The 57671-nt window shown below is 71.3% G+C and carries 48 protein-coding genes and 1 pseudogene (1 of these 49 running past the window's edge); 29 read left to right on the top strand and 20 right to left on the bottom strand.

Translation table 11 applies throughout. The features are described 5' to 3' along the window. Positions 1-1235 carry the 3' portion of a precorrin-2 C(20)-methyltransferase gene (locus AQJ58_RS19840; protein ID WP_067251962.1) on the top strand. Its footprint begins 253 nt before the window's first position, so 1235 of the gene's 1488 nt are visible here — the last part of the coding sequence; the start codon falls outside the window, past its left edge; the stop codon is at positions 1233-1235. Between the two features lie 8 nt (positions 1236-1243). Here the strand turns inward: AQJ58_RS19840 and AQJ58_RS19835 are convergent, their stop codons facing one another. Next, positions 1244-2350, bottom strand: coding sequence for a Nickel transporter NicT (locus tag AQJ58_RS19835; protein ID WP_234360109.1), 1107 nt, complete (start codon positions 2348-2350; stop codon positions 1244-1246). Positions 2351-2460: 110 nt separating this feature from the next. Beyond that, on the bottom strand, positions 2461-3237 hold the full coding sequence (locus AQJ58_RS19830; RefSeq protein ID WP_067251958.1) for a cobalt-precorrin-6A reductase: 777 nt from the start codon (positions 3235-3237) through the stop codon (positions 2461-2463). An 18-nt stretch (positions 3238-3255) separates the two neighbouring features. Between AQJ58_RS19830 and AQJ58_RS19825 the strand changes: the two genes are divergently transcribed. Further along, a complete protein-coding gene (locus AQJ58_RS19825) occupies positions 3256-4377 on the top strand; it encodes a cobalt-precorrin-5B (C(1))-methyltransferase (RefSeq protein WP_067252554.1) in 1122 nt (373 codons plus the stop codon). A gap of 35 nt (positions 4378-4412) precedes the next feature. Here AQJ58_RS19825 and cobM read toward each other — a convergent pair whose 3' ends face one another. Both cobM and AQJ58_RS19815 read right to left on the bottom strand, forming a co-directional pair. Then, positions 4413-5162 carry a precorrin-4 C(11)-methyltransferase gene (gene cobM, locus AQJ58_RS19820; RefSeq protein WP_067251957.1) on the bottom strand — a complete coding sequence of 250 codons (750 nt, stop codon included), beginning with the start codon at positions 5160-5162 and terminating at the stop codon, positions 4413-4415. Then, positions 5159-6415, bottom strand: a complete 1257-nt coding sequence (locus AQJ58_RS19815) for a bifunctional cobalt-precorrin-7 (C(5))-methyltransferase/cobalt-precorrin-6B (C(15))-methyltransferase (protein ID WP_067251955.1) — start codon at positions 6413-6415, stop codon at positions 5159-5161. The genes cobM and AQJ58_RS19815 overlap by 4 nt, the downstream gene beginning before the upstream one ends. 140 nt (positions 6416-6555) lie before the next feature. Between AQJ58_RS19815 and tsaD the strand changes: the two genes are divergently transcribed. The 3 genes from tsaD to AQJ58_RS19800 are packed head-to-tail and all read left to right on the top strand — an operon-like array spanning position 6556 to position 9018. Further along, complete coding sequence (gene tsaD, locus AQJ58_RS19810) at positions 6556-7608, top strand: tRNA (adenosine(37)-N6)-threonylcarbamoyltransferase complex transferase subunit TsaD (protein WP_067251954.1); 1053 nt, start codon at positions 6556-6558, stop codon at positions 7606-7608. Beyond that, positions 7608-8177, top strand: coding sequence for a GNAT family N-acetyltransferase (locus AQJ58_RS19805; RefSeq protein WP_067251952.1), 570 nt, complete (start codon positions 7608-7610; stop codon positions 8175-8177). Before tsaD ends, AQJ58_RS19805 begins: the two co-directional genes overlap by 1 nt. A gap of 16 nt (positions 8178-8193) precedes the next feature. Then, a complete protein-coding gene (locus AQJ58_RS19800; protein WP_067251950.1) occupies positions 8194-9018 on the top strand; it encodes a MucR family transcriptional regulator in 825 nt (274 codons plus the stop codon). Positions 9019-9031: 13 nt separating this feature from the next. Here the strand turns inward: AQJ58_RS19800 and AQJ58_RS19795 are convergent, their stop codons facing one another. The 3 genes from AQJ58_RS19795 to AQJ58_RS19785 all read right to left on the bottom strand — a co-directional run bounded on the left by AQJ58_RS19795 (position 9032) and on the right by AQJ58_RS19785 (position 11155). Continuing rightward, positions 9032-9685 carry a class F sortase gene (locus AQJ58_RS19795; protein ID WP_067251949.1) on the bottom strand — a complete coding sequence of 218 codons (654 nt, stop codon included), beginning with the start codon at positions 9683-9685 and terminating at the stop codon, positions 9032-9034. Then, a complete protein-coding gene (locus tag AQJ58_RS19790) occupies positions 9682-10509 on the bottom strand; it encodes a hypothetical protein (RefSeq protein ID WP_067251947.1) in 828 nt (275 codons plus the stop codon). The genes AQJ58_RS19795 and AQJ58_RS19790 overlap by 4 nt, the downstream gene beginning before the upstream one ends. A gap of 250 nt (positions 10510-10759) precedes the next feature. Next, positions 10760-11155 (bottom strand): ArsR/SmtB family transcription factor, encoded by a 396-nt coding sequence (locus AQJ58_RS19785; RefSeq protein WP_067251945.1) that lies wholly within the window; start codon positions 11153-11155, stop codon positions 10760-10762. A gap of 94 nt (positions 11156-11249) precedes the next feature. Here AQJ58_RS19785 and AQJ58_RS19780 point away from each other — a divergent pair, with 94 nt between their 5' ends. The 6 genes from AQJ58_RS19780 (at position 11250) to AQJ58_RS19760 (ending at position 17673) form a co-directional block, all read left to right on the top strand. Beyond that, entirely contained in the window at positions 11250-13319 is a 2070-nt protein-coding gene (locus AQJ58_RS19780; RefSeq protein ID WP_079079052.1) for a heavy metal translocating P-type ATPase, read from the top strand. 723 nt (positions 13320-14042) lie between these two features. Further along, positions 14043-15116 (top strand): aromatic ring-hydroxylating oxygenase subunit alpha, encoded by a 1074-nt coding sequence (locus AQJ58_RS19775; protein ID WP_067251943.1) that lies wholly within the window; start codon positions 14043-14045, stop codon positions 15114-15116. Further along, positions 15113-15286 (top strand): hypothetical protein, encoded by a 174-nt coding sequence (locus tag AQJ58_RS43850; protein ID WP_199844625.1) that lies wholly within the window; start codon positions 15113-15115, stop codon positions 15284-15286. Before AQJ58_RS19775 ends, AQJ58_RS43850 begins: the two co-directional genes overlap by 4 nt. Next, positions 15283-16221 (top strand): PDR/VanB family oxidoreductase, encoded by a 939-nt coding sequence (locus AQJ58_RS19770; protein WP_067251941.1) that lies wholly within the window; start codon positions 15283-15285, stop codon positions 16219-16221. The genes AQJ58_RS43850 and AQJ58_RS19770 overlap by 4 nt, the downstream gene beginning before the upstream one ends. A gap of 241 nt (positions 16222-16462) precedes the next feature. Then, positions 16463-17113 carry a helix-turn-helix domain-containing protein gene (locus AQJ58_RS19765; protein ID WP_067251940.1) on the top strand — a complete coding sequence of 217 codons (651 nt, stop codon included), beginning with the start codon at positions 16463-16465 and terminating at the stop codon, positions 17111-17113. 32 nt (positions 17114-17145) lie between these two features. Then, complete coding sequence (locus tag AQJ58_RS19760) at positions 17146-17673, top strand: toxin-antitoxin system, toxin component (RefSeq protein WP_067251938.1); 528 nt, start codon at positions 17146-17148, stop codon at positions 17671-17673. A gap of 16 nt (positions 17674-17689) precedes the next feature. Here the strand turns inward: AQJ58_RS19760 and AQJ58_RS19755 are convergent, their stop codons facing one another. Continuing rightward, complete coding sequence (locus AQJ58_RS19755; protein ID WP_067251936.1) at positions 17690-18718, bottom strand: alpha/beta fold hydrolase; 1029 nt, start codon at positions 18716-18718, stop codon at positions 17690-17692. A 219-nt stretch (positions 18719-18937) separates the two neighbouring features. Here AQJ58_RS19755 and AQJ58_RS19750 point away from each other — a divergent pair, with 219 nt between their 5' ends. After that, the gene (locus tag AQJ58_RS19750; protein WP_067251934.1) at positions 18938-19213 is read left to right on the top strand and encodes a hypothetical protein; all 276 of its coding nucleotides are present in this window, start codon (positions 18938-18940) and stop codon (positions 19211-19213) included. A gap of 21 nt (positions 19214-19234) precedes the next feature. Here AQJ58_RS19750 and AQJ58_RS19745 read toward each other — a convergent pair whose 3' ends face one another. Beyond that, the gene (locus AQJ58_RS19745; protein WP_067251933.1) at positions 19235-19924 is read right to left on the bottom strand and encodes a 4'-phosphopantetheinyl transferase family protein; all 690 of its coding nucleotides are present in this window, start codon (positions 19922-19924) and stop codon (positions 19235-19237) included. Further along, on the bottom strand, positions 19921-20823 hold the full coding sequence (locus AQJ58_RS19740) for a metallophosphoesterase family protein (RefSeq protein WP_067251931.1): 903 nt from the start codon (positions 20821-20823) through the stop codon (positions 19921-19923). Before AQJ58_RS19740 ends, AQJ58_RS19745 begins: the two co-directional genes overlap by 4 nt. A gap of 326 nt (positions 20824-21149) precedes the next feature. Between AQJ58_RS19740 and AQJ58_RS19735 the strand changes: the two genes are divergently transcribed. Next, positions 21150-22313, top strand: coding sequence for an ATP-grasp domain-containing protein (locus AQJ58_RS19735; protein WP_067251930.1), 1164 nt, complete (start codon positions 21150-21152; stop codon positions 22311-22313). 193 nt (positions 22314-22506) lie between these two features. Beyond that, a complete protein-coding gene (locus AQJ58_RS19730) occupies positions 22507-24192 on the top strand; it encodes a carbohydrate binding domain-containing protein (RefSeq protein ID WP_067251928.1) in 1686 nt (561 codons plus the stop codon). Positions 24193-24504: 312 nt separating this feature from the next. Here AQJ58_RS19730 and AQJ58_RS19725 read toward each other — a convergent pair whose 3' ends face one another. From AQJ58_RS19725 to AQJ58_RS19710, 4 genes are all read right to left on the bottom strand, one after another. Further along, the gene (locus tag AQJ58_RS19725) at positions 24505-25755 is read right to left on the bottom strand and encodes an alpha-L-fucosidase (protein WP_199844624.1); all 1251 of its coding nucleotides are present in this window, start codon (positions 25753-25755) and stop codon (positions 24505-24507) included. A gap of 110 nt (positions 25756-25865) precedes the next feature. Further along, on the bottom strand, positions 25866-28925 hold the full coding sequence (locus tag AQJ58_RS19720; RefSeq protein ID WP_067251925.1) for an alpha-mannosidase: 3060 nt from the start codon (positions 28923-28925) through the stop codon (positions 25866-25868). A 77-nt stretch (positions 28926-29002) separates the two neighbouring features. Next, the gene (locus AQJ58_RS19715; protein WP_067251923.1) at positions 29003-30343 is read right to left on the bottom strand and encodes a 6-phospho-beta-glucosidase; all 1341 of its coding nucleotides are present in this window, start codon (positions 30341-30343) and stop codon (positions 29003-29005) included. Further along, the gene (locus AQJ58_RS19710) at positions 30340-31104 is read right to left on the bottom strand and encodes a DeoR/GlpR family DNA-binding transcription regulator (RefSeq protein WP_067251921.1); all 765 of its coding nucleotides are present in this window, start codon (positions 31102-31104) and stop codon (positions 30340-30342) included. Before AQJ58_RS19710 ends, AQJ58_RS19715 begins: the two co-directional genes overlap by 4 nt. A gap of 151 nt (positions 31105-31255) precedes the next feature. Between AQJ58_RS19710 and AQJ58_RS19705 the strand changes: the two genes are divergently transcribed. The 7 genes from AQJ58_RS19705 to AQJ58_RS19675 all read left to right on the top strand — a co-directional run bounded on the left by AQJ58_RS19705 (position 31256) and on the right by AQJ58_RS19675 (position 42139). Further along, positions 31256-32275, top strand: a complete 1020-nt coding sequence (locus tag AQJ58_RS19705; protein WP_067251919.1) for a carbohydrate kinase family protein — start codon at positions 31256-31258, stop codon at positions 32273-32275. Between the two features lie 81 nt (positions 32276-32356). Next, entirely contained in the window at positions 32357-33643 is a 1287-nt protein-coding gene (locus AQJ58_RS19700) for an ABC transporter substrate-binding protein (protein ID WP_067251918.1), read from the top strand. Beyond that, the gene (locus tag AQJ58_RS19695) at positions 33643-34599 is read left to right on the top strand and encodes a carbohydrate ABC transporter permease (RefSeq protein WP_067251916.1); all 957 of its coding nucleotides are present in this window, start codon (positions 33643-33645) and stop codon (positions 34597-34599) included. Before AQJ58_RS19700 ends, AQJ58_RS19695 begins: the two co-directional genes overlap by 1 nt. 13 nt (positions 34600-34612) lie before the next feature. Next, positions 34613-35449, top strand: a complete 837-nt coding sequence (locus AQJ58_RS19690) for a carbohydrate ABC transporter permease (RefSeq protein ID WP_067251914.1) — start codon at positions 34613-34615, stop codon at positions 35447-35449. Then, positions 35446-38388: a glycoside hydrolase family 2 TIM barrel-domain containing protein gene (locus tag AQJ58_RS19685; protein WP_067251912.1), complete on the top strand. Its 2943-nt coding sequence runs from the start codon at positions 35446-35448 to the stop codon at positions 38386-38388. Before AQJ58_RS19690 ends, AQJ58_RS19685 begins: the two co-directional genes overlap by 4 nt. Positions 38389-38464: 76 nt before the next feature. After that, on the top strand, positions 38465-40327 hold the full coding sequence (locus tag AQJ58_RS19680; protein WP_067251910.1) for a LamG-like jellyroll fold domain-containing protein: 1863 nt from the start codon (positions 38465-38467) through the stop codon (positions 40325-40327). 144 nt (positions 40328-40471) lie between these two features. Further along, positions 40472-42139 carry a PHP domain-containing protein gene (locus tag AQJ58_RS19675; RefSeq protein ID WP_067251908.1) on the top strand — a complete coding sequence of 556 codons (1668 nt, stop codon included), beginning with the start codon at positions 40472-40474 and terminating at the stop codon, positions 42137-42139. A 97-nt stretch (positions 42140-42236) separates the two neighbouring features. On the opposite strand, the gene AQJ58_RS19670 is transcribed toward AQJ58_RS19675, so the two are convergent. Genes AQJ58_RS19670 through AQJ58_RS19655 form a run of 4 tightly spaced genes read right to left on the bottom strand, consistent with a single transcriptional unit; the run spans position 42237 to position 46030 of the window. After that, positions 42237-42692, bottom strand: a complete 456-nt coding sequence (locus AQJ58_RS19670; protein ID WP_067251906.1) for a MaoC family dehydratase — start codon at positions 42690-42692, stop codon at positions 42237-42239. A 14-nt stretch (positions 42693-42706) separates the two neighbouring features. Continuing rightward, positions 42707-44212 carry an acyl-CoA synthetase gene (locus tag AQJ58_RS19665; protein ID WP_067251905.1) on the bottom strand — a complete coding sequence of 502 codons (1506 nt, stop codon included), beginning with the start codon at positions 44210-44212 and terminating at the stop codon, positions 42707-42709. A 12-nt stretch (positions 44213-44224) separates the two neighbouring features. After that, positions 44225-45109: an amidohydrolase family protein gene (locus AQJ58_RS19660; RefSeq protein ID WP_067251903.1), complete on the bottom strand. Its 885-nt coding sequence runs from the start codon at positions 45107-45109 to the stop codon at positions 44225-44227. 3 nt (positions 45110-45112) lie between these two features. After that, positions 45113-46030: an SDR family NAD(P)-dependent oxidoreductase gene (locus AQJ58_RS19655; RefSeq protein WP_067251901.1), complete on the bottom strand. Its 918-nt coding sequence runs from the start codon at positions 46028-46030 to the stop codon at positions 45113-45115. Positions 46031-46162: 132 nt separating this feature from the next. Between AQJ58_RS19655 and AQJ58_RS19650 the strand changes: the two genes are divergently transcribed. The 3 genes from AQJ58_RS19650 to AQJ58_RS19640 all read left to right on the top strand — a co-directional run bounded on the left by AQJ58_RS19650 (position 46163) and on the right by AQJ58_RS19640 (position 49125). After that, a complete protein-coding gene (locus AQJ58_RS19650; protein WP_420712166.1) occupies positions 46163-46723 on the top strand; it encodes a MarR family winged helix-turn-helix transcriptional regulator in 561 nt (186 codons plus the stop codon). A 28-nt stretch (positions 46724-46751) separates the two neighbouring features. After that, the gene (locus AQJ58_RS19645; RefSeq protein WP_067251900.1) at positions 46752-47510 is read left to right on the top strand and encodes an IclR family transcriptional regulator; all 759 of its coding nucleotides are present in this window, start codon (positions 46752-46754) and stop codon (positions 47508-47510) included. A 223-nt stretch (positions 47511-47733) separates the two neighbouring features. After that, a complete protein-coding gene (locus AQJ58_RS19640) occupies positions 47734-49125 on the top strand; it encodes a glycoside hydrolase family 16 protein (protein WP_067251898.1) in 1392 nt (463 codons plus the stop codon). 104 nt (positions 49126-49229) lie between these two features. Here the strand turns inward: AQJ58_RS19640 and AQJ58_RS19635 are convergent, their stop codons facing one another. Continuing rightward, a complete protein-coding gene (locus tag AQJ58_RS19635; protein WP_067251897.1) occupies positions 49230-49910 on the bottom strand; it encodes an SDR family NAD(P)-dependent oxidoreductase in 681 nt (226 codons plus the stop codon). A gap of 241 nt (positions 49911-50151) precedes the next feature. Beyond that, a complete protein-coding gene (locus AQJ58_RS19630) occupies positions 50152-51048 on the bottom strand; it encodes a helix-turn-helix domain-containing protein (protein WP_067251895.1) in 897 nt (298 codons plus the stop codon). Positions 51049-51194: 146 nt separating this feature from the next. Between AQJ58_RS19630 and tkt the strand changes: the two genes are divergently transcribed. The 5 genes and pseudogenes from tkt to AQJ58_RS19605 all read left to right on the top strand — a co-directional run. Beyond that, on the top strand, positions 51195-53270 hold the full coding sequence (tkt, locus tag AQJ58_RS19625) for a transketolase (RefSeq protein WP_067251893.1): 2076 nt from the start codon (positions 51195-51197) through the stop codon (positions 53268-53270). Positions 53271-53289: 19 nt separating this feature from the next. Next, positions 53290-54438, top strand: coding sequence for a transaldolase (tal, locus tag AQJ58_RS19620; RefSeq protein ID WP_067251891.1), 1149 nt, complete (start codon positions 53290-53292; stop codon positions 54436-54438). Then, on the top strand, positions 54435-55970 hold the full coding sequence (gene zwf / locus AQJ58_RS19615) for a glucose-6-phosphate dehydrogenase (RefSeq protein WP_067251890.1): 1536 nt from the start codon (positions 54435-54437) through the stop codon (positions 55968-55970). Before tal ends, zwf begins: the two co-directional genes overlap by 4 nt. Continuing rightward, positions 55967-56902 (top strand): glucose-6-phosphate dehydrogenase assembly protein OpcA, encoded by a 936-nt coding sequence (gene opcA, locus AQJ58_RS19610; protein ID WP_067251888.1) that lies wholly within the window; start codon positions 55967-55969, stop codon positions 56900-56902. Before zwf ends, opcA begins: the two co-directional genes overlap by 4 nt. After that, a pseudogene (locus AQJ58_RS19605) lies at positions 56895-57671 on the top strand (glucose-6-phosphate isomerase); the annotation flags it as partial. The gene opcA and the pseudogene AQJ58_RS19605, both read left to right, overlap by 8 nt.

Here is a 57671-nt window from a genome sequence, read left to right as displayed (position 1 = left end):
CCGAGGCGTCGGCCCGGCTCGCGGCGCATCTCGACGCGGGGCGCACTGTCGCGGTCCTCGCCGAGGGCGATCCGCTCTTCTACGGCTCCTACATGCACATGCACAAGCGGCTCGCCGACCGCTACGACACCGAGGTGATCCCCGGTGTCACGTCCGTGTCCGCCGCAGCCGCCCGCCTGGGCGCCCCGCTCGTGGAGGGCGAGGAGGTGCTGACCATCCTGCCGGGCACGCTCCCCGAGGAGGAGCTGACCGCCCGGCTCGCCGCGACCGACGTGGCGGTGGTGATGAAGCTCGGGCGAACCTTCGGCAAGGTGCGACGGGCGCTGGACGCCTCGGGTCGGCTGGACGAGTCACGGTACGTCGAGCGGGCCACGATGAGCGGGGAGCGGATCGCGGAACTGGCGGACGTGGACGCGGAGTCGGTGCCGTACTTCTCGGTGGCCGTGCTGCCCAGCCGGGTCGACGCCGAGCGGCCGGCGCGGTCCCACGGGGAAGTCGTGGTGGTCGGTACCGGCCCCGCCGGGCCGCTGTGGCTGACGCCCGAGACGCGCGGCGCGCTGGCAGCCGCCGACGACCTGGTCGGCTACACCACGTATCTGGACCGGGTGCCGCGGCGCCCCGGCCAGCTGCGGCACGGCTCGGACAATCGTGTGGAGTCGGAACGCGCCGAGTTCGCCCTGGACCTGGCCCGGCGCGGGCGGCGGGTCGCCGTCGTCTCCGGTGGCGACCCGGGGGTCTTCGCGATGGCGACCGCCGTCCTGGAGGCCGCCTCGCAGAAGGAGTACGCGGACATCTCCGTGCGGGTGCTGCCGGGCGTGACCGCCGCGAACGCGGCCGCCGCCCGCGCGGGCGCCCCGCTCGGTCACGACTACGCCACGATCTCCCTCTCCGACCGGCTCAAGCCGTGGGAGGTGATCGCCGAACGGCTGCGGGCTGCGGCCTCGGCGGACCTCGTACTGGCCCTCTACAACCCCGGCTCGCGCAGCCGCACCTGGCAGGTGGGCAAGGCCCGTGACCTGCTTCTTGAGCACCGGGCGTCGGACACCCCGGTCGTGGTGGCGCGGGATGTCGGCGGCTCCGGTGAGCGGGTGAGGATCGTGCGGCTGGCGGACCTTGATCCGGCCGAGGTCGACATGCGGACGATCCTGTTGGTCGGCTCCTCGCAGACCCGGGTCGTGCGGAGGGGCGACGGCGAGGAGATCGTCTGGACGCCCCGCCGGTACCCGGAGGCATGAGCGAGTCTCTACTCGGCGCCCTGGTCCGCGGTCTGGGCCAGGCCCGCCGTCCACTTCTCTTCGATGCGGCCGACCTTCCACACGAGCAGGGCCACGGCCCAGGTCGCGAAGAACAGGCCGACGATGACGTATCCGATGATGTTGAGGTCGAGGCCGGAGACCCAGTCCCAGAACGGGCCGTGCAGGTCCGCCTTCTCCGCGACCAGGCCCAGCAGCTCGACCGTGCCGATGATCAGCGCGACGGCGACGGACAGACCGGTGATGGTGAGGTTGTAGTAGACCTTGCGGACCGGCTTGGAGAACGCCCAGCCGTAGGCGAAGTTCATGAACGAGCCGTCGATCGTGTCGAGCAACGACATGCCGGCCGCGAAGAGGATCGGCAGGCAGAGGATCGCGTACCAGGGCAGTCCGGAGGCCGCGCCCGAGCCGGCCAGCACGAGGAGCGCGATCTCGGTCGCCGTGTCGAAGCCGAGGCCGAAGAGCACACCCAGGGGGTACATCTGCCAGGGCTTGGTGATCGACTTCATCAGACGGCCGAGGATGCGGTTCATGAAGCCGCGGTTGTTGAGCTGCTCCTCCAGGGCGGCCTCGTCGAAGTGGCCGGTGCGCATCTCGCGGAAGACTCTCCAGATACCCACCATGATCACGATGTTGATGATCGCGATGATGTAGAGGAAGGTCCCGGACACGGTCGTACCGATCCAGCCGGTGACGCTGTGCAGCGAGGAGTCGTCGTTCTCCACCGGTCCGGCCAGCGCCTTCACACCGAGGGAGAGCAGGAAGGCGAGCGCGAAGACGATGGTGGAGTGGCCGAGGGAGAACCAGAAACCGACGGACAGCGGGCGCTGGCCGTCGTTCATGAGTTTGCGGGTGGTGTTGTCGATCGCGGCGATGTGGTCGGCGTCGAAGGCGTGCCGCATGCCGAGTGTGTACGCAGTGATGCCGATGCCGATGCCGAAGGTCTTCGTGCCGAGGCTGTAGTGCTCGGGAGCAACGATCACCACGAGCGTGAACCAGCCGATGACGTGCAGCGCCAGGATGAACGCGGCCATCCCGCCGAGGCTCGCCCACTCCTTACGGGTCATCGAGGCACGGATGCGACGAACGGTGGTCATGAGGACGTGAGCCTTACTGCTGGGCGAGTGACTGTTTTCAGCCGCGCCTTCCAGCTTTCTGCACATAGATTGCAACTACAAGAAGAGTGCGGTAAAGCCCAGGTCAGGGTTCAGTCAGTGGCGCGGAAAACGCGCTGGTCGAGGTGTCGGCCGAGGTGCTCGCCGAGCCAGCGGGCCGCCTCCTGCGGATCAACGGCCTCGGGCACCCCTTCCGGGACCGGAGGCCGCCGTACGACGACCACCGGCACCCCGGCCTCCCGCGCGGCCGTGAGCTTCGGGGCGGTGGCCGCTCCCCCGCTGTCCTTCGTCACGACGACGTCGACGCGGTGGCGGCGCAGCAGTCCCCGCTCGCCGTCGAGGGTGAAGGGGCCGCGGTCGAGCAGCACCTCCATGCGGGGTGGGTGCGGGGGCTCGGGGGCGTCGACGGACCGCACCAAGAACCACAGATCGTCCAGGTCCGCGAACGCTTCCAGGCCCAGCCGACCCGTGGTGAGGAAAATCCGTCGCCCGAGCCCAGGCAGCAGCCCGGCCGCCTCTCTCAGGGAGCCGGCCTCGTGCCAGCGGTCGCCCTCGACGGGGACCCAGCCGAGGCGGCGCAGGGCGAGCAGGGGAACATGGGCTGTGGCGGCAGCCCTCGCCGCGTGGAAACTGATCGTCCCGGCGAAGGGGTGGGTGGCGTCGATGAGCGCGTCGACCGCGTGCTCGCGCAGCCACGCCGTCAGCCCCTCGGCCCCACCGAACCCGCCGACGCGGACCTCGCCCGGCGGCAGCCGCGGACTGGTCACCCGCCCGGCGAGGGAGCTGGTCAGCCGCAGGCCGGGGGTGCCGTGCAGCAGTTCGGCGAGGCGGCGGGCCTCCGTGGTGCCGCCGAGGATCAGTACGTGCATGGGAGTCAGGGTCCGTTCATGAGCGACAGTGAGGCGAAGGGCGGCCGCGCGGCCCAACTCAAGCACACGGGTCTGCGGCCCGGCTGGACCACCGGCGCCTGCGCGACGGCGGCCACGACGGCCGCGTACACCGCCCTGCTGACCGGCGCCTTTCCCGACCCGGTGACGATCACGCTGCCCAAGGGCCAGACACCGTCCTTCGCGCTCGCGACCGAGGAACTCACGGACACATACGCCATGGCGGGGATCGTGAAGGACGCGGGCGACGACCCGGACGTCACCCACGGGGCACTGATCCGGGCCACGGTACGGCGGCTGCCGATCGGAACCGGGGTCGTCTTCAAGGCCGGCCCGGGCGTGGGCACGATCACCCGTCCCGGCCTGCCCCTCCCCGTCGGCGAGCCGGCCGTCAATCCCGTCCCCCGCCAGATGATGCGCGACCACGTCGCCGAGGTGGCCGGTTCGTACGGCGGCACGGGTGACGTGGAGATCACCGTCTCCGTCGACCACGGCGAGGAGATCGCCCGCTCGACCTGGAACCCGCGCCTCGGCATCCTCGGTGGCCTGTCCATCCTCGGCACGACCGGGATCGTCGTCCCGTACTCCTGCTCGGCCTGGATCGACTCCATCCGGCGGGGCGTGGACGTGGCGCGGGCTGCGGGCCGTACGCATGTCGCCGGGTGCACCGGGTCGACGTCGGAGAAGACGGTCGTCGCCGAGTACGCGCTGCCCGAGGACGCCCTGCTCGACATGGGCGACTTCGCGGGCGCCGTACTGAAGTACCTCCGCCGCCACCCCGTCGACCGCCTGACGATCTGCGGCGGCTTCGCGAAACTCTCCAAGCTGGCCGCCGGCCACCTCGACCTGCACTCCGCCCGCTCCCAGGTCGACAAGGGCTTCCTCGCCGAGCTGGCCCAGCGCGGCGGCGCGGGCGAGGCGCTCGCCGCCGAGGTGACTGAGGCCAACACCGGCCTCGCAGCGCTCCAGCTGTGCATGGCGGCCGGGGTACCGCTGGGTGACCTGGTGGCGACGGCGGCCCGCGACGAGGCGCTGGCCGTGCTGCGCGGCGCGCCCGTCGCCGTGGACGTGATCTGCATCGACCGGGCGGGGACGGTGGTGGGGCGCAGCCCGGTGGCCTGACCGCCTGCGCCGCTCAACCGACGGTGAACCACAGGTCAGCGGACATGCCGCTCCCGCTCCGGCGAGTACAGGTGACTGTCCCCGAACTGCTCCGCCCCCAACGTCCGCCCGACCATGATCACGGCCGTGCGCAGCACACCCGCCTCCTTCACCTTCCCGGCGATCTCGTCAAGCGTGCCCCGGATGATCAGCTCGTCCGGGCGGGAGGCGTACGCGACGACCGCGGCGGGACAGTCGGCGCCGTAGTGGGGGAGGAGTTCGCCGACCACGCGGTCCACATACTTGGCGGCCAGGTGCAGCACGATCAGTGCGCCGCTGCGGCCGAGGGTGGCCAGGTCCTCGCCCTCCGGCATGGCGGTGGCGCGGTTGGCGACGCGGGTGAGGATGACGGTCTGGCCCACGGTGGGCACGGTCAGCTCCCGCTTGAGGGAAGCTGCCGCGGCGGCGAAGGCGGGCACCCCGGGGACGACCTCGTACGGCACCCCGGCCGCGTCCAGCCGCCGCATCTGCTCGGCGACCGCGCTGAACACGGACGGGTCCCCGGAGTGCAGCCGCGCCACGTCGTGCCCCTCCTCGTGTGCGCGGATCAACTCGGCGGTGATCTCGTCCAGGTTGAGCTGGGCCGTGTCCACCAGACGTGCGTCCGGCGGGCATTCGGTGAGCAGCTCGCGCGGGACCAGGCTGCCCGCGTACAGGCAGACCCGGCAGGCGGCGAGCGTGCGGGCGCCGCGCACCGTGATCAGGTCGGCGGCACCGGGTCCGGCACCGATGAAGTACACGGTCATCTGTCGTCTCCTGGGAGGGTGTTGAGGGTCTTCTCCACGGCCCACTGGGTCACCGGCATCGCCTGCCGCCACCCCGTGAAGCCGCCCACGGGCACGGCGTGCGCCACCGCCAGCCGCACCAACTCGCCACCGTGGCGCCGGTAGGCGTCGGCGAGGAGCGCCTCGGATTCCAGTGTCACGGTGTTGGCGACCAGCCGCCCGCCGACGGGCAGCGCCTCCCAGCAGGCGTCGAGGAGTCCGGGCGCGGTGAGCCCGCCGCCGACGAACACGGCGTCGGGCGGCGGGAGTTCGGTGAGGACGGCGGGCGCGGCGCCGATGACGACCCGCAGGCCGGGCACGCCGAGCCGGTCGGCGTTGCGGGTGATGCGCTCGGCGCGCACCGGGTCCCGCTCGACGGTGACCGCCCGGCAGGAGGGGTGGGTGCGCATCCACTCGATCGCGATCGAGCCCGAGCCGCCGCCGATGTCCCACAGCAGTTCGCCGGGAGCGGGCGCGAGGGCGCCAAGCGTAGCGGCGCGGACATGTCGCTTGGTGAGCTGCCCGTCGTGCTCGTACGCCTCGTCCGGGAGGCCGGGCACTGCGCCGAGCCGCAGGGTGTCCGGGGCGCGGCGGCACTCGACGGCGACGATGTTGAGTGAATCGCCGGGCGGGAGCCGCCAACTGTAGGCGTCGGTTTCGGCAGTTGTACGTTCCTTCGCGCCACCGAGTTGTTCCAGGACGCGCATCCGGCTCGGCCCGAAGCCCCGGTCCCGAAGCAGCGCGGCGACCTCGCCGGGGGTGGTGGCATCCGCGCTCAGCACGAGGAGCCGTCGGCCGTCGTGCAGGGCTGCGGCGAGACGGGCGGCGGGCCGACCGACGAGCGTGACGACCTCGGCCTCCTCCAGCGGCAAGCCGAGACGGGCGGCGGCGTAGGAGACGGAGGAGGGATGCGGCAGGACGCGCAGGGCCGTGGTCTCCTCGGCGAGGACGCGTCCGATGCCGTAGAACATCGGGTCCCCACTCGCCAGTACGGCGATCCGACGACCGGCATGCGCGGCAAGCAGGCCGGGGATGGCGGGACGCAGGGGCGAGGGCCAGGTGATCCGCTCGCCGGGACACTCCGACGGCAGCAGATCCAGCTGGCGCGGGCCTCCGATCAGGACGTCCGCGTCACGCAGGACGGCCCGGGAGGCATCGGGGACGCCGTCCCACCCGTCGGCTCCGATCCCGACGACGGTGACGGCAGGGGGCGGTCCTGGTCGGACGGGGGTCACTGCTCGGTACCTCGGGATTCGGGGGCAACAGGGGCGCACTCTACTGGGCGATGACCTGCAATCACGTGTCCGGGTACACATCCCAGCCTTCTTATTGCACACTACTCGCAATAGCTTGTGCAGCGCAGGAAGGGGTGGGGATGGGATCTCCGATCGTGCTCGGCATCGAGTCGTCCTGCGACGAGACCGGTGCGGGGCTCGTCCGGGACGGCCGGCTGCTCGGCCACGCGGTGGCGTCGAGCATGGACGAGCACGCCCGTTACGGCGGGGTCGTGCCGGAGATCGCCGCCCGGGCGCATGTGCACGCCTTGCGCCCGGTGGTCGAGCGGGCGCTGGACGAGTCGGGGCTGCGGCTGTCCGACATCGGCGCCGTCGCCGTCACCACCGGACCGGGCCTCTCGGGCGCGCTCCAGGTGGGCCTGGCCGGCGCGAAGGGCATCGCGTACGCGCTCGGCGTCCCGCTGTACGGCGTCCACCACCTCGCCGGCCATGTCGCCGCCGACACCCTCGAACACGGCCCGCTCCCCGACCCCTGCATGGTGCTGATCGTCTCCGGCGGCCACACCTCCCTCCTCCTCGTCCGCGACCTCGCCCGCGATCCGATCCTGCACCTCGGCGACACCCTCGACGACGCCGCCGGGGAGTGCTTCGACAAGGTCGCGCGGGTCTTCGGGCTGCCGTACCCGGGTGGTCCGGCTATCGACCGGGCGGCGCGCGTGGGGGATCCGCGCGCTGTCCCGTTCCCGCGCCCGCTGCCGGGGTCGTACGACTTCTCCTTCTCGGGACTGAAGACGGCCGCGGCCCGCTGGGCGGAAGGCCATGCGGGCCGCGAGCTGCCGGTCGCCGACGGGGCCGCCTCCCTCCAGGAGGCCGTCGCCGACGTACTGACCCGTAAGGCGGTGGCCGCCTGCGTCGAGCACGGCGTCGGCACGCTCGTCGTAGTCGGCGGGGTCGCCGCCAACTCCCGCGTGCGGTCGCTGGCGGAGGAGCGCTGTCGGGCCGCCGGGCTCGAACTGCGCGTACCGCCGCTGAAGTTGTGCACGGACAACGGCGCGATGATCGCCGCAGTCGGCGACCTCCTAGTCCGCGCGGGAGCCGAACCCGCCCCGCTGGACGTGTCGATCGACCCGTCGGCGCCGTTGGAGTACGCCGCCCTGCACCCCGTGACGACGGCCCGGGCGGTGGCCGCCTGATGACCATCCGGATCGTCAAGGACGCCGCACTCCTCACCCACACCGCCGCCCTGCACTCCGTCTACGTCGACGCCTTCTGCGCCCCGCCCTGGAACGAGGACGAGGAGAAGGCCGTCGAGTTCGTCGGACGGCTCCCGGTGAACGTACGGCGTCCCGGCTTCACCGCCGCCCTCGCCTTCGCCGGCCCGGACGACCTCATCGGCTTTGCCACCGCCTGGACCACCCTGGCTCCTTTCCCCACCGACCGCTGCTACCCCCAGGCCGCCGTCGGCCTCGGCCTCGACCGCACGGTGGAGTGGCTGTGCGGGGCCCGCGAGATCGACGAGCTGGCCGTGCGCCCGGACGCCCGGGGCACCGGCTTGGCCGCCGAACTCCTCGCAGCCGTCACCGAGGACGCCCCCGACGGCCGCTCCTGGCTGCTCACCTCCGTCCAGTCGGGCCGGGCGATGTCCTTCTACCGCCGCCAGGGCTGGACCCAGGCGACCCACCCCTCCCCCGACGGCAAGGGCATCGTCGTCTTCCTCGGCCCTCGCCATCCGGCACGTTCCCTGGCACCTCAACCCCTGTAGCCACCGGAGCCCCGCCTTGCGCACCGCCGAGCTCCGCCGCCGCCCGCCGGAGCGCGAGCACGGCGAGCACAGGGACCGGCATCCCGACTACGGTCGCCTCATCCGGGACGAGGCCACGGACACAGTGATCTGCCATGTGTGCGGGCGGGCCTTCCGCTCGCTCGGGGCGCATGTACGGGTGCACGGGATGACCGCGGCGGAGTACCGGCGGGAGTTCGGTCTGTTGCGGGCCCGGGCGCTGAGCGCGCGGTCCTTCGCCCGGGAGCAGTCCCGTACCCGCCGCGCCGGGTACCGGGCCTCGGAGGAGGCGCAGGCCCGCTTCGCGGCAGGGCGGACGATGGCGCGCTCCGGTGAACTGACCCGCAGGCGCCGGAACTCCGCTCGCGCGCAGGCGGATCCCGAGGAGCTGCGGCAAGTCCGCCGGGAGAGCCTGGGCGCCGGGCGCCGCACCCAGTCCCGGGCCGCGGACGACCGTACGACCGCCGCGCTGCGCGCCGGGGGCTTCTCTGACCTGGGGCAGGCACTACAGACCGTGTACGTCGACCGGCAGCACAGCATCGAGGACACGGCACGCGTCCTCGCCGTCGGCAAGGGCAGACTGCGACGGCTTCTGACCGAGTACGGCATCGGGATCCGCCCGACCGGACAGAACTCTGCCGCCGGGCGCCGCTCGCGCGTCCTGCTCAACGACCGTGCCGCCGCCGAGCGCGTCGGCGCCCAGGACATCACGGTGTGGCTGCGCGAGCGGGCCGCCGAGGGCGCCACCCTGCGGGAGTTGGCGGCGGTCACCGGCCGCAGCATCCCGTGGGTGGCGGCCCGGATCGGCCCCCGCCCGTGCTGAACGTGTCGGCCGCCTAGGCGACGCTCGTCATGCTGGCGAACACCACCACGTTGTTGGGGTAGTAGTGCTGGTCCGCGTCGAACTCGCCGCCGCAGGTGACCAGGCGCAGCCCGGCGTAGTCGAGGTTCTTGTACACCTCAAGGGTGGGGAAGGTCGCCTTCGGGTACTCCTCGACGCGGTCCACCGTGAAGGTGGCGATCTTGCCGTCCTCGCGCTCCACCTCGACGGTGGCCCCGGTCTTGATCGTCTTCAGCTTCTTGAAGACGGCGTCGGCGCCGTTCCAGGTCACGTGTCCGGCGATCACGGCCGGACCCTCCGAGCCGGGGGTGGGGCCGGGTTCGTACCAGCCCGCGAGGTCGGGGTCCTTCGGCGTCGTCATGGCCCCCTTCTCGTTCTGGCCGAGCGTCTCCAGCGTGCTCGACACACCGAGGGAGGGGATGACGACCCGCTGCGGCACCGACCGCTCCAGGGCCGCGACGGTCTGGCTGCTCCCCGAGCCCGTCGCCGGTGTCTGAGCGTCGGTCGTGGCAAGGGGTGCGCTCTGGCCCGGGGACGACTGCGAAGCAGCGATGTCCTGGCCCGCGCAAGCAGTGAGTAGGAGTGCCGCGGTCGCGATGGCGACCAGAGCGCGACCTCCTGCGCGCGTACGAGAGACGGGAAGGCTCACGCGGCACCCCCGGTCTTCGCCACCGCCTGGGCACCGGACGCGGTCCGCCGGCGTACGACGATCAGCGCGCCGACCGCCGCGGCGGAGACCGCGCCCGCGGTCCCGATCACCGCCACCGGCGAAACACCCGCACCCTCGGCCCCGCTACCGGTCTCGATCCCGCCGACCGGGACGGACCCGACCGCCGCACCCGTGACCTCCCCGCAGTTGGTCGGAGCGGTCGCCTCCTGGGGCAGCTTCGGGTCGAGTTCACTCTTGCCGGCGCCCTCGAAGTCGTACTTGCCGTTGTCGTTGCGGTCGATGCCGTGCTGCACGACGTGCAGGTCCTTGATGTGGTCGATCACGTCCTGCGAGACCGGGATGGTCCGCTTGTAGGAGATCTTCCCCTCCTTGTCGGCCACCGGCATCCGGTCCACCGCCAGGCCACTGGTCGCCGCGTCGGTGTCCCCCGAGACGGTGAGCGCGATGTTGATGTCGCCGTAGTGGACCGTGGCCTCGGTGTTGTTGAGGATGCCGTCGCCGTTGGTGTCGGCGCTGTCGTCCGGGCAGACGAAGTCGTGCCCCTCCGTGGAGCCGTGCAGGTGCTGCGCGGAGGGCTGTCCGGGCACCATGCCCTCGGATTTGATCCACACGGTGAGTTCCGTGCCGCGCGCGCTGAGCAGCACGGTTCCCTTCGAGCCGGAGTCGTTCAACTGCTCCAGGTCGATCTGATAGGCCGGGGTGTCCTCCTCCGCGAACACTGGGGACGAGCCGGCCACGGTGAGGAGGGCGGCGGCGGGCAGGGCGGCGAACGCCGCGAGACGGCCGGTGCGCTTGGACATCACGTTGGTTTCCTTTTCCGCGGCCTCGGGACGGGGACGGCCGCCTCTTATTGCGACTCATATGCAGTTACTTAAAGAACGCAGCAGGGCCCTCGGGTGTTCAAAGCCGCCGGAGGGATCCACGCGCCACCGCATACGAAGCCGTCGGGTGCAGACGCACGACCCCCCACCCAGGACCGAATGGAGACGACGATCACCGCACCGGGGACCAGTTCACCCGGATCAGCCGGCGAGAGTCGCAGGCTTGGGCCGCCTACAGGCGGGATGCGGCCGGTTCCGCGTCGCGGACCGGGGCGTCGCGCAGGCCGAGTCGCAGGTGCTCGACGTGGAAGAGGGCCTGTTCCAGGAGTTCGGCGACGTGGTTGTCGTACAGCGAGTAGACGATGGAGCGGCCGCGCCGCTCGCCCGAGACCAGACCGAGGTTGCGCAGCAGGCGCAGTTGGTGGGAGCAGGCGGAGGCTTCCATGCCGACGGCCTCGGCCAGCTCGCCGACGGCACAGGGGCCCTCCTGGAGGCGGGCCAGGATGTACAGGCGCGAGGGGGTGGCCAGGGCCTGAAGGGTCGCGGCGACGTCGGAGGCTCCCGCCGCGTCGAGGCGCTCGCGCGGGGTGGCACCACCCCTGCCCTCACCGTCCATCCCATGACCCATGACTCCATCCTACCGACGACATATGAATACCTGTTCAGATGTTCCTGTACGGTGGAGACCGTCGCCCCGTCCGCCCGCGAAGGGTTGCTTTGTCATGTCTTCTGTCCTGGACCAGCGGCCCGCGTCTGCCGCCGCCGCTGCCGGGCCGCGAGCCGTGCCGCCGCGGCGCCGCACCCGCGTCCTGCTGCTCCCGGAGGCCCGTTGGGCGCTCGCGGCGCTGGTGTCGTTCCTGCTCGCCCTCCCGCTGTACCTGCTGGGCGCCCCGGGGTGGCTGTGGGGGACGCTGTTCGCCGCCACCTACGTCACCGGCGGCTGGGAGCCGGGCCGGGAAGGGCTGAAGGCTCTCAAGGACAAGACGCTGGACGTGGATCTACTGATGGTCGTCGCGGCGCTCGGCGCCGCCGCCATCGGCCAGATCCTCGACGGCGCGCTGCTGATCGTCATCTTCGCCGCCTCCGGCGCCCTGGAGGCACTCGCCACCGCGCGGACCGCGGACTCGGTGCGCGGCCTGCTCGATCTGGCCCCCGGCACCGCGACCCGGCTTCTCGCCGACGGTACCGAGGAGAACGTGGCCGCCGAGCAACTCACCGTCGGGGACGCCATCCTGGTCCGTCCCGGCGAACGGGTCGGCGCCGACGGTCAGGTGCTCGACGGGGCGAGCGAGGTCGACCAGGCCACCATCACCGGCGAGCCGCTGCCTGTGGCCAAGCAGGCAGGTGACGACGTGTTCGCCGGCACCCTCAACGGCACCGGCGCCCTGCGCGTGCGCGTCGAGCGCGACCCGGCCGATTCGGTGATCGCCCGGATCGTGCGGATGGTCGAGGAAGCCTCCGAGACCAAAGCCCCCACCCAGCTGTTCATCGAGAAGATCGAGCAGCGGTACTCGATCGGCATGGTCGTCGCGACCCTCGCCGTCTTCGCCGTCCCGCTCGCCCTCGGCGACGACCTCCAGGCAGCCCTGCTGCGCGCGATGACCTTCATGATCGTCGCCTCGCCCTGCGCGGTGGTGCTCTCCACCATGCCGCCGCTGCTGTCCGCGATCGCCAACGCCGGCCGCCACGGCGTGCTGGCCAAGTCCGCCGTCGTCATGGAACGCCTCGGCGAGGTCGACGCCGTCGCCCTCGACAAGACCGGCACCCTGACCCAGGGCACCCCCCGCGTCACCGACATCCGCCCTCTGCCCGGCAGCGGCCTGGACGCCGACGCCCTGCTGAGCCTCGCTGCGGCGGCCGAGCACCCCAGCGAACACCCGCTGGCCCGCGCCGTCGTCGACGCCGCCCGCGAACGCGGCCTGCCCCTGACAGCCGCCCAGAACTTCACATCCGCCCCCGGCCGGGGCGTCACCGCCACACTCGACGGCCACACCGTCCAGGTCGGCTCCCCCTCCCTCCTCCCGGCCTCTGCCCGAAGTCACCGTGAGGCAGTGCGGCAACTGGAAGGCGCCGGACGCACCGCGATCGTCGTGCTGCGCGACGGCGTGCCCGCCGGAGTGCTGGGGATCGCGGACCGGCTGCGGCCGGACGCCGTCGCCACCGTCGCCGCCCTCACTCACCTGACCGGCCGCACCCCGATGTTGCTGACCGGCGACAACGAGCGCGCCGCCCGGCACCTGGCCGCCGAGGTCGGCATCACCGAGGTGCACGCCGGGCTGCTTCCCCAGGACAAGGTGAGCGTCGTCCGGGCGTGGGAGGCCGAGGGGCGCAGGGTGCTGGTCGTCGGGGACGGCGTCAACGACGCCCCCGCCCTGGCCGCCGCCCACACGGGCATCGCCATGGGCAGGGCCGGCTCCGACCTCGCCCTGGAAACCGCCGACGCGATCGTCGTCCGCGACGAACTGGCCGCCATCCCCGCCGCCATGCGGCTGTCGCACGCGGCCCGCTGCCTGGTCGTGCAGAACCTGGTCGTCGCCGGGGTGTTCATCACCGCACTGGTCGCCTGGGACCTGATCGGCACCCTCCCGTTGCCCCTCGGCGTCGCCGGACACGAAGGCTCCACGGTCATCGTCGGCCTCAACGGCCTGCGCCTCCTACGCGAAGCCGCCTGGCCCACCTCACCGGAAACACCGCCCGAAAGCCCGGTCGGCACCGCACCCTCGCCGACGAACTCGGCCGCCTCCGGATCGCCCATCGGACACAAGCCCCTATCGGACGGCGCTCAGGCGTAACAGCCACCGCTTCCCGAGAACGCGGGGATGTTCAAGGGCACGCCGCCATGGCTTCCCATGACCGCACCGCCCAGCCGAGGAACGACAGCCGGACCTGCCTGTGCAGAATGTCTCGACGCGCCGAACCTCAAGGCCTCTGCTGTGAAAGCGGCCCGCGCCCACCAAGATCCGGACCAGGAGCGGATCAACTTCGCCCCCCGTCCGGCAATTTCACAAATTTCTGCAGGCCAGGAGCCGTTGAGGCCGCGTACCGCAAGTAGGCCAAGAGCCTGCTGGTGACCGCCCCTCGCTGCCGCTCACGCAACCCGGCGTCATAACGTCTGATCATGCTGCTGACCTGCAACAATCCACCCAACGGGGCGAAAGAAAGGCAAATTCGACCCGAATTCGACCCCACCCCCTCCCATCGCGGCAACGACCATCCTTGATCTGCAGGTATACAAATTCTGCCGCTGTACCAGCCGTATGCAGCCAGGAAGTCGCCACAAAGAAGCCAAATAGGTCACTCGTTGCAAATCATCGATACTGCAGCGGCACAAGCCGCAGGCGAAGAACAGAAGACACGGCGGCACCTTCCGCTGAGGTCGAGCACCGGGGCGCATCCAGATCAACCCCCTGAACAGGCCTTTTACGTCGAACCTTCCGTGAGGCGGAAGCCGTGTTGCGTCCCCCTGACGGCCTTCCCGACGATGTCGCCACCACCCAACGACGGGAGCCGCAGCCATGCCGCACTTGACGACATTCGCCAGGAACCGGTGGTACGTCGCCGCCTACAGCCACGAGGTCGGCCGCGAGGAGCTGCTCGGCCGGACCGTCCTCGGTGAGCCCCTCGTGTTCTACCGGACGGAGGCGGAGGGGACCCCGGTCGCGCTGGCCGACCGCTGTGTGCACCGCCGCTTCCCGCTCCACGAGAAGCCGAGCCGCCTCGACGGCGACCGGGTGGTGTGCGGCTACCACGGCTTCACGTACGACACGAGCGGCACCTGTGTGTACGTGCCGGGCCAGAAGCGCATCCCGCGCACGGCGCGGGTCGCGTCGTACCCGGTCGTCGAGCAGGACGCGCTGGTGTGGGTGTGGATCGGCGACCCGGCGCTGGCCGACCCGCTGACGATCCCGCGCGCCCGGCACCTCGACTCCCCCGGCTGGACCACCGTGCGCGGCATGGAACCCATCGACGCCGACTACGGGCTGCTCGTCGACAACCTGCTCGACCTCTCGCACGAGACGTACCTGCACGGCGGCTACATCGGCACCCCGGAGGTCGCCGAGACACCGATCACCACCGAGGTCGACGAGGGCGCGGGCATCGTCCGGGTCAGCCGGCACATGGATGACGCCGAGTGCCCGCCGTTCTACGCCCGTTCCACCGGCATCGAGGGCCGGATCACCCGCTGGCAGGACATCGAGTACCACGCCCCCTGCCTGTACCTGCTGCACAGCCGGATCGCGCCGGTGGGCGTGCTGCCGGAGGCCGACGGCAGCGACCCGGGCGGCTTCCACACCGAGATCACGTACGCCATCACACCGTCCGGCGACGGCAAGGTGTACGACTTCTGGATGGTCTCGCGGGACTGGGCGACGGACGACGAAGAGGTCACCGAGTTCCTGCGGAGCAACAACCACACCGTGGTCATGCAGGACGTCGACGCGCTCAACCTCCTGCAGCGGACGCTGGGTTCGGAGCGCGCGGGCTACCAGGAGCTGAGCATCAACATCGACACCGGCGGTCTGGCGGCCCGCCGGATCCTCGCCCGGCTGGTCGAGGAGGGCGACAAGCCGGTGGAGAGCGCCCTGTGAGCAACAGCCCCACCGGCGAGATCTACCGCATCGACTGGCTGCCGGGCACCGATGTGCTGCACGGCACCTGCCACTGCGGCGCCGAGCACTCCGCCCAGGACCCGGTCGAGATGTGGGAGTGGATGCTCGGCCACCCCGAAGGACACGAGCCGCGAGGAAACGCATCATGACCGACGTGTACGAGGCCGAACTCGTCGTCGAGCGGCGGGAGCCGGCCGCCGACGGGGTACTCGCCCTCACCCTGCGCCACCCGCTCGGCGCGCCGCTCCCGGCCTGGGAGCCCGGCGCCCACGTCGACCTGGTCCTCGGGCCGGGTCTGGAGCGCCAGTACTCGCTGTGCGGCGACCCGGCGGACGTCATGGCGTGGCGGGTGGCGGTCCTGCGGGAGCCGGCCGGACGGGGCGGGTCCGCGCATGTGCACGAGCAGTTGGGGCAGGGCGACAAGGTGCGGGTGCGCGGCCCGCGCAACCATTTCCCCCTGCGTCCGTCCCCCCGCTACCGTTTCATCGCGGGCGGCATCGGCATCACCCCGGTCCTGCCGATGGTGGCGGCGGCCGAGGCGGCCGGCGCCGAGTGGACCCTGCTGTACGGCGGCCGCAGCCGTGACTCGATGGCGTTCACCGGGGAGTTGGCGCGCTACGGCGACCGGGTGACCGTCGCCCCGCAGGACGAGACCGGGCTGCTGGACCTCGGGTCGGTGCTGGACGGGCTGCCCGAGGGGACGCTGGTGTACTGCTGCGGTCCCGGGCCGCTGCTGGACGCGGTGGAGGCACGCTGCCCGGCCGGGGCGCTGCATCTCGAGCGGTTCCAGCCCAAGGAGCAACAGGCGGGCGAGGAAACCGAGTTCGAGGTGGAGCTGGCGCAGAGCGGCCGTACGCTCACCGTCGCGCCCGGCGTGTCCGTCCTGGACACCGTGCGCGCCGCCGGCGTCGAGGTGCTGTACTCCTGCGCCGAGGGCACCTGCGGCACGTGTGAGACGGACGTACTGGAGGGCACCCCGGACCACCGGGACTCGGTGCTCTCGGCAGAGGAGCGGGAGGCCGGCGAGACGATGATGATCTGCGTGTCGCGGTGCGCGGGCAAGAGACTGGTCCTGGACCTGTGAGAGGCCCCGCTCCACGGCCGTCCGCCATCCGTCAGGTGTCCGCCGGTCTCGTCCCCGGCGCCCCCGCCGTGTCCACTATCGTGGCATCACCTGCTCATGGACGGCTGAAATTGGCCACAGTTGTGGCGAGAGCTGGATGTGAGTTCGAAAGACCGGCTACTCTCCACGCAGTTCACGGCGATCGCCTGTGCGGTGGGCCTGTGCCGGTGTGAGCGACGTGAGAGACGTAGGAGACCTGTCGGTGTCGGATGGCTTCGAGGTTCCGGGCGCCACGGCGACGGTACTGCTGTCGGCCGTCGTCGCCCGTGTCGCCGTGACCGCCGACCGGCTCGGTGTGCCGCACGCGGAGGTCTTCGACACCGGACGGCTGTCCGTGGCCTCCGGTGTCCCCGAGTCCGTCGTCAAGGCGCTGCTGAGCGGCCGCCCGGCGGGCGAGCCCGATGTCCAGGCCCGCTTCCTGCAGCGCCTGGACCTGCTGCGCCGCACCCGGCTCAAGCCCAACGGCCGCAAGTACACCCAGCAGGAGATAGCCGACGGCGCCGGCATGTCACGGCAGCAGGCGGGCGCCCTGATCAACGGCGACCGCCGTCCCACGATGGAGCACTGCGACGCGATCCAGCGGTTCTTCCGGGTGCACGCCGGCTTCCTGACCGCCGAGGACCCCGAGGCCCTCGCGGGCGCCCTGCAGCACACCGAGCAGGAGCTGCTGCAGAAGCTCGCCGCGCGGGAGGCGGCCGCGGCCGCCGAGGACCCGCTGGAGCGGCTGCTCCAGGACCACGGCGTGCGCGGGATCGCCTGGCGGGCGGCCCAGCTGCCCACCGACCAGCACCGGGACAAGGTCGCGGAGTGGCTGGACATGCTCCTGGAGAGCGTGAAGCGGCCCGAGTCGTGATCCGGGGGAGAACAGTGGGCATCGCCAGGGAAATGCGCCGTCTGTGCGGCGGACTCGTCTCCGAGCTGACCCTGCCGGCGCCCGCCGCGCCGGCCGACCTGTACAGCGCGCTGTGCGACGGGATGAGCCGTCGCCGGGGCCGGCCCGTCCACTTCCGCATGGCGGCCTTCCCGACCGACACGGCGAGCGGGCTGTGGCTCGACATGGCCGACCAGGACCTCGTCGTGATCGAGGAACGCACCGCGCCCGACCACCAGTTGGTGATCCTCGGGCACGAACTGTGGCACATGAACGCCGGCCACTGCGGCCACCATGTCGAGGGCGCCTCGGTCGCGGCCCGTTTACTCACCGACGGGGCCGATCTCCAGGCCACGGTCCGCAGGGTCGCCGCGCGCACCCGCTTCGACCTCTCCGACGAGAGGGACGCCGAGAACTTCGGCCTGCTCCTCGCCAGCAAGTGCCGTGCCTGGCTGGCCGGTTCGTCGCCGCGCGGCCGCGGCCGGGACGACCTGGCGGGCCGCATCGAGACCTCGCTCGGCTACCTGGGACCGAAGAACTGACCTCCGCGCGCGACCCTCAGGTCGCGCTGCGACGGCTCGCCTCCCGGAGCTCGCGCACGGTTGCCTCCGGCAGGTCCGGGCGGGGCCGGGGGCGGCCCTCGCGCAGCAGCCGGCGCCAGTGGTCGCGGCTCCAGTCGGCCGGTGCGGTGGTGCGGGTGAACTCCTCGACCAGGGCGAGGAAGCGGGCCGGGTCGGTGTGGAACGGAAAGTGTCCGGCGCCCTCGAAGATCTCCAGCCGGCTGCCCGGCATCGCCTCGTGGGCGCGGTACGCGTGCCGGACCGGCACCACGCTGTCCCGGTCGCCCCACAGCAGCAGGGTGGGCATCCCGGCGGTCAGATAGCAGCGGTCGAGCATGGTCACCACCTGCCCGCGCCAGTCGACGACGGCCCGCAGCGTGCGGATGAAGGCGTCACGCGAGGTGGTGTCCGGCAGCGCGTCGACGAGATGGAGCAAGTCGGGTGCGTCCTGCCCCAGATCGGTGTCGAGCAGCTGCAACAGCCGGGCCGCCAGGCCGACGTGCAGCCGCATACCGGGCAACCGCAGCGCGGACAGCGCGAGAGGGGCCCCGGGCAGGGAGACCAGCCGCAGGGCGGGGATGACCTCGCGGCCCACTCCGCCGGCGCTGACGAGGACGAGCCGTTCGGTGCGCTCGGGGAACTGGTAGGCGAACTGCATCGCCACTCCCCCGCCGAGCGAGTGGCCCACCAGGGTCGCCGACTCGATGCCGAGCGTGGTCAGCAGGTCCCGCAGCCCGTTGGCGTACGCGGCGACCGAGTAGTCGGCGCGCGGCTTGTCGGAGGCGCCGTGACCGAGGAGGTCGGGGGCGACGACGGTGTGGGTGCGGGCCAGAGCCGGGATCAGCTCGGCCCAGGTCGCCGAGGAGTCGCCGATGCCATGGACGAGGACCAGCGCGGGGCCCCGTCCGGCCCGGCGGAAGGCCCGCCGGTGACCGTGGACCACCCGGTACTCCAGAGCCGGCCCTTTGTCGCCCGCGGGGCGCGGTCCGGCGGCGCGCGCCGGACGTCGCGCAGAGACGTCGAACACCCGTCCTCCTCCCTGATCGGCACCGCTTCCTCCCAGCGTAGAGAGCGTTTGGACCGGGGGGTTTTCGCAGAGGTTTCACCTCCGCTAAGCGGGCGAACCGGCGGGCGGCGCGACCGGATTGTCAGTGGTGGGCGGCAAGCTGGGGGTGCGCCGTCGCAGGGCGGCGTCCGTGCCGCTCCGGCGGCGCGCAGACGACGCCGACACGGGGAGAGCCGACCGATGCCCACTGCCGTTCTGACCGACCGCGAGCGCACCGCCGTCCAGGCCTATCTGCGACTGCTGCACACCGTCCGGGCCGCCTTCGGCGAGGACTTCGGCGGCGAGGACTTCGGCGGCGCGGGGAGCCGCGCCTTCGGCCCGCCGCCCGTCCGGCTGCCCCCGGTGGTCCCGCCCGCCGTGCTCGCGGAGGCGGAGCGGGCGCTGGCGGAGGCGGGACTCGCGGGCAACGAGCAGGAGTTCTTCCGGCTGCTGCGGAGCTGGTGCCCGGCCCCCTGACGGGACCGCGGTCCGGGCGCTTCAGCGGTGATGGACGGCGACCGCCGTGGCCACCAGCCCCCTGCGGACGGTCCAGGAGCCGTCGAAGTGCCCGAGCCGGTGACCGCCGAGCACCGGTCCGGGCACCAGCAGCCGGGCGCGGAAGGTCCCGCGCCCCTCCCCGTCCGTCCCGGCCGAGACGTCGATGTCGGCCTCGCTGAAGTCCAGCCACTTACGGGTGAGGGGGAACCACGCCTTGTAGACGGATTCCTTGGCGCTGAACAGCAGCCGGTCCCAGTGCACCTCGGGCCGCAGGGCGCCCAGCCGTGCGAGCCGCTCCTGTTCCGCGGGCAGGGCGACGGCCTTCAGCACCCCCTCCGGGAGCGCCTCGTGGGGCTCGGCGTCCAGCCCGAGGGCGGCCAGGTCGGCGGCCCGGACCAGGGCGGCGGCGCAGTAGCCCGCGCAGTGGGTCATGCTGCCGGTGAGACCGTCCGGCCACTGCGGCGCGCCGCGCTCGCCGGGCAGCACCGGCTGGGGCGGCACCCCGAGCTTCTCCATCGCGCGCCGGGCGCAGGAGCGTACGACGGTGAACTCGCGGCGCCGCTTGGGGACCGCGCGCGCCACCAGCGCCTCCTCCTCGGGGTACAGCGGCGCGTCCCCGAACTCCCGGACGCCCTCCTCCCCGAAGGCCTCGACGGCCACCACGGACTCCGGAAGCAGTTCCTCGATCACCGGTCCTCGCTCTCCGCCGGCGTCTGGCGCCGTGTCAGGATCGTGTCCTCGGTGGGTGCGGGCAGGATGCGGCGCAGCCGGCCGGGCGGCTGGGCGCGCTGCCGCCACTCGCGCGGGTAGCCCACCGAGACCTCCTCGAAGCGGACGCCCTCGTGCCAGGTGGTGCGCGGGATGTGGAGATGGCCGAAGACCATGGTCGCCACCCGGAAGCGGCGGTGCCAGTCGGCGGTCAGCCGGGTGCCGCACCACATGGCGAACTCCGGGTGCCAGAGCACGTCCATCGGGTGGTGGTGCAGCGGGTAGTGGTTGACGGGGACGACCGGGAGATCGGCCGGCAGTTCGGCGAGTCGGCGTTCGGTCTCGGCGACCCGGGCCCGGCACCAGGCCTCGCGGCTCGGGTAGGGGTCGGGGTGCAGCAGGTACTCGTCGTTGCAGACGATGCCGGTCCCCTGCGCGTACGCGAGTCCCTCCTCCTTGGTCGAGCAGCCGGCCGGCAGGAGGGAGTAGTCGTACAACAGGAACAGCGGGGCCACGACCACGGGACCGCCCGGGCCCTCCCACACCGGGTAGGGATCCTCGGGGGTGATGACGCCCAAGTCCCGGCACAGGCCCACGAGATGCTCGTAGCGGGCGACGCCGCGCAGGGTGACGGGGTCGGAGGGGTGGGTCCACAGCTCGTGGTTGCCGGGCACCCAGACGACCTTGCGGAAGCGGCCGGCGAGGGTCTTCAGCGCCCAGCGGATGTCGGCCACGTTCTCCGAGACGTCCCCGGCCACGAGCAGCCAGTCCTCGTCCGACTCCGGCGCCATGCGCTCGACCAGCGCGCGGTTCTCGGGGTAGCCGATGTGCAGATCGCTGATGGCCAGCAGCTGCCCGGCACCACCGGCCCTCGACGTCACCGCGTGTCCTCCCGTCCACCGCCCACGAAGGTCACCACGACAGCACATTCGCGGGCGCGGAACAAGGCCGCACCTTTCGTGTCACGCAGGTGCACCCCACGGTTACCGATTGGTCACTTCCTTACCGGACAGGATGACATGAGTGAACAAGATCAGAAAATCCGTAACACGCGCGTTGCACGCGGCACGGCTGGGAAGCCGTATGATCGCCCCAACACCACCGCCATGGATGCCCCTTCAGCAGGGCGGTTTGGTGACCCTCCAATCCCCCTGCCCGGGCACGGGCCTGCTTTGCCGTGCCCGCGACCCCTGAAAGGCGGCCTCGCATGGTCTCTCGCGTACGCGTCTGGCTCAACCGCACGTACGCGGAGAACGTGTTCTTCATGGATCAGCTGCGGAGAAATCCGAGCGACCGCGCGGTCGAGATCCATGCGACGCACGGCGACGCGGACTCGCCCGTGCTGGCCGCCGCAGACACCGCCGACCTGGAGCCCGAGGGCCTCTCCCCCGCCGCCTACGTCGAGTACGCGCTGGACCAGTGCCAGCGCCGCGGCATCGACGTGTTCGTGCCCCGGCTGGAGCAGGCGGCGATCGTGGCGCACCGCGCCGACTTCGAGGCGATCGGCACGGCCCTGCTGGCGCCCACGCCCGAGGCCGTCGCCGTGTTCGAGGACAAGGTCGTCGCGTACGAGGCCGTTCGGGCGATCGGTGTGCCGGTTCCGCCCTGGTACCGGGCCCGCAACGCCGACGAACTCGTCGCCGCCGTGGAGGAGTTGGAGGAGGCCGGGCACCGGGCGTGCTTCAAGCCGGCCTCCGGCGCGGGCGGGGTGGGCTTCCGCGTGATCACGCGCGCCCCCTTCTCGCTCGTGCACCTCAGCGGCTTCCCCACCCCGTACGTCCAGCTGGACATGGTCGTCGAGGCACTGCAGCAGTCCGGCGAGGCCGTGGACTGGCTGGTGATGCCCCGTCTGGAGCAGCCGGAGGTGTCGGTGGACTGCCTCACCGGCCCCGACAACCGGGTGCGGATGGCCATCGGCCGCAGCAAGAACGGCCGTCGGCGCGGTTTCACCCTCCAGGAGCAGTGGCTGGAGCCGGCCCGACGCATCGCCGAGGGCTTCGGGCTGCACTACCTGTCCAACATCCAGTTCCGCATGTTCGGCGACGAGCCGGTGCTGATGGACGTCAACACACGTCCGGCCGGCGGACTGCACCAGCTGTCGCTGTGCGGGGTCAACGCCCCCTGGGCCGCCGTGCAGTTGGCGCTCGGCGAGGACCCGGGCGAGGTCGTGCCGCCGTTCCTCGGACAGGACTACACGGTGGTATCCGGGCCGCGGCCGCTGCGTGCAGTGTCGCTGCCGCACCAGCGGTTCGAGGACAGCGCCGAACCGCTGCTGCCCGCCGTTCCCGCGCAGGCCGAGGCCGTCGTCACCGTGGCGGCCGAGACCGTCGAGGTGACACCGGCCGGCGCGGCGGAGGCCCTGCCGCTCTGACGGACGCCCTCCGGCGCGTCTCCCTGCACCTCCCCGCGCGCCCTCGCCGCGCCTCACCCGGCATTTTCCTCACCGGTATGGACCAATTCCGTCTCTCACCTTGACAGGCGGATTGGTCCATACCAACTTTGTTGCGCACCCACCCTCAGCGGTTCAGCACTCCCGAACACCCCCATACCTTCAGGGAGATCGCGTGCGCACCACACCCCACCGACGCCCCTGGCGCCGAGTTCTCGCCCTGCTGGGCTCCGCGGCACTCGCACTCACCGGGGCCATCGCGCTGCCCGGCACCGCCGAGGCCGCGAACGTCCTCACCAACCCCGGTCTCGAATCCGGCTCCCTCTCCCCCTGGTCCTGCACCGGCAACCTCGGCCAGGTCGTCTCCTCACCGGTGCACGGCGGCTCCAAGGCCCTCGCGGGCGCGGTGAGTTCCAGCGACACCGCCCGGTGCAGTCAGACCGTCCCCGTTCAGCCCAACACCACGTACACGCTCAGCGGTTGGGTCCGGGGCAGTTACGTCTACCTCGGCGTCGACGGCGGCGCCTCCACCTGGACCTCCTCGCCCTCGGCGTACAGCCGGCTGTCGGTGGCCTTCACCACCGGGGCCGCACAGACCAGTGCGACCGTCTACGTGCACGGCTGGTACGCCCAGGGCACCTACTACGCCGACGACATCGGCCTGGACGGCCCCGGCGGTGGCGGCGGCCAGGACACCCAGGCGCCCAGTGCGCCGACCGGGCTGACCTCCACCGGCAAGACCTCCTCCAGCGTGTCGCTCTCCTGGGGCGCCTCCTCGGACGACACCGGCGTCACGGCGTACGACGTCTACAGCGGCCCCTCGCGGGTGCTGAGTGTCTCCGGCACCTCCGCCACCGTCGGCGGGCTCTCCCCGAGCACGGCCTACACCTTCACCGTGCGGGCGCGCGACGCCGCCGGGAACGTCTCCGGGGCGTCCGACGCGGTGTCCGTCACGACGAACGCGGGAAGTGGCGGGACCTCGTTCAAGCAGGCGGCGCCCTATCTGTACGAGGGCTGGGGCGATCCGCCGAACGTGTCCACGGTGATGAGCGCGACCGGCATCAAGTGGTTCACGATGGCGTTCATGCTGGACGGCGGGGGCTGCACCCCCCTGTGGGACAGCACCCGTCCGCTGACGGGCGGCGTCGACCAGACCGTCATCAACCAGGTCCGTGCGGCGGGCGGGGACGTCGTGCCGTCGTTCGGCGGCTGGCAGGGCAGCAAGCTCGGCGCCAACTGCTCCTCCGCGAGCGCGCTCGCGGCCGCGCTCCAGAAGGTCGTCGACGCCTACGGTCTGAAGGCGATCGACATGGACATCGAGAACACGGACGAGTTCGAGAACGAGGCCGTGCAGGCGAGGATCCTGACCGCCCTGAAGACCGTGAAGGCGAACAACCCCGGGCTGCGGACCATCGTCACCTTCGGCACCTCGACCACCGGGCCGACGTACTACGGCAACCGTCTCATCGAGCAGGCCAGGTCGATCGGCGCCGACATCGACGTCTTCACCATCATGCCGTTCGACTTCGGCGGCGGCTCCGACATGTACGGCAACACGGTCAACGCCACGGAGGGGCTGAAGGCCAAGCTGAAGTCCACCTTCGGCTGGGACGACGCCACCGCCTACGCCCACGTCGGCATCTCCGGTATGAACGGCCTGTCCGACCAGCAGGAGAACACCACCCCGGCGGTCTGGACGCAGATCCGTGACTGGGCCAACACCCACCACATCGCCCGGCTGGCCTACTGGGCCGTCAACCGGGACCGGCCCTGCCCCGGCGGCGGTGTGGTGAGCAACTGCTCCGGCATCAGCCAGAGCACCTGGCAGTTCACGTCCATCACGGCGGGCTTCACCGGCTGAGCCACGAACTCCCCTCACAGGGGAAATTTCTTTCGCCCGGGGTGTATCACGGCGCGAAGTGCGGGCTCTCCATGGTGTAACCGTGAAGGCCCACCGGGGACTACGGGGGAACGTGAGGTCCCGGTGGGCCGGCGCGGAGGCACCGCGGTGCAGGGTTGGCCGTCAGTTCGGTGCGCGGGGGATCGGGGAAGCACCAGCCCCGGGAGTCATGGGGGACGCCGGGGTGCAGGGGGGTACGGGGGATCGGGGCGGACGGCCGCTGTCACGGGGAGCGGCCGCCCGCTCCCGCCCCGGCGCGCCCGTCCGGTGGGCTCAGAACCGGCCCGAGCCCCGGTAGAGCTCCAGCTCACCGTCCAGTTCCACGGCGAGCACGGTGGCGTACGGGTCGAGGTCGTTCCCGGCCGGCGGGTCGATCCACAGCACCCCGACCGCCTCGTGCAGCCCGCCCACGACCCGGTGCCCGAGTTCGGTCCCGGTGCCGAGGACGCTGACCCGGCGCACCGGCGTCGCCAGCCCCCGTACACCGATCTCCGCGCGCGGGGCGTCGAACAGGGTGAGGTAGAGGGTGCGGCCGTCGGCGGAGAGGGTGCTGGGCCCGTAGTGGTGCCCGGCCGGCAGCCCGCGGACCGTCCCGTACACGGCGTCGGCGTGCCTGCGGATCCACTCCCCCAGCCCCTCCAGCCGTTCGACCTGCGGCTGCGGGACGGTACCGTCCTCCATCGGGCCGACGTCCAGCAGCAGATTGCCGCCCCCGCCGATGGTCTCCGTGAAGTAACGAATCAGCTGGGCCAGGGACTTGTGGTTGTGGTCGTGATGCTGGTAACCCCAGGAGTCGTTGATCGTCAGGCACAGCTCCCAGGGGCCGTCCGGCGGCACGATCGGGGCGCCCTGCTCGGGAGTCGCGTAGTCGCCCTCGCTGAGCATCCGGGCGTTGAAGACGACGTCCGGGCTGTACGACCGGATGAGCGCCGCGAGTTCGGGGATGCGCCACTGCTCCTCGCTGCGGTCCCACTCCCCGTCGAACCACATCAGGTCGGGACGGTAGCGGGAGGCCAACTCCCTGATCTGGCCGTCCCGGTAGGCGATGAACCGCTCCCAGGCCTGAAGGTCCTCGTCCTCGGCCGAGCACTCCGAGTAGCGGTTGTCCTCCATCTCCGGCGGACGGCCCGGCTTGCGGGTGCTGGCGTAGTCGGAGTGGTTCCAGTCGGAGTGGGAGTAGTACAGACCGACCTTCAGGCCCTTCTCCCGCAGCGCTTCGGCATAGCCGGTGAGGTAGTCGCGCCCGAGACTCAGATCACCGTACGCCGTGTCCCACAGCGCCACACCGTCGTGGTGACGGCTCGTCAGCACCGCATAGCGGGCGCCGGCCCGGGCGAACAGGTCGGCCCACGCCTTCGGGTCGTAGCGGGAGCCGGTGAAGCGGCCGAGCTGGGACATGTACTGCTCGTGCGGCACGATGTCGTCGTAGAACGACCACGACTCCTGGACGCCGTCGACGGCGTAGATGCCCCAGTGGACGAAGATCCCCAACTTGGCGTCGGTGAACCAGGGTTGCATGGGCACGGCGGAACTCCTCTACACAGAGGGGGACTTCGGGGGGATGGGCGGGCACGGTGGTGCAGTACCGTGCCCGCCCGGCAGAGGTCCGGGCGTGCCCGCCCGGAGCTTTGGCCCTACGCGCCGCGCCGCAGCCGGAGCGTGAGGACCTGGAAGGGACGCAGGCTCACCGCGACGGCGCCGTCGGCGTCCGTGGCCGCCTCCGCGTCCTCCTCGCGGGGCCGCTCCAGCAGGTCGGTGACCTCGAAGCCGGCCAGCGGGAAACCGGTGCGCACGAGGCCCCGGGCCCGGCCGCCGCGCGACTCGTACAGACGCACCACCACATCGCCCGACCGGTCGTCGGCGAGCTTGACCGCCTCGACGGTCACGCCGTCGCCCTCCACGCGCACGACGGGCTCCGCCGCGCCCGCCGACTCCGCCACCCGCAGCGGCAGGTTGAGCGCGTAGCCCTCGGCGACCGCGTCGCCGATCGTGGCGCCCGGCAGCAGGGAGTAGGTGAAGCGGTGCCGGCCCTGGTCCGCCTCGGGGTCCGGGATGCGCGGGGCGCGCACCAGGCTGAGGGCGACCGTGGTCGTCGTACCGCCGTCCTCACGGACCGTACGGGAGACGTCGTGGCCGTACGTCGAGTCGTTGAGGACGGCGACGCCGTAGCCGGGTTCGCCGATGTGCACCCAGCGGTGGCCGGAGACCTCGAAACGGGCCGACTCCCAGGTGGTGTTGGTGTGCGTGGGCCGCTGGACGTGACCGAACTGGATCTCGGCCGAGGAGTGCGCGGCCCGCACGTCGACCGGGAAGGCGGCCTTGATGATCTTCTCGGCCTCGTGCCAGTCGATGTCGGTCTCGATGTCGATCCGCGGGCTGCCGGCCCGGACGCTGATCGTCTGGGTGAGGGTCGAGCCCTTGCCGAAGGAGCGGGTGACGCGGATCGCGCCGAGCAGCGGGTCGTCCTCGACGACGGTGACCGAGTCGGGGTCGAGCAGGTCCGTGAAGCGGTTCTTGTAGTGCTTGTCGATGTCCCAGGCGTCCCAGTAGTTGGGCAGGTCGGTGTGCAGACGGAGCAGGTTGCCCCGGCCGGCGAGGACCTCGCGGCCCGCCCGGATGTCGTATACGGACGACAGTGTGCCGTCTTCCGCGACCTCGACCCGGACCAGCCCGTTGTCGAGCACCCGCCCGGACACCGTCACCGGCTGCGGCGAGGCGTCGGCCGCGGCCAGCGGCGCGCTGCCGCTCCCGGCCACCTCGACGTACGCCGGCGCGCCCGCGGAGGTGCGGATCACCTCGGCCCGGTCGTAGGGGCTGGTGTTGAACACCCGCGTGCCGCCCGCGCCGAGCGCCGCGACCGCCTCGGCCGTCAGCGCCTCCAGTTCCGCGGCCACCCGCGCGTACTCGGCCTCGGCCTCGCGGTGGACCCAGGCGATCGACGAGCCCGGCAGGATGTCGTGGAACTGGTGCAGCAGGACCGTCTTCCACAGCCGGTCCAGCTTCTCGTAGGGGTAGGCGTAGCCCGGCGCGTGCAGCGCGGCCGTCGTCGCCCACAGCTCGGCCTCGCGCAGCCGGTGCTCGCTGCGCCGGTTGCCCTGCTTGGTGCGGGCCTGGGAGGTGTAGGTGGCGCGGTGCAGCTCCAGGTAGAGCTCGCCGACCCAGACGGGGGCGTCCGGGTACTCCTCGCGGGCCTTGGCGAAGAACTGGTCGGGGTGCTCGACGACCACCTTGGGCGAGCCCTCGAGGTCGGCGAGGCGGCGGGCCCGCTCCATGATCTCGCGGGTGGGGCCGCCCCCGCCGTCGCCCCAGCCGAACGGGGCGAGCGAGCGCGTCCCGGCGCCCTTCTCCGCGTAGTTGCGGACCGCGCGGTCCATCTCCACACCGCTGAAACGGGCGTTGTAGGTGTCGATCGGCGGGAAGTGGGTGAAGATGCGGGTGCCGTCGATGCCCTCCCACCAGAAGGTGTGGTGGGGGAACTTGTTGGTCTGGTTCCAGGAGATCTTCTGGGTGAGGAACCAGTCGTTGCCGGCGAGCTTGGCGAGCTGCGGGTAGGCGGCGGTGTAGCCGAAGGAGTCCGGCAGCCAGACGCCCTTGGTCTCGACGCCGAAGTGCTCGATGAAGAACCGCTTGCCGTGGATCAGCTGGCGGGCGATGGCCTCGCCGCCGGGCAGATTGCCGTCGGCCTCCACCCACATGCCGCCGACCGGCGCCCACTGGCCCTTCTTCACCGACTCCTGGATGCGGGCCCACACGTGCGGGTAGTTGTCGCGCACCCACTCGTACTGCTGGGCCTGCGAGCAGGCGAAGATGAAGTCCTCGTACTCGTCGGCCAGCGACGTCACGTTGGAGAAGGTGCGGGACGTCTTGCGCTTGGTCTCGCGGATCGGCCACAGCCAGGCGGAGTCGATGTGCGCGTGCCCGACGCCCGAGATGGTGTGGGCGCTGGCGTGCGCCGGACGGGCCAGGACGGGCGCGAGCACCTCGCGGACGGCGGCGGCGCTGCCGGAGATGTCGTCCAGGTCGACGGCGTCCATGGCGCGGTCGAGGGCGTGCATGATCTCGTGGCGGCGCGGCTCGTGCTCACCGAGGTGGACCATCAGCTCGCGCAGCACCTGCAGGTCCAGGTCGAGGTGCCAGACCTGCTCGTCGAGGACGGCGAGGTCGGCGCGGCGGAATGTATACAGTGGACGGTCGCCTGCCGTCAGTACATCGCCGAGCAGCGTCGGCTCGGCGAAGTCGTTCGCCAGGATGTCGGGGTTGGAGGCCGCCTCGACCAGGTAGTCGATCCGTTCCCCGCCGACCGCGGGGTTGCCGACGGCGACATACTGGTTGAGCGGGTTGACCGCCTTCAGCGGGGTGCCGTCGGGGCGGTGCACGAGGGCCTCGGCCTGGTTGCCGGGCCAGTCGCCGACGAAACCGAGGTCGATGACGGCCTCGACGCGCCGGCCCGCCCACTCGGCGGGCACCTGCCCGCTCATCCGGAACCAGGTGGTCCCCCACGGCGGGCCCCAGGGGGTGCCCATCGCGAAGGGCTCGTAGGCGGCGCCGGCGGCCTCCTCGAACGGGACGGGCTCTCCCGGCGCCTGCCAGGCCTCGACCTCGAGGGGAACGGTGGCCGCGTAGATCGCGGGCTTGATGCGCTGGTGGTGGACGCGCTCGACGCGCTCCTCGATGCGGCGGCGTTCGTCGTGCATGGGGTGTCTCCAGGAAACCGGGGAGTAGGAACCGGGCGGGGAGAGCCGTCGGGCTCGGAAAGCGCTTTCTCTCTCTGTCAGCGCCTAAGGTACGCGAGCCCCGGATGGACCTCGGTGTAGCCCTCGACGAGCCGGCGGGCGACGTTCACGGAGTCGACCAGCGGGTGCAGCGCGAACGCCTTGACCGCCGTCGCCCACGAGCCGGACTCGGCGGTGGCCAGCACCTCGCGCTCGACCGCCTTGACCGCGCACACCAGACCGGTGGCGTGGCCGGGCAGCGGGTCGACCGCGACGGGGTGGGCGCCGTTGGCGTCGACGAGGCAGGGGACCTCGATGACGGCGTCGGCGTCGAGCGCGGACAGGGTGCCCTGGTTGCGCACGTTGAGGATGAGCGTGGTGCGCTCGTCGCGGGCGATGGCCCGCATCAGGGCGAGGGCCACCTTCTCGTAGCCGCCGGAGAGGTCGTCGGCGTCGCGTTCGCCGGCGCCGGCCGTCTCCCGGTTCTCCGCCATGTAGGTGGCCTCGCGCTCGGCGCGGGTGCGGTCCCAGGCGGCCAGGGCCGGCGCGCCGGGGTCGCGCATCTCCTCGTAGAAGTGGGCCTGCTGCTCGCGCAGGAAGGCCCCGCGGGTCTTCTCGGCCTGCTGGTAGGCGCGGACGGCCTCGCGGTTGAAGTAGTAGTAGTGCAGGTATTCGTTCGGGATCGCGCCGAGCGAGCGCAGCCAGTCGACGCCGAACAGCTTGCCCTCCTCGAAGGAGCCGAGCAGGTCGGGGTCGGCGAGCAGGCGCGGCAGTTCGTCACGGCCCGCGACGCGCAGGCCGCGGACCCAGCCGAGGTGGTTGAGGCCGACGTAGTCGATCCACGCGTCCCGCGGGTCGGCGCCGAGGACCCGGGCGATCCGGCGGCCGAGGCCGACCGGCGAGTCGCAGATGCCGATGACCCGGTCGCCGAGGTGGCGGGACATGGCCTCGGTGACGAGTCCTGCCGGGTTGGTGAAGTTGATCAGCCAGGCGTCGGGGGCGAGCCGGGCGACCCGCCGCGCGATGTCGACGGCGACGGGGACCGTCCGCAGACCGTAGGCGATGCCTCCGGCGCCGACGGTCTCCTGGCCGAGGACGCCCTCGGCGAGGGCGACCCGCTCGTCGTCGGCGCGGCCCTGCAGACCGCCGACGCGGATCGCGGAGAAGATGAAGTCGGCGCCGCGCAGGGCCTCGTCGAGGTCGGTGGTGGCCGTGACCGTCGGGGCGTCGGGGGCACCGGCGGCCTGTTCGTCCAGTACACGGGCGACTGCATACAGTCGGCTGTCGTCGAGATCGTGCAGAACGACCTCGGTGACCCGCCCCTCCGCCCGGTCACCGAGGAGCGCCCCGTACACCAGCGGCACCCGGAACCCGCCGCCGCCCAGAATCGTCAGCTTCACGCCTGCACCTTTCCTGCCACGACCACCTCGACGCCCGCCTCCTCGAAGGAGGTGCGGGTCACCGGGTCGACCGGCGCGTTCGTCACCAGCACGTCCAGGTCCCCGGGACCGCAGACCCTCGCCATCCCGGTACCCGGGAACTTCGCCGCGTCGGCCAGCAGGACAACCTTGTCACCGGCCTTGATCATGGCCCGCTTGACCGGCACCTCGACGACGGTCGTGTCCATCACCTGCCCTCCCGGACGCACCCCGCTGGTGCCGAGGAAGAGCCAGTCGGCGTGGAGCTGGCGCAGGTTGTCCTCGGTGAGGAAACCGACCAGGGAGCGGTACTCGCGGCGGACCATCCCGCCGAGCAGCACCAGCTCGATGCCCTCGTCGTCGGCCAGCTCCTCGTAGACCACCAGGTTGCTGGTGATCACGGTGAGGCGGCGGCCGTGCAGCTGCCGGGCGAGGCGGTAGGCGGTGGTGCCGATGTCGAGCAGCACCGACTGGCCGTCGGCGACCATCGCCGCCGCGTGCGCGGCGATGGCGTCCTTCTCGGCCACGCGTACCTCGGCGACCTCGGCGAAGGGCTGGTCGCCCTCCTCGACGACGGCACCGCCGTGGACCCGGGTGAGCAGGCCCTCCTCCTCTAGTTTGACCAGGTCACGCCGGACCGTGGCGGGGCTCACGCCGAGTTGTTCGGAGAGATCCGTCACTGCCGCGGGACCACCGGAGCGCAGGGCCCGCAGGATGAGTTGATGTCGTCGTTCTGCCAGCACGCCGTGAACACTACTCGTCATCTTCAATCATTTCTATGCTCAGTTCTGCTCGGGTATTGACCAGAGCCCGCTGGCGTCGCACGATTCCGGTCACCCGATGAAGAACTTTGACGAGCTCCCCGACATCCCGCCCCGACGAGAGGACGCCCCCGTGGACGACGAACGGCCCGACGTACTGCTGACCGGGCTGCTCTTCTACGACCTCGTCCTGACGGGCCTGGGCAAGCCGCCGACGCCGGGCGAGGAGATCTGGACCGCCGGCATGGGCTGCGGCCCCGGCGGCATCGCCAACCTCGCGGTCGCCGCCTCCCGCTTCGGCCTGCGCACCTCCCTCGCCACGGTCTTCGGCGACGACTTCTACGGCGCCTACTGCCAGGAGGTCATCGCCGACCAGGAGGGCGTCGACCTCTCGCGCTCCCGGGTCGCGCAGGACTGGCCCACCCCCGTCACCGTCGCCCTCGCGCACGGCCACGACCGGGCGCTCGTCACCCACGGCCAGGAGCCGCCGTACTCCCAGGACGTCCTGATGGGCGACCCGCCCGAGGCGCGCACCGCCCTCGTGCACATCGAGTCCGAGCCGCAGGCCTGGCTCGCCAAGGCCGCGGCGAACGGCACCCGGATCTACGGCGACGTCGGCTGGGACCCCACCCAGCAGTGGTCCGCTCAGTTGCTCGAGCAACTGACCCTGTGCCATGCCTTCCTCCCCAACGAGACCGAGGCGATGGCCTACACCCGCACCGACAGCGCCCTCGCGGCCCTCGGCACGCTCGCCGAACTGGTGCCGGTGGCGGTGGTCACCCGGGGCGGCGACGGCGCGCTCGCCGTGGACCAGACGACCGGCGAGTACGCGGACGTCCCGGCCCTTGACATCGATGTCGTGGACGCGACGGGCGCCGGGGACGTGTTCGGCGCGAGCTTCGTCGCCGCCTCGCTCGGCGGCTGGCCGCTGGAGGAACGCCTGCGGTTCGCCGTACTGGCCGCAGGACTGTCCGTACGCCACCACGGCGGGGCGCTCGCCGCGCCCGGCTGGTACGGCGTCGACCGGTGGTGGCGGACGCTGCGGGATCCGGAGCTGAAGCGGGCGTACGGGTTCCTCGCCGACCGCATCCCGGCGGACGTCGGGCCGCCGGTGCGCCACGCGCCGGTCACCCCGCCCGCCCGGCCGGCCTGACGTCGTTTTCCATGAAGCTTTGCCCTGGTTGTGCATCCCGTCTGTGAAGACGCGAACAGATCCGAAAGGCGGTGGGAGCAGTTGCGGCTCTCACGTAGAGGCCTGCTGCGCGCCGGTCTGGCCGGTACGGCCGCGACCGCGCTCGGCGGTCTGGCGTCCGGCTGCGCCGTTCCGGCCGGTTCGACCGGCCGGAACATGGTCCTGTGGTACTGGGACGGCGGTCTGGGCGACACCGTCGTGGAGAAGGCCCGGGCCCGCTACGGCGGCACGGTCGACCTCGAGGCCGTCAAGATCGGCGGCTACTACCGTTCCAAGCTGATCACCACCATGGCCGGCCGCGCCCACGTCCCCGACGTCGCGGGCCTCAAGGGTGAGGACATGGCGTCCTACCTGCCCAACGCCGACCAGTTCGTGGACCTGCGCACGCTGGGTGCGCAGCGGTACCGGAGCCGCTATCTGGGCTGGAAATGGGACCAGGGCATCGCCGACGACGGCTCGATGATCGGCTTCCCGATCGACTGCGGCCCGGTCGCCCACTTCTACCAGTACGACGTCTTCCGCAGGGCCGGGCTGCCGTACGAACCCGAGGACGTGTCGAAGGAGCTCGACACCTGGGAGAAGTTCTTCGCGGCGGGCGAGCGGCTCAAGCAGCGGATCCCGGGCACCTCGCTGCTCACCGACGTGAACTCCGTGTTCGAGAACGCGGTGCAGCAGGGCAGCAGGCGCTACGTCGACAAGGACCGCCACTTCATCGGCGACCAGGAGCATGTGCGCGCCGCCTGGGCGCTCGCCGTGGAGGCCAAGCGGCGCGGGATCGTCTCGGACCTGGTCAACGGCACCCCCGACCAGCTCTCCGCCGTCCAGGACGGCAAGCTGCCGAGCCAGCTCGGCGCCTCCTGGGCGACCAACGACCTCAAGACCGGCGTGCCGAGGACCAAGGGCCGGTGGCGGGTGGCCGACATGCCGGTCCGGCCCTCCAACAACGGCGGTTCGTTCCTGGCGATCACCAAGGCCTGCCGGGAGCCCGAGCAGGCGTTCGCGATCATCACCTGGATGCTGGACGCGGCCAACCAGGCGCAGGGGTACGTCGACGCGGGCCTCTTCCCGTCCACGCCCGCCTCGTACGGCCTGGCGCAGCTGCGCGAGCCCGACGCGTTCTTCGGCGGCCAGGTCACCATGGACGTCTTCGGACCCGCCGCGCAGAAGATCGCCGTCGCCTACAACAGCCCCTACGACGTGGCGCTCGGCCAGCCGATCAAGGACGAGATCAAGAACGTCGGCGTCCTCGGCAAGAACCCCGACCGGGCCTGGAAGGACGCCATGAGCAAGTGCCGGCGGATCGCCGACCATCTGGGGGTGAGCCACTGATGGCCACCGCGCTGGACGAGCCCACGGTCACCGTGGAGTCGGCACCCGCTCCCGCGCCCCGCACGGGCCTGCGCAAGCACTGGCATCTGTACGCGGCGATCTCGCCGTTCTATCTCCTCTTCCTCTGCTTCGGCCTGATCCCGGTCGGCTTCTCGCTGTATCTGTCCTTCCACCGCTGGGACGGGCTCGGCCCGATGGAGTGGGCCGGACTGTCGCAGTACCGGTACCTGCTGGGCGACAGCGACTTCTGGAGCTCGATCGGGAACACGCTCGTCATCTGGGCGCTGGCCACCTTCCCCATGATCTTCCTGGCGATGGTGACGGCCGTCCTGCTGAACTCGGCGGTCCGGTTCAAGAACGCCTACCGGTTCGCGTACTTCCTGCCCAACGTCACCTCGGTCGTGGCGATCGCGATCATCTTCGGCTCGGTGTTCTCCACCAACTTCGGCCTGGTGAACGCGCTGCTCGAGGCCGTCGGACTGGACCAGGTGGCCTGGCTGAACACGCCCTGGGGCATCAAGGTCGCCGTCGCGACGCTGATGACCTGGCAGTGGACGGGATACAACGCGATCATCTTCCTCGCGGGACTGCAGACGATCCCCGGTGAACTGTATGAAGCAGCCCGTATGGACGGGGCCGGTCCGGTGCAGACGTTCTTCCGGATCACGCTGCCGATGATGCGGCCGGTGCTGCTGTTCGTGCTCGTGATCTCCACGGTCACCGGTCTGCAGAGCTTCTCGGAGCCGCAGGTCCTGCTGCAGAACACGTCCAACGACTCGACGTTCTCCGGCGGCCCCGGCCACGCCGGCCGGACGATGGTCCTCTACTTCTTCCAGCAGACCTTCGACAACAACGACTTCGGCTACGGCGCCGCCGTGGCGTGGGGCATCTTCCTCGTCGTCGTCCTCTTCTCGATCATCAACTGGCGTCTGGTGCAGCGCCGGGGCGAAGACTAGGAGGCCCCACCCCATGGCAACCATCAAGGGTTCCCGGCGCCGCGCGCTCGCCCTGCACACGATCCTGGTCGTCGGCGTGCTCCTGTCGGCCTTTCCGTTCTACTGGGCCCTGATCATGTCGACGCACACGTCGAGCGAGATCTTCTCCTACCCGCCGAAGCTGCTGCCGGGCACCCACTTCCTGGAGAACCTGCGCCATCTCCTCGACGCGATCGACTTCTACGGCTCGATGGCCAACTCGCTGCTGGTGGCGGGTTCGGTCACATTCCTGGTGTTGTTCTTCGACTCGCTGGCGGCGTTCGTCTTCGCCAAGTTCTCCTTCCCGGGAAAGCGCTTCCTGTTCGCCTCGCTCATGATCATCTTCATGGTGCCGGCACAGCTCTCGGCGATCCCGCAGTTCGTCATCATGGCCAAGCTCGGCTGGATCGGTTCGATGACCTCGCTGGTCGTGCCGGCCGCCGCCAACGCCTTCGGCATCTTCTGGATGCGCCAGTACATGAAGAGCGCCATCCACGACGAACTCCTCGACGCCTCCCGCATCGACGGCGCGAGCTTCCTGCGCCAGTACTGGCACGTGGCCCTGCCGGTGGTCCGCCCCGGACTGGCCTTCCTCGGCATCTTCACCTTCATGGGCCAGTGGAACGACTACGCCTGGCCCCTCATCGCCCTCACCGACCCGGACAACGTCACCCTCCAGGTCGCCCTGTCCCAGCTCAACGGAACCCACGGAACGACGGACTACGGAATGGTCATGACCGGCGCGCTGCTCGCGCTCATCCCCCTGCTCATCGTGTTCGCGGTCGGCGCGCGCCAGATCATCGGCGACCTCGCCAAGGGAGCGATCAAGTGAACGACCCCCTGCTGACGCTCCGCCCCTGGACCGCCCCCGAGGTGACCTCCTGGGGGCGGCTGCCCATGAACGCCGTCGACCGGCGCACCGGAGCACACTCCCTGGACGGCGACTGGCGCTTCCAGTTGCTGTCCGCTCCGCACGCGCCGGTCGGCGGTGCCTGGTCGACGGCGGCCGTGCCGGGCGTATGGACCATGCAGAACACGGACGACCCGCTACGGTCGACGGTCGACCTTCCGCGGTATCTGAACATCCGTATGCCGTATACAGAAATCCCGCCACTGTCGCCGGTCGACGACAACCCGACGGGTGTCTACGAGCGTGAGATCGACATCCCCGCCGACTGGGCCGGCCGCCGCGTCGTCCTCCAGGTGGGCGCCGCCGAGAGCGTGCTGCTGGTGCACGTCGACGGGCGTCCCGTCGGCATCTCCAAGGACTCGCACCTCGCCGCCGACTTCGACGTGACGGACGCGGTACGCCCCGGCGGCCGGCACACGCTGCGGCTGACCGTCGTGAAGTGGTCGGACGCCTCGCACATCGAGGACCAGGACCACTGGTGGCACGGGGGGATCACCCGGTCGGTACTCCTGTACACGACGGACCCGCTGCACCTGGCCGACGTCACCGTGCGCGCCTCCCGGGACGGGGAGCTGCGCATCGACTGCCGGGTGCGGGACACCCGCGGGGCGCTCCCCGGGGGCTGGTACGTCAGCGGGGAACTGGACGGGCTGGAGCTGACCCAGGACACCGCGTTCGACCGGGCCAACGCCGAGGACGAGCGCGTCTCCGCCTTCCTCGGCGAAGCCCGGATGCACACCCGCGTGCCCGAGGTGCGCACCTGGACCGCCGAGACGCCCGAGCTGTACGGCCTGACGGTGCGGCTGCACCGTGCCGACGGCAGCGTCGCCGACACCTCGCGGCACCGCGTCGGCTTCCGGGACGTCGAGGTCGTCGGCCGGGACCTGCTGGTCAACGGCGAGCGGATCTACGTCCGGGGCGTGAACCGGCACGACTTCCATCCGCTGACCGGGCGGACGGTGTCGTACGACGACATGCGCGCGGACCTCGTCCTGCTGAAGCGTTTCGGCTTCAACGCGATCCGCACCGCGCACTACCCCAACGACCCGACGCTGTACGACCTCGCCGACGAGCTCGGTTTCTACGTGGTCGACGAGGCGGACATCGAGTCCCACGACCACGCCCACGAGATCGCCGACGACCCGCGCTATCTGAACGCGTTCGTGGATCGGGTCTCGCGGATGGTGCTGCGGGACAAGAACCACCCCTCCGTGATCATCTGGTCGCTGGGCAACGAGTCGGACTACGGCGCCAACCACGACGCGGCGGCCGGCTGGGTGCGCCGCCACGACCCGACCCGCCCGTTGCAGTACGAGGGCGCGGCCAAGCGCGGCTGGGCGGACCCGGACCTCGCCTCCGACATCGCCTGCCCGATGTACGCGCCGCTGGAGGACTGCGTCGCGCACGCGCTGTCCGGGGAGCAGACCAAGCCGCTCATCCAGTGCGAGTACTCGCACGCCATGGGCAACAGCAACGGCACGCTGGCCGACCACTGGGCCGCCATCGAGGCCACCCCGGGTCTTCAGGGCGGGTTCATCTGGGAGTTCTGGGACCACGGAATCCTTCAGTCCGTGAACGACGGAAGACCGGTCGGGCGCGGGGGCGCCGGGCTCTACGACAACGGTGTCACCGCCCCCGGCTACCGCTGGGCGTACGGCGGTGACTTCGGCGAGAAGGAACACGACGGCGCGTTCATCGCGGACGGCGTGGTATTCCCCGACCGCACCCCGAAGCCCGTCATGTTCGAGCACCGTGAACTCGCCGCACCCGTACGGCTGGAGCTGTTCCGGCACGAGGGGCTGGTCGTCTCCAACCACCAGCACTTCCGGGGCCTCCAGTGGCTCGCGGGCGTGTGGGAACTGGCGCTCGCGGACGGCCGTACGCTGACCGCGCCCGCCGAACTCCCCGCGCTGCTCCCCGGTGAGACGACGGTGGTCCCGCTGCCGCTGGAGCTGCCGCAGGACGGCGGCGAGGCATGGCTGACGCTGCGGGTGACGACCGCCGAGGACCTGGCGTGGGCTCCGGCCGGCACCGAGGTGTGCGCGCCGCAGGTGCGGCTGCGCTCTGCCGTCGCGGCCGAGGATCGGCCGGTCCCCGGTGCCGTGGAGGTCGACGCGGACGGGCTGCTGGTCCATCCGCTGCTGACCGCCGGGCCCGTGCTGTCCCTGTGGCGGGCGCCCACCGACAACGACGAACTGGGCGGCATGGCGCTGCGCTGGCGGACGTGGGGCCTGGACGCCCTGGTGCGCACGGTGGTGTCGGTACGGCGCGACGGCGACGCGGTGACCGTGCTCGCGGAGTACGCGGGCACCACCGGCGTGGTCCGGCACCGGCAGGTGCTCACCCCCGTCGAGGGCGGTGTCCGGGTGGACGAACTCGCCGAGCTGCCGCCGGAGTTCGACGACGTGGCGCGGGTCGGGACGGTCTTCGAGACGGTCGCCGGGCTGGACCGCCTCGCGTGGTTCGGGCAGGGCCCCTGGGAGTCCTACCCGGACCGCAGCGGCGGCGCCCCGGTGGGCCATCACGCCCTGGACGTCGACGCGTTGTTCACCCCGTATCTGCGTCCGCAGGAGAGCGGCGGCCGGCACGGTGTGCGGCGCTTCGTCCTCTCCGGTCCTCACGTGCCGGGTCTCGCGGTCACCCCGGACGAGCCCCGGCAGGTCTCCGTCACGCGCTACCGCGCGGACGATCTGACGGCCGCCGCCCATCACGACGAACTGGTGCCGCGCGCGGGCTGCGTGGTGCACGTCGACGCGGCCCACCGGGGCCTCGGCACGGCCTCGTGCGGCCCCGACACCTTCCCCTCCTACCTCGTCGCGCCGGGCGTCCATCGCTGGAGCTGGACCCTGCGCACCCTGTAACCCCGCATCACCGCATCACCGCATCACCGCATCACCGCAAGGACACTTTCCCCCGCTCTTCCCCAACGGAGCACACGTGTGTACTTCGCATGCCCAAGAACCGTGCGAGGCCGCGCAGGCCTGCGCCGGACGGCGCAGCTTCCTGCGGGCCACGGCGCTGCTGGGCGCCGCGGCCACGGCCTCGGTCGCGCTGCCGCCGGCCGCCGCCGAGGCGGCCCCCGCGCAGGCGGCGTCGGGCGCGTGGCGCCCGGACACCGCGAGCCGCCGCTTCACGCTCGCCGTGATGCCTGACACCCAGTACCTCTTCGACGGTCCGAGTATCGACAAGGCGCCGGTCGAGGCGTCCCTGCGATACCTCCTGGAGCACGGGGGCGACAAGGGCGAGAACATCGTGTTCCTGTCCCACCTCGGCGACCTCACGCAGAACGGCGCGGCCGCCGAATGCGCCGCGATCGGGGAGGCGTTCGAGCTGCTCGACCGGCGAGGGGTGGGCTACAGCGTCCTGGCCGGCAACCACGACGTGAAGTCCTCGACGACCGACCAGCGCGGGGCGACCCCGTACCTGGACACGTTCGGTCCCCGCCGGTTCCGCGGCAAGTCCTCCTTCGGCGGGGCCTCCCCCGACGGCTACAACACCGTCCACCTCTTCCGGGCCGCCGGGCGGCAGTGGATGGTGCTGGCGCTGGACTGGCGGCTGTCGGACCAGGGGTACGCCTGGGCGAAGGACGTGCTGGCCGCCCACCCCACGACACCGGTCGTCCTCACCACGCACGAACTGGTCGTCGAGGACGACACCCTGTCGGAGTACGGGCAGCTGCTGTGGGACCGGCTGATCAACGACCACGACCAGATCTTCCTCACCCTCAACGGACACTACTGGCCCGCCGGACGGGCCACACGCAAGAACGCGGCGGGACACGACGTCCATCTGCACCTGACGAACTATCAGAACCGTTACTTCGGCGGTGCGGCGATGATCCGCCTGTACCGCTTCGACCTCGACCGCGATGTCATCGACGTGGAGACCGTCTCCCCGTGGATCCTCGGCCGGGCCGCGAAGGGCCTGAACGAGCTGGAGCGGCAGGAGATCGAACTCAGCGGTGACGTCGACCGGTTCTCCGTCGGCATCGACTTCGCCGACCGCTTCTCCGGCTTCGCCCCGGTCCCGGCCCGCCCCGCGCGCCCGGCCTCCGAGGTCCTGGTCCGCGGCACGGTCGCCTACTGGCGCTTCGACGGCCACGACGACGGCACCGCCGTCTCCGGCACCGTCCGCGACCTGTCCGGGCGCGGCAACGACCTCACCCTGGTCACGGTCGGCGGTGGCACCCTGGGCTGGTCCTCGGACCACCACCCGGACCAGCCGGGCCATGGCAGCCTGGAGTTCCGCGGCTACAAGTCGCCGCTCAAGGGCGCCTGTCTGCGCACGGTAGACGGTGCCCCGCTCAACTCCGCGACGTTCGAGGACGGTTACACCCTCGAAGCGTTCTACCGTCTCCCGGCGGACTGGGACCCGGCGCACCACGCCTGGTCGGGGCTGGTCAGCCGGACGGGGACCGGTGGCGCGGCGGGGAAGACCGGCGACGACCCCGACGAGCCGCTGGCCACGCTGTCGTTGTCCAACGACCGCGAGCCCCAGTGGGCCGTGCGCCCGCTGAACCAGGAGGGCATCGCCACCAACTGGGGCCAGGAGACCCCGCTGGAGACCTGGTGGCACCTCGCGGTCGTCAACGACGGCAGGCACACCACGCTGTACGTCGAGGGTTGCCCGGTCGTGCGCAACCCGAAGGCGAGGGCCGTGGGCATCACCTCCGTCGGGCTGCCGTGGCTGCTCGGCGGCTACGAGTACGGCGGGAAGATCGACCAGATCCTGCACGGCCGGCTCGGCGACGTCCGGATCGTCGCACGGGCGCTGCCCGTCTCCTCCTTCATGAACCACTGACGCCCTTCCCGCACGGCTGACGCCCTTCCCGCACCGCTGACGCCTTTCCCGCACGGCTGACGCCCTTCCCGCACGGCTGACGCCCTCCCGCACCGCTGACGCCTTTCCCGACCGCTGACGCCCTCGAAGAGGACTCACACCACCATGACCGAGCAGCAGCTCCCCGAGTGGGCCGACCCGTCCGTCTCCCCCGCCTCCCTCGACGCCCAGGGCGTCTCCCGCCGCGGACTCCTGCGCCGCGCGGGCCTGTTCGGCGCCGCGTTCGCCCTCGGCCCGGCCGCGGTGCCCGCGTTCGCCGCCTCCGACCGCGGCCTCGGCGGCCACGACCCGCGCCTCGCGTACCTCGTCGGCGACCACCACGTCCACTCCGTCTACAGCCACGACGCCAAGTACACGTTCTCCCAGCAGGCCAGGGCAGCCGCCCGGTACGGCCTGGACTGGATGGTGTTCAACGAGCACTCCAACTTCGGCCACGCCCACTACGGCGCCGCGCTGGAGCACGAGGAGATCCTCAAGGCCCGCGCGGAGAACCCGCGCCAGCTGATCTTCCAGGGACTGGAGTGGTACATCCCGGCCGCCGAGCACTGCACGGTGTTCGCCGCGCCGGGCCCCCACGAGGTCGATCTGCTCACCCGCTTCGAGCTCGCCTACGACGGCAAACTGCTCGGCTACACCGAGGGCTCGGCCGGCGCCGCCGACACCGCCCGCAACGAGGCGCACGCCGTCAAGGCGATCAAGTGGCTGGCGGAGCAGCGCCGTTCGGGCTACGTCGACGACGTCCTCGTCCTGGCCAACCATCCGCTGCGCCTCGGCATCGACTCCCCGCACGAGATGCGCGACTGGCGGGACGCGGCTCCCGAGATCATGATCGGCATGGAGGGCGCGCCCGGCGCCCAGGGCGCGGCCATCCCCGGCTGGCGCGGTGCCACCTCGATCCGCGGCGAGTACGAGAACAAGCCGTCGGCACAGTCGTGGCCGGGCTACCCGGCGGACGCCTACCTCACGTACGGCGGCTTCGACTGGGCGACCGCGACCGTCGGCGGTCTGTGGGACGCGCTGCTGGCCGAGGGCCGGCTTTTCACGATCACCACCAACTCCGACAACCACCGGACCGTCTTCGACACCTGGAAGAACGGCGACTGGCCGGCCGGGCAGAACTTCGACAACACCGGCAAGCTGCCCGACCCGGTGAACACCGGCACCGCGCAGCCCGGAAGCGACTTCTGGCCCGGCGAGTTCAGCCGCACCCACGTCGGCGTGACCCGCTACGGCTACCGCGCGGTGATGGAGGGCCTGCGGGCCGGCCGTGTCTGGCTCGACCACGGGCATCTGCTGGACGGCCTCGACGTGCGGGTGAAGCGGGACTGCGACGGCGGCCGGGGCGTCACCCTCGGCGGCCGGCTGCGGGTCCGCACGGGCGAGCGGATCACCCTGTACGTCACCGTGACGACCGCCTCCCGGACCAACTCCCAGGGCGTCCTGCCGCAGTTGGCGCACGTGGACGTGATCCGGGGCGCGGTGCGCGGCCCGGTGACCGACCGGGACACCTGGCAGGCTCCCGACACGAAGGTCGTCCACACGGACGACGTCTCGGGCCGCAAGGGGACGTACACCCTGCGTGTCCCGCTGACCGTCGGGGACGAGTCCTTCTACGTCCGGCTGCGCGGCAGCGACGGCAACCGGCACGGGGCGGGCTACCTCGGCGCGTCCATCGACCCGCACGGCCCGGTCCCGCACCAGCCGGGCAACGGCGACCCGTGGGCGGACACCTGGTTCTACTCGAACCCGGTCTTCGTGGACGTCGTGCGCTAGGAGCGCCCCCACAGGGGCGCGGGGAACTGCGCGACCGGCCACGACGGTCCCGCAGTTCCCCACCGCCTCGGCGCTACGGCGTCACCGGCAAAGAGCCCTACGCGTAGAAGCGGGACAGGCTCTGGAGCACAGCCGCCGGCTTGGCGCCGCCCTCGATCTCGATCGCCCCGTCGACGGTGATCTGGACGCCCCCCGGCACCTCCTCGACCTCGGCGAGCTTGGCCACCAGGCGGATCCGGGAGCCGACCTTCACGGGCGAGGGGAAACGCACCTTGTTCAGGCCGTAGTTGACCTTCGTCGTCACCCCCTGGACGTCCAGCAGTTCGGTGAACAACGGGATGAAGAGGGAGAGGGTCAGGTAACCGTGGGCGATCGGGGCACCGAAGGGTCCGGCCGCCGCCTTCTCCGGATCCACGTGGATCCACTGGTGGTCGCCGGTCGCGTCGGCGAACGTGTCGATGCGCTCCTGGGTGACCTCGATCCACTCGCTGGTGCCCAGGTCGCTGCCGGCCAGCTTCTTCAGCTCGTCGAGGCCGTTCACCGTGATGCTCATATCGCTGTCCTTCGTTAGGAGTTGGTGCCGAAGCGCTGGCGCACCCGGGCTTTGAGGAGCTTCCCGGAGGCCGTGCGCGGAAGGCCGTCCGCGACCACCACCGACTTGGGGATCTTGTACTTGGCGAGCCGTCCGGCCAGGGAGGCCAGCACCTCGTCGGGGTCCAGCGCGGCGCCCTCGCGGAGCACGACGACGGCGCGCGGCACCTCGCCCCACTTGTCGTCGGGCACCCCGATGACGGCCGCCTCGACGATGTCGGGGTGGGAGAGGAGGAGGTCCTCGATCTCGGCGGGGTAGATGTTCTCCCCACCGGAGATGATCATGTCCTTCATACGGTCGACGATGTACACATACCCGTCGTCGTCGACCTTCGCCGCGTCGCCGCTGCGGAACCAGCCGTCGGCGAAGGACGCGGCGGTCTCCTCGGGCAGCCCCCAGTAGCCGGGCATGACGTGCGGACCGCGGACCAGGACCTCGCCCGTCTCGCCGGGTCCGACGGGGCTGAGGTCGGGGGCGAGGACCCGGACGTCGCTGAAGAAGTGCGGGACTCCGGCCGAGCCCGCCTTGCTGATCGCGTGCTCGGCGTCCAGGTACAGCGTTCCGGGGGAGGCCTCGGTCATGCCGTACCCCTGGAGGAAGGTGAGTCCGCGTTCCTGGTAGGCGGCGATCAGCGGCGTCGGTACCGGGGAGCCGCCGCAGGTCAGGATGCGCAGGCTGGACAGGTCCGCGCCGGCCCAGCGCGGATGCCGGGCCACCTGGTCGAACATCGTCGGCACCCCGAACATGAAGGTGATCCGGTGCCGTTCGATCAGGTCGAAGGTGGCGTCCGGGTCGAAGGCCTCGACCAGGACGCAGGTGCCGCCCTTGAGGAACACCGGGAGCGTCAGCATGTTCAGGCCCGCCGTGTGGAACAGCGGGGCCGAGACCAGGGCGCGCTCGTCGGCGATCAGGTCGGTGTCGACGAGGACGTTGATCGCGTTCCAGGTGAGGTTGCCGTGGGTGAGCATGGCGCCCTTGGGCCGGCCGGTCGTGCCCGAGGTGTACATGATGATGCAGGTGTCGTCGGCGCCGACGGGCTCGTCGACCGGCTCGTCGGAGGCCGCGGCCAGCACGTCCTCGTACTCGGCACCGACCTCCAGGTACGTCCGTACGTCCGTGCTGCCCGGCAGTCCCGCGACCAGGCCCGCGTGCGAGGGGCCGTAGACGAGGGCCTTGGCCCCGGAGTCGGCGAGCTGGTAGGCGATCTCGGGGCCCGCGAGTCGGGTGTTGAGCGGTACGAAGACCGCGCCGAGCGTGCCGGCCGCGAACAGGCTCTCCAGGTAGGAGGGGTGGTTCGGGCCGAGGTAGGCGACCCGGTCGCCGCGGCGGACGCCCCGGGCACGCAAGGCGTGGGCCAGCCGCGTGACGCGTGTATGCAATGTGCCGTAGTCCGTCGACCGTTCACCGTGGACCAGGGCGGTGCGGTGCGGGGTCTTGCGTGCCCGGCGCGCGGGCCACGACCCCAGTCCCTCGTTGCGCATCTGCCACGCCCCTTACGGCTTCGTCAACCCGAGCAGCCGGGCGGCGTTCTCCTTGAGGATCTTCGGCTTCACCTCGTCCTTGATCGTCAGCTTGTCGAAGTCGGCGAGCCAGCGGTCAGGGGTGAGGACGGGGAAGTCGGAGCCGAAGAGGACCTTGTCCTTGAGCAGGGTGTTCGCGTACTGCACGAGCTGCGGCGGGAAGTACTTCGGCGACCAGCCGGACAGGTCGATGTGGACGCCCGGCTTGTGGGTGGCGACGGCGAGGGCCTCGTCCTGCCAGGGGAAGGACGGATGCGCCAGGATGATCTTGAGGTGCGGGAAGTCGGCGGCGACGTCGTCGACGTGCAGCGGGTTGGAGTACTTCAGGCGGATGCCGCCCCCGCCCGGCACCCCGGCGCCGATCCCCGTCTGGCCGGTGTGGAAGAGGGCGATGGTGCCGGTCTCCTCGATGACCTCGTACAGGTCGTACGCCACCGCGCGGTCGTTGGGGAAGAAGCCCTGGATGCTGGGGTGGAACTTGAAGCCCTTCACCCCGTACTCCTCGACCAGCCGGCGCGCCTGCTTCACGCCCGCCTTCCCGCGGAAGGGGTCGATGGAGGCGAAGGGGATGAGGACGTCGGCGTTGGCGGCCGCGGCCTCGGCGACCTCCTCGTTGGGGACGGGGGCCGTGCCGGTCGCGGACTCGGCGTCCACCGTGAAGATCACGGCGGCCATCCTCCGCTCCCGGTAGTAGGCGGCCGTCTCCTCCAGGGTGGGCTTGCGCTTGCCCTCCACCTTGAAGTAGGCGGAGGACGCGTCGTGCAGGTCGTCGTCGAGCGAGGAGTGGCCCTTGGAGGACACCTCCGCGTGGGTGTGGACGTCGATCGCGACGAGTTCCTCGACGTTGAGGGTCGTCATGGGTCAGGCCTCCGGGAACGTGGGCGCCGGGATACCGACGGTCTGCAGTTCGGCGCCGACCGAGGTGGGGAAGGCGGCGGCCAGGGTCTCGGGGGTCCAGCCTCCGTCGGCGTAGGCCGTCTTGATCTCCTGCGGATGCGACCAGAGTGCCACCTTGTCGCCGCCGATGCCGATGGCCTGGCCGGTGATGCCCCGGGCGGCCTCGGAGGCGAGGAAGGGGACGAGCGCCGCGCAGTCCTCGGGGGTGCCGAAGCCCTCGCCCTTGCGCAGGAAGTCCGGCAGCGGCTCGCCGCCGCGCATGGCCTCGATGTACGGCGCGAAGGCGGGGATCGTCTCGGTCATCGCGGTCGCGGCGACCGGCACGATCGCGTTGACGGTGATGTTCGCGCGGCCCAGTTCCATGGCCCAGGTGCGGGCGAAGGCGGCGATGCCGGCCTTGGCGGCGGCGTAGTTCGTCTGGCCGAAGTTGCCGCGCTGGCCGGCCGGCGAGCCGACCAGGACGAGGGTGCCGCCCTCGCCCTGCTCGCGCATCTGCACGGCGGCCGCGCGGGCACAGGTGAAGGTGCCCTTGAGGTGGGTGGTGATCACCGCGTCGAAGTCGTCGTCGGTCATCTTCCAGAGCACCTTGTCACGCAGGATGCCCGCGTTGGTGACCAGGACGTCGAGCCGTCCGAACTCCTCCACTGCCCGGTTCACCAGCCGCTGCGCGGCCTCGGTGGTGCCGACCGCGACCACCTCGGCGACGGCCGTGCCGCCGGCTTCCGCGATGGACTTCACGGCCGCCTCGGCCACGGCCTCGTCGACGTCGTTGACCACCACGCGGGCGCCGTGCGCGGCGAGGGCCTGGGCGTACGCGAGACCGAGGCCCCGGCCGCTGCCGGTGACGACGGCGACCTTGCCGGTGAGATCGATGCTGGTCACGAGCGAGTCCCTTCAAGAAAGAGCCATGACCACGAGGGGGTCACGTGGAGCGGCGGGAGGTGCGGCCGCGAGATCGAAGCTAAGAGCAATAATTGTTGACGTCAATAGTTGTTGTCCACCTGCGGGTGGGTCATGCTGGAATCTGTACGACACACCGCGCCACACCGCCCCCGCCGGCCGACGGGGACCGAGACCAGGGAGCCCGCCATCGCCCACCAGGACAACGCAGTGGACGCCAGCGCCCCGATCGACGGGAACGAGCCGTGGATGCGGGGGCTGCACGCCGACACGGGCTATCTGCTCTACCGGCTCGGCCTGCGCTCCGGCCAGCTCTTCAACTCCTTCCTCCAGGAGTCGGGACTGCGCCTGCGCCACTACGCCGTGCTGCGCTTCCTGGCCACCGCCGAGGGCGCGCTCCAGCGTGAGCTCAGCGCACGGCTCGGCTACGACCCGAGCGCGATCGTCGGCCTGGTCGACGACCTGGAAAAGCTGGGCTTCGCCGAACGCCGGCCCGCCCCCGACGACCGGCGCAGCCGGATCGTCGTCCTCACCGAGGACGGCCGTTCCTTCCTGCGCGGCACCGACGAGGCCGGACTGCTCGTGACCAACGATCTCCTCGGCCCGCTCGGCCCCGCCGAACGCGAGACGCTGCACGCCCTGCTGCTGCGGGTGACCGAGGACGGGCCGCGCTGATGCCACGCCCCCGCGTTCCGGCTCCGCCATGACCTCCCGTTCCGCGCCCGACCGGCTGCTGGCCGTGCTCGCCGCGTTCGACCACGCCCATCCGGCGCTGTCCCTGAGCGACATCGCCCGGCGCGCCGGGCTGACCCTGACCACCGCCCACCGGCTGGTGGGCGCGCTGACCGCGTGGGGCGCGCTGGAGCGGGACGCGTCGGGCCTCTACCACGTGGGGCTGCGGCTGTGGGAGGTCGCCGCGCTCGCACCGCGCGGACTGGCCCTGCGGCAGGTGGCACTGCCGTACCTGGAGGACCTGTACGAAGCCACGCACGAGAACGTGCAGCTGGCCGTGCGGGACGGGTCCGAGGTCGTCTACACCGAGTGGATCTCCGGGCGTTCGGCCGTCGGGGTGCACATCCGGGTGGGCGCCCGCTGGCCGCTGCACGTCACCGGGGTCGGCCTCGCCCTCCTGGCCCACGGCGGCACGGCGCTCCAGGAGTCCTACTGCGCCCGGCCCTTGGCGTCCTACACCGCGCACACCGTCACGGATCCGGCGCGGTTGCGCCGCATGCTGGCCGAAGTCCGGCGCACCGGGGTCGCGGTGAGCGACCGTCAGGTTACCGAGGACGCGCTGTCGGTGGCCGCCCCCGTGCGCGGGCCGGGCGGCGCGGCGGTCGCCGCCGTGTCGGTGGTCGTCCCCCACGCCGACGCCCAGGTACCGGTCCTCGCCCCTGCCGTACGGCTCGCGGCGCGCGGCATCTCCCGGGCGCTCGGCTGGCAGCCGGAGGGGGCGCGGGACTGAGCCCCAGTGCCCCCTCTCCGCGCCCGGACCCCCGTACGGGAGCGGTTTGGCCTGTTTGCGCGCTTCACTCCCCGAACTTTCCTGCGGAGAAAGGACTTTCCTCGCTTCAAGTCTTGACGACTCTCGGGGCGGAGAGCACATTGGGCGCACTTTGAGAGCGCTCTCACGGGCGCTCCCGCCGTGTCACCCGCACCCCACCCCTCCGTACCCGAGAGGTCCCCCCATGAGTGCTTCCTCCGGCATGTCCAGACGGCGGCGTGCCCTCGTCGCCGTCCTCGGCACCCTCGGTCTGGCGGCCGCGGCGGCGACCGCCGTCACCCTGCCCGCGAACGCCTCCGCTCCCACGCCCCCCTCGGGCTGGACCCAGGTCTTCCTCGACGACTTCAACGGCGCCGCGGGCACCGGCGTCAACACGTCCAACTGGCAGTACAGCACCGGCACCTCGTATCCCGGCGGCCCCGCCAACTGGGGCACCGGCGAGGTCGAGACGATGACCAGCAGCACCCGCAACGTCTCCCTCGACGGCAGCGGCAACCTGCGCATCACCCCGGTGCGCGACTCCGCGGGCAACTGGACCTCGGGCCGGATCGAGACGGTCCGCACCGACTTCCAGCCCCCGTCCGGCGGCACACTCCGTGTGGAGGCCCGGCTGCAGATGCCGAACGTCACCGGCACCGCGGCCGAGGGCTACTGGCCGGCCTTCTGGATGCTGGGCGCCCCGTACCGCGGCAACTACCAGAACTGGCCCGGCGTGGGCGAGCTGGACATCATGGAGAACGTCCAGGGCCTCGACAAGGTCTGGGCGACGATGCACTGCGGCACCAACCCGGGCGGCCCCTGCAACGAGACCACCGGCATCGGCAACTCCACGGCCTGCCCCGGCACCACCTGCCAGTCGGGCTTCCACACCTACACGATGGAATGGGACCGCTCGGTGTCCCCCGAGGCGATCCGCTTCTCCGTCGACGGCGTCACCTACCACACCGTGACGGCCAGTCAGGTCGACGCGACCACCTGGGCCAACGCCACCCACCACGGCTTCTTCGTCATCCTGAACGTGGCGATGGGCGGCGCCTTCCCCGACGCCCTCGGCGGCGGCCTGGACAGCGCCACCGAATCGGGCCACCCGATGGTCGTCGACTATGTGCAGGTGCTCCAGGCGGCGGGCGGTGGGAGCGGTACCACCTCGCCCCCGACCGGCAGCCGCGACGCCTACTCCACGATCCAGGCCGAGTCCTACGACGGCCAGTCCGGCGTCTCGACGGAAACCACCACCGACACCGGCGGCGGCCAGGACATCGGCTACCTCGCCAACGGCGACTGGGCGCTCTACCAGGGCGTCACCTTCGGTTCCACGGCGGCGACCCAGTTCAGGGCGCGGGTCGCGAGCGGAGCGGCTTCAGGGATCAGCGGGCTGGTAGAAGTACGCCTGGACAGCCCCACGAGCACCCCGGTCGGCAGCTTCGCGGTGGCAAGCACCGGCGGCTGGCAGACCTGGACGACGGTTCCGGCGAACATCGGCTCCGTCACCGGCACGCACGACGTGTATCTCACCTTCTCCAGCGGGCAGCCGGCGGACTTCGTCAACGTCAACTGGTTCACGTTCGGTCACTGAGCCCGGCCCCGGGCCGGTGCCGGGCCCACCCGTCCTTCACGACCGGGCCCGGCACCGGCCGGTACGCGGACAAGCCCGTCCGTCCAGCGCCATATGACGGTACGTCACCAAGGCAGCGGCTGTCCGTCGCGGAAGAAGCCGCCCGTGGGGCCGTCGTCGGGGAGGGTCGCGGCCCACACGATTCCGGCGGCTCCGTCGGCGAGGGGCCGGCCGCCCGGACCGCCCATGTCGGTGGCGACCCAGCCGGGACAGACGGAGTTGACCAGCACACCGTCGGCGCGCAGTTCGCCCGCCAGCAACCGGGTGAGGGCGTTGAGCCCGGCCTTGGAGACCGCGTAGGCGGGCGTTCCACCCGTCATGCCGGCCAGCGATCCGCCCTCACTGGAGACGTTCACGACCCTCGGCCGACGGCTCGCCCGCAACAGCGGCAACACGGCCTGCGTCAGCCGCCACGGCCCGTACAGATTGGTCTCCATGGCCTCCCGTACGACGTCCAGATCGGCGCCGACAGCCCGTTGCCAGGTGTCGTACGTGATCGCCGCGTTGTTCACCAGCACGTCGAGCCCACCGAACCGCTCCCGCAGCACCCGGGCCGCCTCGGTGCTGTCGTCCGGGCTCGTCACGTCCAGCCGCAACGGATGCGCACCGCCGCCGAGCCCCGCGGCGGCCTTCTGCGCGGCCCGCCCGGACCGGGCGGTGACCAGTACCGCCCAGCCCAGGCCGATGAGTTGACGTGACACCTCGTGCCCGATGCCGCGGTTCGCCCCGGTCACCAATGCGATCACCGCACACCCCTTCACCGTCCGCCCGTACCAGGTACGAGCCTTGCAGAGAACGGCACCGGATCAGTGGCGCCCCGCCTCCGGCACGACGGTGAAGGCGCCGTCCGTGAGCACGGGCACGGCGACGGACACGTCCCGCTCGGTCGCGACCGGCGACCATCGACGGCCGGTTGCCGACCGTCGACCGCCTACCGTCAACTGCCGACCGTCGACCGTCGACCGTCGACCACCGACCATCCCCGACTCACCGCAACTCCGCCCGAAACCCCACCGGCGTGACCCCCGTATGCAAGTGGAAGAACTTCGAGAAGTTCGCCGGATCGGGGAACCCCACCGCCGCCCCGACCCGCCCGATCGGCAGATCCGTGTGGGCCAGCAGGCGTTTCGCCTCCAGGACGACCCGTTTGTCGATGAAGCCCTTGGGTGTCTCGCCGGTGGCGGCGCGGACCGCGCGGACGAGGGTGCGGCGGGAGTAGCCGAGGGCGTCGGCGTAGGCACTGACACTGTGCTGGGTGGCGAAGTCCCGTTCCACCGCGTCCCGGAAGAGGGTGAAGGTCGACTCGCTCCGCCGTCCGGCCTCCGCGGAACTGGTCGCCAGGTGGGCGAGGCGCAGCAGGAACGCGGTGAGGGAGTGCCGGAGCACGGCCGTGTGCAGGGCGGGAGGCAGCAACGCGCTGTCCTCGTACTCCCGTTGGAGGTGACCGAGGGCGGCGCGCAGGGAGGCGAGTTGCGGGCCCTCCGGGCGCAGCAGGGGCGGCAGGTCGTAGCGGTAGAGGCCGGTGGCCTCGACGGTGGCTCGGGGGAGGAAACCGGGCTGCATGGTCAGGACGGTGCCGCGGTACCCGCTCGACCGGGAGAAGCGGTGGACCTGGCCCGGCCGGATCCACAGCAGCTCACCGGCGGTCGCCTCGTACTCCGCGAAGTCGATCATGTGGTGCACGGGTCCGTCGTCGAACAGCATCACCACGTGGAAGTCGATGCGGTGGACGCGGTCCAGCGGGGTGTCGCCCGCGTGCCAGGTGCGGCCGGCGCCCATGGGGCCGACCCGCATGCCGACGCCGCCGAGGCTCAGCTCGACGGGGAAGGGGAGGGTTCTGATGCCGTCGTCGGCGGCGCCGCCCTGGGGTCGTATGTCCGCCATGTCCTTCTCGTGCCGTCCTGCCGCCGCTGTCGGTGTCCCACTTTCACCACAGGCTGACACAGGAAGACCTTTCCTCGTAAAAGTCAGACTTTTAAGTTTGAACGCGGTAGGACCCTCTCCCCTCTCCGATCGAGGATTTCTTGAAGATGAGCACGCATCCTCCGAACCGTTTCGAGTGGACCGACCTCGACCGGCGTGCCGTCGACACCGCCCGCCTTCTGGCGGCGGATGCCGTAGAGCGGGTGGGCAACGGCCACCCGGGCACCGCGATGAGCCTGGCGCCCGCCGCGTACACGATCTTTCAGAAGGTGATGCGTCACGATCCGGCGGACCCGGAGTGGACGGGCCGTGACCGCTTCGTCCTCTCCCCCGGCCACACCTCGCTGACGCTCTACACGCAACTGTTCCTCTCCGGCTACGAGCTGGACCTGGAGGACCTGAAGAGCTTCCGGACCAAGGGGTCGAAGACGCCGGGGCATCCCGAGTACGGGCACACGGCGGGCGTCGAGACGACCACGGGCCCGCTCGGCCAAGGGGTCGCCAACGCCGTCGGCATGGCGATGGCCGCCCGCTACGAGCGCGGCCTGTTCGATCCCGAGGCGCCCCCGGGCGAGTCCCCGTTCGACCACACCGTCTGGGCGATCGTCTCCGACGGCGACCTGGAGGAGGGGGTCTCCGCGGAGGCCTCGTCCCTCGCCGGGCACCAGAAGCTCGGCCACCTCGTCCTCCTCTACGACGACAACCACATCTCCATCGAGGGCGACACCGCGACCGCGTTCTCGGAGGACGTGCTGAAGCGGTACGAGGCCTACGGCTGGCACGTGCAGCGCGTCGAGCCCGCGGACAACGGCGACATCGACGTATACACCCTGTATACGGCCCTGAAGGCGGCGCGGGCCGAGACCGCCCGCCCCTCGATCGTCGCCCTGCGCACGATCATCGCCTGGCCCGCCCCGCACGCCCGGAACACCGAGGCCTCCCACGGTTCGGCGCTCGGCGCGGAGGAGGTCGCCGCCACCAAGCGCGTCCTCGGCTTCGACCCCGAGCGGTCCTTCCAGGTCGACGACGACGTCCTCGCCCACACCCGTGGCGCGCTCGACCGGGGCGCCGAGGCCCACGCCGCCTGGGACAAGCGGCTCGCCGAGTGGCGCGCCGACTCCCCCGAACGGGCCGCCCTGTTCGACCGGGTGGTGGCGGGACAGCTCCCCGACGGGTGGGAGGACGCGCTGCCGGTGTTCGAGCCCGGCAGGTCCGTCGCCACCCGCGCCGCCTCCGGCACGGTGCTCCAGTCCCTCGGCGCGGTGCTGCCCGAGCTCTGGGGCGGTTCCGCCGACCTGGCGGGCTCCAACAACACCACGATCGACGGGAGTTCCTCCTTCCTCCCGGAGGGCAATCCGCTGCCCGGGGCCGATCCCTACGGCCGCACGATCCACTTCGGCATCCGCGAGTTCTCGATGGCCGCGGAGATGAACGGCATCGCGCTGCACGGCAACACCCGCGTCTACGGCGGCACGTTCCTCGTGTTCTCCGACTACATGCGCAACGCCGTGCGGATGTCCGCGCTGATGCAGCTGCCGGTGACGTACGTGTGGACGCACGACTCCATCGGTCTCGGCGAGGACGGCCCCACGCACCAGCCCGTCGAGCACCTGGCCTCCCTGCGGGCCATCCCCGGGCTGAACGTGGTCCGGCCGGCCGACGCCAACGAGACCGCCGTCGCCTGGGCCGAGATACTCCGGCGGCACGCCACCCGCCCCGCCCCGCACGGGCTGGCGCTGACCCGGCAGGGGGTGCCGACGTACCCCCTCGACACCGATGCGGCCAAGGGCGGTTACGTCCTGCGCGAGTCGTCGACGGGGACCCCTGACGTCGTGCTCGTCGCCACCGGCTCGGAGGTGCGGCTCGCCGTCGCCGCGCGGGAGCGGCTGGAGGCCGAGGGGATCGGGACGCGGGTGGTGTCGATGCCGTCCGTGGAGTGGTTCGAGGAACAGCCGCGGGAGTACCGCGAGAGCGTGCTGCCGCCGGCCGTGAAGGCCCGGGTCGCGGTCGAGGCCGGGATCGGTCTGACCTGGTACCGGTACGTCGGGGATGCCGGCCGTGTCGTCTCCCTCGAGCACTTCGGCGCCTCCGCCGACGCCGACACCCTGTTCGCCGAGTACGGCTTCACCCCCGAGAACGTCGCCGCCGCAGCCCGGGAATCCCTTGCTGCCGCGCGTGGTTGATCCGAACGCCAGAAAGAAGATGATCACAGTGACCGAAGCGACCGCGCCCCCCGCGGAAGCCCTGAAGCGCCTGTCCGAAGCGGGCGTCTCCATCTGGCTGGACGACCTGTCGCGCAAGCGGATCCAGTCCGGCAATCTCGCCGACCTCGTCGCCACCCGGCACGTCGTCGGCGTCACCACCAACCCGTCCATCTTCCAGGCCGCCATCGGCTCCGGCGAGGGCTACGAGGAGCAGCTCGCCGAGCTGGCGGTGCGGGGTGTGACGGTCGACGAGGCCGTGCGGATGATGACGACGGCCGATGTGCGGGCCGCAGCCGATATCCTGCATTCCGTATACACAACTTCGCATGGTGTCGACGGTCGTGTGTCGATCGAGGTCGACCCCCGCCTCGCCCACGACACCGCGGCCACCGTCGCGGAGGCCAAGCAGCTCGCCTGGCTCGTCGACCGCCCCAACGTGATGATCAAGATCCCGGCGACGAAGGCCGGCCTTCCGGCGATCACCGAGGTCATCGGCGCCGGCATCAGCGTCAACGTCACGCTGATCTTCTCGCTGGAGCGCTACCGGGAGGTCATGGCCGCCTATCTGGCAGGCCTGGAGCAAGCGCTGTCCAACGGGGTGGACCTCTCCACCGTCCACTCCGTTGCCTCCTTCTTCGTCTCCCGTGTCGACGCCGAGATCGACAGGCGGCTGACGGCCGTCGGCACGGACGGCGCGCTCGCGCTGAAGGGGCGGGCGGCGCTCGCGAACGCACGGCTGGCCTACGCGGCGTACGAGGGTGTCTTCGCCGGTGAGCGCTGGGCCGCGCTGGCCGGGGCGGGGGCGAACCGGCAACGTCCCCTGTGGGCATCCACCGGTGTGAAGGATCCTGCATACAAGGACACGCTGTATGTGGACGACCTGGTCGCACCGGGCACCGTCAACACCATGCCGGAGGCCACCCTGGCCGCCGTCGCCGACCATGGCGCCGTCACCGGCGACACGGTGACCGGCGGCTACGAACGGGCCCGCGCCGACCTGGCCGCCGTAGCGGCACTCGGCATCTCGTACGACGAGGTCGTCACCCGTCTGGAGGAGGAGGGCGTCGCCAAGTTCGCGGCGGCGTGGGAGGACTTGCTGAACACGGTCACGAAGTCGCTGGAGAGCAAGGGAGCTGACGCGGAATGAGCACCATCCCTGTCTGGGACAACCCCCTGCGGGACCCCCGTGACCGGCGCCTGCCCCGTATCGCGGGCCCGTCGGGCCTGGTGATCTTCGGGGTGACGGGCGACCTGTCCCGCAAGAAACTGATGCCGGCCGTGTACGACCTCGCCAACCGCGGGCTGCTGCCGCCGGGCTTCTCGCTCGTCGGGTTCGCCCGCCGGGACTGGGCGGACCAGGACTTCGCGCAGGTCGTGCACGACGCCGTGCGGGAGCACGCGCGGACCCCGTTCCGCGAGGAGGTCTGGCAGCAGCTCGCCGAGGGCATGCGGTTCGTGCCGGGCGACTTCGACGACGACACGGCGTTCAAGCAGCTCAAGACGGCCGTCGATGAGCTGGACGCCTCGCGCGGCACGGGCGGCAACTTCGCCTTCTACCTCTCGGTGCCGCCGAAGTTCTTCCCCAAGGTCGTCGAGCAGCTGAAGAAGCACGGGCTGGCGAAGGCTCCGCAGGGGTCCTGGCGGCGCGCGGTCATCGAAAAGCCGTTCGGTCACAATCTGGCCAGCGCCCGCGAGCTGAACGCGGTCGTGCACGACGTGTTCGAGCCGGACCAGGTGTTCCGCATCGACCACTACCTGGGCAAGGAGACCGTCCAGAACATCCTGGCGCTGCGCTTCGCCAACACCATGTTCGAACCGATCTGGAACCGGTCGTTCGTCGACCATGTGCAGATCACCATGGCCGAGGACATCGGGATCGGCGGCCGCGCCGGCTACTACGACGGCATCGGCTCGGCCCGCGACGTCATCCAGAACCACCTGCTCCAGCTGATGGCGCTCACGGCGATGGAGGAGCCCGCCTCCTTCGACGCGTCCTCGCTGCTCACCGAGAAGCTCAAGGTGCTCAGGGCGGTGAAGCTCCCGGAGGACCTCGGGAACCACACCGTGCGGGCGCAGTACGCGGCCGCCTGGCAGGGCGGCGAGAAGGTGCGCGGATACCTGGAGGAGGAGGGCATCGACCCGGCCTCGACGACGGACACGTACGCCGCTGTGAAGCTGAACGTCGACAACCGGCGCTGGGCGGGCGTCCCGTTCTACCTGCGCACCGGCAAGCGGCTCGGCCGCCGGGTCACCGAGATCGCGGTCGTCTTCCAGTCGGCGCCCCACTCCCCCTTCGACTCCAGCGCGACGGAGGAGCTCGGCAAGAACGCGATCGTCATCCGGGTCCAGCCCGACGAGGGCATCACGGTCCGTTTCGGCTCGAAGGTGCCGGGCACCTCGATGGAGATCCGGGACGTGACAATGGACTTCGCCTACGGCGAGTCCTTCACGGAGTCCAGCCCGGAGGCGTACGAGCGCCTCATCCTGGACGTACTGCTCGGCGATGCCAATCTTTTCCCGCGCCACCAGGAAGTGGAAGAGTCCTGGAAGATCCTCGACCCGATCGAGGAGCACTGGGCGGCCCACGGAAGGCCCGCGCAGTACCCCTCGGGCAGCTGGGGACCCGAGGAAGCCGACGAGATGCTCGCACGAGACGGACGGAGCTGGCGCAGGCCATGAAGATCGACCTGACCGACACCACGGCAAGCAAGATCAACAAGGCGCTGGTGCAGGGGCGCCGCGCCATCGGCACACCCGCCGTGGGCATGGTCCTGACGATGGTGATCGTCACGGACGAGGAGAACGCCTACGACGCGATCAAGGCGGCCGAGGAGGCCTCGCACGAGCACCCCTCGCGCACCCTGGTCGTCATCAAGCGGCACGCCCGCACCCCGCGGGAGCGCACCGGGTCGCGGCTGGACGCGGAGGTCCGCGTCGGCTCCGAGGCCGGCACCGGCGAGACCGTGATCCTCAGGACCTACGGCGAGGTGTCCGACCACGCCGACTCGGTGGTCCTGCCGCTGCTGCTGCCGGACGCGCCGGTCGTCGTCTGGTGGCCGGTGGACGCGCCCGAATACCCCGCGAAGGACCCGCTGGGCGCGCTCGCACAGCGGCGGATCACCGACCTGTATGCAGTCGAGAACCCACTGCAGACGATGGAGACCCGCAAGCGTTCCTACGCACCCGGTGACACCGACCTCGCGTGGACCCGGCTGACGCCGTGGCGTTCGATGCTGGCGGCGGCCCTGGACCAGGCCCGGGTGCCCATCGTGTCCGGGGCGGTGGAGGCCGAGGCGGAGAACCCGGCCGCCGAGCTGCTCGCCCGCTGGCTGGAGGCCCGGCTGGGGGTCCGGATCGACCGGGTCGTGACCGCCGGACCGGTCGTCACGGCCGTACGGCTGGGCACCGAGGGCGGCGAGATCGTCATCGACCGCCCCGAGGGCCCCCTCGCCACGCTCACCCTGCCGGGCCAGCCCTCGCGCACCCTCGCGCTGAAGGTCCGCACCACCTCCGAACTGATCGCCGAGGAGCTCAGGCGCCTCGACGCGGACGAGATGTACGCCATCGCCCTCAGGGGCGAGGGCACCAAGGAGAACGCCTCCCATGTCTGACTCACCCCAGCTGTCGGAGCGGCCCGAGTGGGCCGCCCTGGCGGACCACCGCGCGCAGGGAACCCCGGGACTGCGTGAGCTGTTCGCGACGGATCCCGGGCGCGCGGAGCGGTACGTGGTGCGCGTCGGCGACCTGCGCATCGACTACTCCAAGAACCTGGTCACCGACGAGACGCTGAGGCTGCTGCGGGAGCTGGCCGAGGCCGCGGACGTGTCCGGGCTGCGGGACGCCATGTTCCGCGGCGAGAGGATCAACACCACCGAGGACCGCGCGGTCCTGCACACCGCGCTGCGCGCCCCGGCCGACGCGGTGATCGAGGTCGACGGGGAGAACGTCGTGCCCCGGGTGCACGCCGTGCTCGCGAAGATGGGCGACTTCGCCGACCGGGTCCGCTCCGGGGCGTGGACCGGCCACACCGGCCGGCGCATCCGCAACGTCGTCAACATCGGCATCGGCGGCTCGGACCTGGGCCCGGCCATGGCGTACGAGGCGCTACGGGCTTACACGGCACGGGACTTGACGTTCCGTTTCGTGTCGAACGTCGACGGCGCCGACCTGCACGAGGCCACCCGCGACCTGGACCCGGCCGAGACGCTGTTCATCGTCGCGTCCAAGACGTTCACCACGATCGAGACGATCACCAACGCCACCTCGGCCCGCGGCTGGCTCCTCGACGGCCTCGGCGGCGACGAGAAGGCGGTGGCCCGGCACTTCGTCGCCCTGTCGACGAACGCCGAGAAGGTCGCGGACTTCGGCATCGACACGGCG

This window comes from Streptomyces sp. DSM 15324 (assembly GCF_001514285.1).
In the GTDB taxonomy this organism is placed as follows: Bacteria; Actinomycetota; Actinomycetes; order Streptomycetales; family Streptomycetaceae; genus Streptomyces.
The sequence above is the reverse complement of the archived record's forward strand: the minus strand, read 5'-3'. Positions and strand labels throughout refer to the sequence as shown.

What these genes read in the sequence shown, in the direction of transcription:
- AQJ58_RS19750 (WP_067251934.1), top strand. Translation starts at nt 18,938, where the DNA reads ATGCCCACTGCCGTTCTGACCGACCGCGAGCGCACCGCCGTCCAGGCC.
- AQJ58_RS19760 (WP_067251938.1), top strand. Translation starts at nt 17,146, where the DNA reads ATGCGCCGTCTGTGCGGCGGACTCGTCTCCGAGCTGACCCTGCCGGCG.
- tal (WP_067251891.1), top strand. Translation starts at nt 53,290, where the DNA reads ATGATCACAGTGACCGAAGCGACCGCGCCCCCCGCGGAAGCCCTGAAG.
- AQJ58_RS19670 (WP_067251906.1), bottom strand. Translation starts at nt 42,692, where the DNA reads ATGAGCATCACGGTGAACGGCCTCGACGAGCTGAAGAAGCTGGCCGGC.
- AQJ58_RS19735 (WP_067251930.1), top strand. Translation starts at nt 21,150, where the DNA reads ATGGTCTCTCGCGTACGCGTCTGGCTCAACCGCACGTACGCGGAGAAC.
- AQJ58_RS19780 (WP_079079052.1), top strand. Translation starts at nt 11,250, where the DNA reads ATGTCTTCTGTCCTGGACCAGCGGCCCGCGTCTGCCGCCGCCGCTGCC.
- opcA (WP_067251888.1), top strand. Translation starts at nt 55,967, where the DNA reads ATGAAGATCGACCTGACCGACACCACGGCAAGCAAGATCAACAAGGCG.
- AQJ58_RS19675 (WP_067251908.1), top strand. Translation starts at nt 40,472, where the DNA reads ATGACCGAGCAGCAGCTCCCCGAGTGGGCCGACCCGTCCGTCTCCCCC.
- AQJ58_RS19825 (WP_067252554.1), top strand. Translation starts at nt 3,256, where the DNA reads ATGAGCGACAGTGAGGCGAAGGGCGGCCGCGCGGCCCAACTCAAGCAC.
- AQJ58_RS19630 (WP_067251895.1), bottom strand. Translation starts at nt 51,048, where the DNA reads ATGGCGGACATACGACCCCAGGGCGGCGCCGCCGACGACGGCATCAGA.
- tkt (WP_067251893.1), top strand. Translation starts at nt 51,195, where the DNA reads ATGAGCACGCATCCTCCGAACCGTTTCGAGTGGACCGACCTCGACCGG.
- AQJ58_RS19805 (WP_067251952.1), top strand. Translation starts at nt 7,608, where the DNA reads ATGACCATCCGGATCGTCAAGGACGCCGCACTCCTCACCCACACCGCC.
- AQJ58_RS19785 (WP_067251945.1), bottom strand. Translation starts at nt 11,155, where the DNA reads ATGGGTCATGGGATGGACGGTGAGGGCAGGGGTGGTGCCACCCCGCGC.
- AQJ58_RS19650 (WP_420712166.1), top strand. Translation starts at nt 46,163, where the DNA reads ATGCTGGAATCTGTACGACACACCGCGCCACACCGCCCCCGCCGGCCG.
- AQJ58_RS19835 (WP_234360109.1), bottom strand. Translation starts at nt 2,350, where the DNA reads ATGACCACCGTTCGTCGCATCCGTGCCTCGATGACCCGTAAGGAGTGG.
- AQJ58_RS19775 (WP_067251943.1), top strand. Translation starts at nt 14,043, where the DNA reads ATGCCGCACTTGACGACATTCGCCAGGAACCGGTGGTACGTCGCCGCC.
- AQJ58_RS19830 (WP_067251958.1), bottom strand. Translation starts at nt 3,237, where the DNA reads ATGCACGTACTGATCCTCGGCGGCACCACGGAGGCCCGCCGCCTCGCC.
- AQJ58_RS19645 (WP_067251900.1), top strand. Translation starts at nt 46,752, where the DNA reads ATGACCTCCCGTTCCGCGCCCGACCGGCTGCTGGCCGTGCTCGCCGCG.
- AQJ58_RS19640 (WP_067251898.1), top strand. Translation starts at nt 47,734, where the DNA reads ATGAGTGCTTCCTCCGGCATGTCCAGACGGCGGCGTGCCCTCGTCGCC.
- AQJ58_RS19720 (WP_067251925.1), bottom strand. Translation starts at nt 28,925, where the DNA reads ATGCACGACGAACGCCGCCGCATCGAGGAGCGCGTCGAGCGCGTCCAC.
- AQJ58_RS19690 (WP_067251914.1), top strand. Translation starts at nt 34,613, where the DNA reads ATGGCAACCATCAAGGGTTCCCGGCGCCGCGCGCTCGCCCTGCACACG.
- AQJ58_RS19770 (WP_067251941.1), top strand. Translation starts at nt 15,283, where the DNA reads ATGACCGACGTGTACGAGGCCGAACTCGTCGTCGAGCGGCGGGAGCCG.
- tsaD (WP_067251954.1), top strand. Translation starts at nt 6,556, where the DNA reads ATGGGATCTCCGATCGTGCTCGGCATCGAGTCGTCCTGCGACGAGACC.
- cobM (WP_067251957.1), bottom strand. Translation starts at nt 5,162, where the DNA reads ATGACCGTGTACTTCATCGGTGCCGGACCCGGTGCCGCCGACCTGATC.
- AQJ58_RS19665 (WP_067251905.1), bottom strand. Translation starts at nt 44,212, where the DNA reads ATGCGCAACGAGGGACTGGGGTCGTGGCCCGCGCGCCGGGCACGCAAG.
- AQJ58_RS19660 (WP_067251903.1), bottom strand. Translation starts at nt 45,109, where the DNA reads ATGACGACCCTCAACGTCGAGGAACTCGTCGCGATCGACGTCCACACC.
- zwf (WP_067251890.1), top strand. Translation starts at nt 54,435, where the DNA reads ATGAGCACCATCCCTGTCTGGGACAACCCCCTGCGGGACCCCCGTGAC.
- AQJ58_RS19695 (WP_067251916.1), top strand. Translation starts at nt 33,643, where the DNA reads ATGGCCACCGCGCTGGACGAGCCCACGGTCACCGTGGAGTCGGCACCC.